General features: G+C 44.6%; 40 protein-coding genes and 2 pseudogenes (2 of these 42 cut by a window edge). 23 read left to right on the top strand and 19 right to left on the bottom strand.

The window, feature by feature from the left end; genetic code table 11:
• The 3 genes from LMH68_RS22225 to LMH68_RS22215 all read left to right on the top strand — a co-directional run.
• Nucleotides 1-663: the 3' portion of an ABC transporter ATP-binding protein gene (locus LMH68_RS22225; protein WP_065585089.1), read on the top strand. 102 nt of this gene lie to the left of the window's left edge; the window shows 663 of its 765 coding nt (coding positions 103-765); its start codon lies off the left edge, out of view; it ends in the stop codon at nt 661-663.
• Nucleotides 664-972: 309 nt separating this feature from the next.
• On the top strand, nt 973-1,998 hold the full coding sequence (locus LMH68_RS22220) for an HD-GYP domain-containing protein (RefSeq protein ID WP_229647323.1): 1,026 nt from the start codon (nt 973-975) through the stop codon (nt 1,996-1,998).
• Nucleotides 1,991-6,970 (top strand): ATP-binding protein, encoded by a 4,980-nt coding sequence (locus LMH68_RS22215; protein WP_229647322.1) that lies wholly within the window; start codon nt 1,991-1,993, stop codon nt 6,968-6,970. Before LMH68_RS22220 ends, LMH68_RS22215 begins: the two co-directional genes overlap by 8 nt.
• Nucleotides 6,971-7,064: 94 nt before the next feature.
• On the opposite strand, the gene LMH68_RS22210 is transcribed toward LMH68_RS22215, so the two are convergent.
• Nucleotides 7,065-7,955 (bottom strand): LysR family transcriptional regulator, encoded by an 891-nt coding sequence (locus LMH68_RS22210; protein WP_017061891.1) that lies wholly within the window; start codon nt 7,953-7,955, stop codon nt 7,065-7,067.
• A 227-nt stretch (nt 7,956-8,182) separates the two neighbouring features.
• On the opposite strand from LMH68_RS22210, the gene LMH68_RS22205 reads away from it, so the two are divergent.
• Nucleotides 8,183-9,358: an MFS transporter gene (locus tag LMH68_RS22205; RefSeq protein ID WP_017064421.1), complete on the top strand. Its 1,176-nt coding sequence runs from the start codon at nt 8,183-8,185 to the stop codon at nt 9,356-9,358.
• A gap of 213 nt (nt 9,359-9,571) precedes the next feature.
• Here LMH68_RS22205 and LMH68_RS22200 read toward each other — a convergent pair whose 3' ends face one another.
• On the bottom strand, nt 9,572-12,328 hold the full coding sequence (locus LMH68_RS22200) for an immune inhibitor A domain-containing protein (RefSeq protein WP_229647321.1): 2,757 nt from the start codon (nt 12,326-12,328) through the stop codon (nt 9,572-9,574).
• A 55-nt stretch (nt 12,329-12,383) separates the two neighbouring features.
• The gene (locus LMH68_RS22195) at nt 12,384-12,701 is read right to left on the bottom strand and encodes a hypothetical protein (RefSeq protein WP_229647320.1); all 318 of its coding nucleotides are present in this window, start codon (nt 12,699-12,701) and stop codon (nt 12,384-12,386) included.
• A 409-nt stretch (nt 12,702-13,110) separates the two neighbouring features.
• On the opposite strand from LMH68_RS22195, the pseudogene LMH68_RS22190 reads away from it, so the two are divergent.
• Both LMH68_RS22190 and LMH68_RS22185 read left to right on the top strand, forming a co-directional pair.
• Nucleotides 13,111-13,515, top strand: a pseudogene (locus tag LMH68_RS22190) (Lrp/AsnC family transcriptional regulator); the annotation flags it as partial.
• Between the two features lie 165 nt (nt 13,516-13,680).
• A complete protein-coding gene (locus tag LMH68_RS22185; protein WP_229647319.1) occupies nt 13,681-15,243 on the top strand; it encodes a methyl-accepting chemotaxis protein in 1,563 nt (520 codons plus the stop codon).
• A gap of 108 nt (nt 15,244-15,351) precedes the next feature.
• On the opposite strand, the gene tkt is transcribed toward LMH68_RS22185, so the two are convergent.
• Both tkt and tal read right to left on the bottom strand, forming a co-directional pair.
• Entirely contained in the window at nt 15,352-17,343 is a 1,992-nt protein-coding gene (gene tkt / locus LMH68_RS22180; RefSeq protein ID WP_048606176.1) for a transketolase, read from the bottom strand.
• 87 nt (nt 17,344-17,430) lie between these two features.
• On the bottom strand, nt 17,431-18,381 hold the full coding sequence (tal, locus tag LMH68_RS22175; protein ID WP_009845571.1) for a transaldolase: 951 nt from the start codon (nt 18,379-18,381) through the stop codon (nt 17,431-17,433).
• Between the two features lie 459 nt (nt 18,382-18,840).
• Between tal and LMH68_RS22170 the strand changes: the two genes are divergently transcribed.
• Nucleotides 18,841-19,845, top strand: a complete 1,005-nt coding sequence (locus LMH68_RS22170; protein ID WP_017065721.1) for a sugar-binding transcriptional regulator — start codon at nt 18,841-18,843, stop codon at nt 19,843-19,845.
• A gap of 172 nt (nt 19,846-20,017) precedes the next feature.
• Nucleotides 20,018-21,388, top strand: coding sequence for a glycoside hydrolase family 18 protein (locus LMH68_RS22165; protein WP_229647318.1), 1,371 nt, complete (start codon nt 20,018-20,020; stop codon nt 21,386-21,388).
• Between the two features lie 91 nt (nt 21,389-21,479).
• On the opposite strand, the gene LMH68_RS22160 is transcribed toward LMH68_RS22165, so the two are convergent.
• The 5 genes from LMH68_RS22160 to LMH68_RS22140 all read right to left on the bottom strand — a co-directional run bounded on the left by LMH68_RS22160 (nt 21,480) and on the right by LMH68_RS22140 (nt 28,435).
• Nucleotides 21,480-23,774 carry a putative bifunctional diguanylate cyclase/phosphodiesterase gene (locus tag LMH68_RS22160; protein ID WP_229647317.1) on the bottom strand — a complete coding sequence of 765 codons (2,295 nt, stop codon included), beginning with the start codon at nt 23,772-23,774 and terminating at the stop codon, nt 21,480-21,482.
• A gap of 385 nt (nt 23,775-24,159) precedes the next feature.
• Nucleotides 24,160-25,008: a sulfurtransferase gene (locus LMH68_RS22155; protein ID WP_017065718.1), complete on the bottom strand. Its 849-nt coding sequence runs from the start codon at nt 25,006-25,008 to the stop codon at nt 24,160-24,162.
• A gap of 123 nt (nt 25,009-25,131) precedes the next feature.
• A complete protein-coding gene (locus LMH68_RS22150; protein ID WP_017061706.1) occupies nt 25,132-25,446 on the bottom strand; it encodes a hypothetical protein in 315 nt (104 codons plus the stop codon).
• A 206-nt stretch (nt 25,447-25,652) separates the two neighbouring features.
• Nucleotides 25,653-26,288 carry a hypothetical protein gene (locus LMH68_RS22145; protein WP_017064433.1) on the bottom strand — a complete coding sequence of 212 codons (636 nt, stop codon included), beginning with the start codon at nt 26,286-26,288 and terminating at the stop codon, nt 25,653-25,655.
• 11 nt (nt 26,289-26,299) lie between these two features.
• Complete coding sequence (locus LMH68_RS22140) at nt 26,300-28,435, bottom strand: LruC domain-containing protein (RefSeq protein ID WP_229647316.1); 2,136 nt, start codon at nt 28,433-28,435, stop codon at nt 26,300-26,302.
• Nucleotides 28,436-28,735: 300 nt separating this feature from the next.
• On the opposite strand from LMH68_RS22140, the gene LMH68_RS22135 reads away from it, so the two are divergent.
• Nucleotides 28,736-30,058, top strand: coding sequence for an IS4 family transposase (locus tag LMH68_RS22135; RefSeq protein ID WP_413755929.1), 1,323 nt, complete (start codon nt 28,736-28,738; stop codon nt 30,056-30,058).
• A 70-nt stretch (nt 30,059-30,128) separates the two neighbouring features.
• Here LMH68_RS22135 and moeB read toward each other — a convergent pair whose 3' ends face one another.
• Together moeB and moeA are read right to left on the bottom strand one after the other, a co-directional pair.
• A complete protein-coding gene (gene moeB / locus LMH68_RS22130) occupies nt 30,129-30,878 on the bottom strand; it encodes a molybdopterin-synthase adenylyltransferase MoeB (RefSeq protein ID WP_229648330.1) in 750 nt (249 codons plus the stop codon).
• A gap of 12 nt (nt 30,879-30,890) precedes the next feature.
• Nucleotides 30,891-32,126 carry a molybdopterin molybdotransferase MoeA gene (gene moeA / locus LMH68_RS22125; protein WP_102393097.1) on the bottom strand — a complete coding sequence of 412 codons (1,236 nt, stop codon included), beginning with the start codon at nt 32,124-32,126 and terminating at the stop codon, nt 30,891-30,893.
• A gap of 216 nt (nt 32,127-32,342) precedes the next feature.
• On the opposite strand from moeA, the gene folE reads away from it, so the two are divergent.
• Complete coding sequence (gene folE, locus LMH68_RS22120) at nt 32,343-32,996, top strand: GTP cyclohydrolase I FolE (RefSeq protein ID WP_017061725.1); 654 nt, start codon at nt 32,343-32,345, stop codon at nt 32,994-32,996.
• A 302-nt stretch (nt 32,997-33,298) separates the two neighbouring features.
• Here the strand turns inward: folE and LMH68_RS22115 are convergent, their stop codons facing one another.
• From LMH68_RS22115 to LMH68_RS22100, 4 genes are all read right to left on the bottom strand, one after another.
• Nucleotides 33,299-33,952 carry a hypothetical protein gene (locus LMH68_RS22115; RefSeq protein ID WP_229648331.1) on the bottom strand — a complete coding sequence of 218 codons (654 nt, stop codon included), beginning with the start codon at nt 33,950-33,952 and terminating at the stop codon, nt 33,299-33,301.
• Complete coding sequence (locus LMH68_RS22110; protein ID WP_017061727.1) at nt 33,945-34,484, bottom strand: YaeQ family protein; 540 nt, start codon at nt 34,482-34,484, stop codon at nt 33,945-33,947. The genes LMH68_RS22115 and LMH68_RS22110 overlap by 8 nt, the downstream gene beginning before the upstream one ends.
• A gap of 117 nt (nt 34,485-34,601) precedes the next feature.
• Nucleotides 34,602-34,811, bottom strand: coding sequence for a cold-shock protein (locus LMH68_RS22105; RefSeq protein ID WP_010430417.1), 210 nt, complete (start codon nt 34,809-34,811; stop codon nt 34,602-34,604).
• A gap of 448 nt (nt 34,812-35,259) precedes the next feature.
• The gene (locus LMH68_RS22100; protein ID WP_017064438.1) at nt 35,260-36,345 is read right to left on the bottom strand and encodes a PQQ-dependent sugar dehydrogenase; all 1,086 of its coding nucleotides are present in this window, start codon (nt 36,343-36,345) and stop codon (nt 35,260-35,262) included.
• Nucleotides 36,346-36,615: 270 nt separating this feature from the next.
• Here LMH68_RS22100 and LMH68_RS22095 point away from each other — a divergent pair, with 270 nt between their 5' ends.
• On the top strand, nt 36,616-37,809 hold the full coding sequence (locus LMH68_RS22095; protein ID WP_065583717.1) for a multidrug effflux MFS transporter: 1,194 nt from the start codon (nt 36,616-36,618) through the stop codon (nt 37,807-37,809).
• A gap of 134 nt (nt 37,810-37,943) precedes the next feature.
• Here the strand turns inward: LMH68_RS22095 and LMH68_RS22090 are convergent, their stop codons facing one another.
• Complete coding sequence (locus tag LMH68_RS22090) at nt 37,944-38,729, bottom strand: ABC transporter ATP-binding protein (RefSeq protein WP_102333678.1); 786 nt, start codon at nt 38,727-38,729, stop codon at nt 37,944-37,946.
• Between the two features lie 77 nt (nt 38,730-38,806).
• On the bottom strand, nt 38,807-39,568 hold the full coding sequence (locus tag LMH68_RS22085; RefSeq protein ID WP_229648339.1) for a siderophore ferric iron reductase: 762 nt from the start codon (nt 39,566-39,568) through the stop codon (nt 38,807-38,809).
• 220 nt (nt 39,569-39,788) lie between these two features.
• Between LMH68_RS22085 and LMH68_RS22080 the strand changes: the two genes are divergently transcribed.
• The 12 genes and pseudogenes from LMH68_RS22080 to LMH68_RS22025 all read left to right on the top strand — a co-directional run bounded on the left by LMH68_RS22080 (nt 39,789) and on the right by LMH68_RS22025 (nt 56,841).
• On the top strand, nt 39,789-40,697 hold the full coding sequence (locus LMH68_RS22080; RefSeq protein ID WP_017086415.1) for an AraC family transcriptional regulator: 909 nt from the start codon (nt 39,789-39,791) through the stop codon (nt 40,695-40,697).
• A gap of 206 nt (nt 40,698-40,903) precedes the next feature.
• Nucleotides 40,904-43,051, top strand: a complete 2,148-nt coding sequence (locus LMH68_RS22075) for a TonB-dependent siderophore receptor (protein WP_102333676.1) — start codon at nt 40,904-40,906, stop codon at nt 43,049-43,051.
• 82 nt (nt 43,052-43,133) lie between these two features.
• A complete protein-coding gene (locus LMH68_RS22070) occupies nt 43,134-44,072 on the top strand; it encodes an iron-siderophore ABC transporter substrate-binding protein (protein WP_102333675.1) in 939 nt (312 codons plus the stop codon).
• On the top strand, nt 44,072-46,066 hold the full coding sequence (gene fhuB / locus LMH68_RS22065; protein WP_229648332.1) for a Fe(3+)-hydroxamate ABC transporter permease FhuB: 1,995 nt from the start codon (nt 44,072-44,074) through the stop codon (nt 46,064-46,066). Before LMH68_RS22070 ends, fhuB begins: the two co-directional genes overlap by 1 nt.
• A 250-nt stretch (nt 46,067-46,316) precedes the next feature.
• Nucleotides 46,317-47,129: a crotonase/enoyl-CoA hydratase family protein gene (locus LMH68_RS22060; RefSeq protein WP_229648333.1), complete on the top strand. Its 813-nt coding sequence runs from the start codon at nt 46,317-46,319 to the stop codon at nt 47,127-47,129.
• Nucleotides 47,130-47,222: 93 nt separating this feature from the next.
• On the top strand, nt 47,223-48,413 hold the full coding sequence (locus LMH68_RS22055) for an OmpP1/FadL family transporter (RefSeq protein ID WP_017070530.1): 1,191 nt from the start codon (nt 47,223-47,225) through the stop codon (nt 48,411-48,413).
• Nucleotides 48,413-49,020, top strand: a pseudogene (locus LMH68_RS22050) (hypothetical protein). The gene LMH68_RS22055 and the pseudogene LMH68_RS22050 overlap by 1 nt, the downstream one beginning before the upstream one ends.
• Before the next feature lie 344 nt (nt 49,021-49,364).
• Complete coding sequence (locus tag LMH68_RS22045) at nt 49,365-50,420, top strand: NADH:flavin oxidoreductase (RefSeq protein ID WP_229648340.1); 1,056 nt, start codon at nt 49,365-49,367, stop codon at nt 50,418-50,420.
• A gap of 418 nt (nt 50,421-50,838) precedes the next feature.
• Nucleotides 50,839-51,474 (top strand): CatB-related O-acetyltransferase, encoded by a 636-nt coding sequence (locus tag LMH68_RS22040; RefSeq protein WP_229648334.1) that lies wholly within the window; start codon nt 50,839-50,841, stop codon nt 51,472-51,474.
• Between the two features lie 165 nt (nt 51,475-51,639).
• Complete coding sequence (locus tag LMH68_RS22035; RefSeq protein ID WP_229648335.1) at nt 51,640-53,286, top strand: ABC transporter ATP-binding protein; 1,647 nt, start codon at nt 51,640-51,642, stop codon at nt 53,284-53,286.
• Nucleotides 53,283-55,535: an ABC transporter transmembrane domain-containing protein gene (locus LMH68_RS22030; protein ID WP_229648336.1), complete on the top strand. Its 2,253-nt coding sequence runs from the start codon at nt 53,283-53,285 to the stop codon at nt 55,533-55,535. The genes LMH68_RS22035 and LMH68_RS22030 overlap by 4 nt, the downstream gene beginning before the upstream one ends.
• Nucleotides 55,528-56,841: an HlyD family type I secretion periplasmic adaptor subunit gene (locus LMH68_RS22025; protein ID WP_229648337.1), complete on the top strand. Its 1,314-nt coding sequence runs from the start codon at nt 55,528-55,530 to the stop codon at nt 56,839-56,841. Before LMH68_RS22030 ends, LMH68_RS22025 begins: the two co-directional genes overlap by 8 nt.
• A gap of 76 nt (nt 56,842-56,917) precedes the next feature.
• On the opposite strand, the gene LMH68_RS22020 is transcribed toward LMH68_RS22025, so the two are convergent.
• Nucleotides 56,918-57,671, bottom strand: the final stretch of a protein-coding gene (locus tag LMH68_RS22020; protein ID WP_413755921.1) for a VCBS domain-containing protein. The gene runs 8,099 nt beyond the window's last position; only the last 754 of its 8,853 coding nucleotides appear in the window; its start codon lies beyond the right edge, outside the window — the gene reads right to left on this strand; the stop codon is at nt 56,918-56,920.

The raw sequence follows: 57,671 nt of genomic DNA, 5'->3' as shown, positions 1-57,671 counted from the left end.
CCAAATGGTGCGGGTAAAAGTACACTGCTTTCAATGGCGAGCCGCTTAACCGACAGTGACGCAGGTGAAGTGGTCATTGGCGATAAGTTACTGGCTGAGTGGGATACCAAAGAGCTAGCCAAGCACCTTGCCGTGTTAAGACAATCAAACAACATCAATATGCGATTTACGATTCGTGAGTTGGTCTGTTTTGGTCGCTTCCCACACTCTCAAGGTCGCTTGAAAGACGAAGATCATAAAATCGTCGATACAGCACTAGAACACCTTGGCATTACTGACATCCAAAACAAATACCTTGATGAGTTGAGTGGCGGTCAGCGTCAAATGGCGTTTATCGCGATGGTTGTGTCGCAAGATACAGACTATGTGTTCTTAGATGAGCCTCTGAATAACCTTGATATTAAACACTCGGTTGAAATCATGCAGACGTTGCGTCGTTTGGCGCATGAGTTCAATAAAGCGGTCGTTATCGTGATTCACGACATCAACTTCGCTTCTTGCTACTCGGATAACATTGTCGCGATGAAGAAAGGCAAAGTGGTTAAGTCGGGTAAGGTTTCGGAAGTGGTTGAAAAATCAGTGATGGAGTCTATCTACGAGATCCCATTTGAGATTCGTGAGTTCGATGGTGTTCGAATCTGTATGTATTATTCTGGTCGTTAGATTACTGAATAACTCGGTTGTTTTGCTTTCTAGCCGTTGAACGAAAAGAGCTCCCATATGAGGAGCTCTTTTTGTTTTCGGATAGTATCTGTGTTGTTAGTGAAATGTTGCAATGCAAAGGTAATTCCCCTTGTATAATAATAACTTAACTGACGTAATATTGACTGGTCGTACTTCTAATAACGCCAGTTTGAAGTCACTCACAGATCTACTCTTCATTTTTGAAAATCAATTGCTTTTTTTCTGCTTAACCTCTGAAAACCGTTCTACACTATGGTTATAACTGTTTGATTTTTATACGAGGTATCAATGAGTCGGAAACCTATAGTGTTAGTCGTAGATGACACCCCAAGTAACTTGGATGTGTTAACGGCAATACTCAAAGATACCTATCAAGTGAAAGTGGCGATTAACGGCACCATTGGTATCAAGATTGCGAAGATGGTGCCGCAGCCAGACCTTATCCTCCTTGATATCATGATGCCTGACATTGATGGTTACGAGGTTTGCCGCCAACTTAAAGCTCAGCCGAATACGGCTCACATTCCTATCATTTTCGTGACCGCCACAATTGGTCCAGAAGCCGAAGTAAAAGGGCTCTCCTTGGGGGCTGTCGATTACCTAACCAAGCCGATAACCCCTGCAATTGCACTCCAGCGTGTGAAAACGCATATCGCACTTTATGACCAACAACGCGCGTTGTTTAGTCAGGTAAAAGAGAAAACTCAAGAGATCAATCTCGGTAAGCTAGAAACACTGAACATACTGGGTAGAGCTGCTGAATTTAAAGACAATGAAACAGGCATGCACGTTAAGCGTATGAGTCACTACTGTGAAGTGCTAGCTAAAGCCTTGGGAATGACTGACGAAGATGCCGAGACGTTGCGTGATGCAGCACCAATGCATGATATTGGCAAGATTGGCATTCCTGACAGTGTGTTACTGAAGCCAGGGAAATTGGATGCCGATGAATGGACTACCATGCAGAAACACGTCGAGTTCGGTGTTGAAATCCTTGGTAGGCAGGGCGATTCCAAACTGATGCGTATGGCCATTCAAGTCGCGCAGTATCACCATGAAAAGTGGGATGGCAGTGGTTACCCAAAGCAGATAGCCGGCGAAGATATTCCATTGGTTGGAAGAATTGCGGCTGTTGCTGATGTGTTTGATGCCCTGACCGCAGAGCGCCCTTATAAAAAAGCTTGGAGTGTCGAAGATGCTTTGGCTTTAATCACTGAGCAGAAAGGTAAGCATTTTGACCCGACTATCGTTGATCTGTTTTTCATTAAATTGCCAGAGATTCTAGAGATTAAAGAGAAGTTCAAAGATGAGTGACCTCTGGCAGATGTGGGGTAAGTGGGGTAAGCGTTATGTCATCGCCATAATTTTGTTTGTTGTATTCGTTGTTCGTGCCGCTAGCGTTAACGCTGAGGCTGCTCCGGATCAACAACCAAACCTATGGCAAGATCCTGATCGTGAAATCACGTTTGTTACACTATCCAGTCATTATCCTTACTCATTTATTGGTGATGACGGAAAAGTCGACGGGATTATTCGAGATTGGGCTTACGATCTTGAAGAGCGTTTCAACGTAAAAACCAACTTCATCAGCGTAGATTCTCATGCTGAAGCAAAGCAAGCTTTGTTAGACGGGAAAGGCGATGTGTTTCCGTTTCAACAGTTTGATCCCAGCGAAGGAGGACGTTTCCTTCAAACTGATCCTTATATCTCGTACCAAATTGCCGTCATTCTTCCTACCGAAGATCATCTCAATAATAAAATAGAGCAAGAGGCCAAAAGGCGAATTGCCATGGTTCGAGAAAGCATCGACCTAAAGCGATCTGGCGTGCAGCTTAGTTCGATTGAGAGAGTTGAATTCGATACGGCCATTGATGCTATTCGTGCATTAGAAGATGGGTCGGTTGATGGCTTACTGGCTGAACCTGTAACCACCATGGATCTTGCTCATAAAAGCGGAGTCGAGAATTTAGCGGTCAACCATGTACTTGATCGCTGGAAGAACATCAAAGCAGCCATGGTTATTCGTTCAAACGACAATGAGCTGCTTAACTTATTGAATCAACAGATTGCAACGTTTGATATCAGTAAAAAGAACCGCATTTTATCTAAATGGTTAGATGACTCGCCTTATCGCTCTCCCATTAAAGGTGTATTTGGATTCGGCAACCCGCCTTACATGTATCCAGACAGTACTTCTGTTGGCTTAGAGCATGACATTATGCAAAGGGCATTGAACGATATGGGGTATCGATTGGGTGACGTTGTCACTTTGCCTCGTACTGCAGCTCGTCAAGCTATCGATAACAACAACTCAATATCATTTGTTTCTGGCGTTCAACTTGATGACTCTTCATTGCACTTTGTCAGTGACAAGGTGATGGATGTTGATTTTGTGCCAGTGTCATTAAAGAGGCGTAAGCTGGATTTGAAGTCGGCAAAAAATTTGTCCTTAGGTGCATTGTTGTTCGATGAAACATCGCCGATTAAAAACTCCGTAGAAGTGTTGGAAAGCCAATTGAGCATTGATCGGATAGATGATCTCGACAGCTTAGAGTCGGCGTTTTCCCAACTGAGAGCTCAAAATGTTGATCTCCTGATGGTAGAAAGGCGCGTATTAACCTGGTTTGTCACCAATACCCGGTTTATTGAAATGCGCGAGATTCAGATCCATGAAGATTATAAAGTCAGTTATCCCATCTACGTGGATTTCAGGGGGGCTGAGCTAAGAGACCGCTTCAATGCCGCATTGGCAAACCTGAAAAGGGAAGACGGGGAGTTTGAGCCAATTCTTAGAAGACAAATTAAGAACGACCTGACTCCGGTTCTGAAGAAGGCCGATATTATTGCTCAAATCTCAGCGTACTTTATTGTTAATGATCGCTTTGACGAATTGCCTAAGATTTTTGACATATTTGATGCAGATAATACTTTCATGGTTATTTCGGCACTGGCTGATAATAATAAGCGACCGCTTGAATCTTGGTTCCTAGGAGATGTATCAACGCCATCATTGGACAAGAAAAACACCTCTAAATTGTCATCCGTAACGAAAGGCGTTGGCTATAAAACGCAGACGGGCAGCACCAATGCTGGGTTTATGACGTTCTATTTCGATGTGGATTCCGTGGAAGGAAGTTATGTTTATTTCCCTGCCATTGAGCAGTTTGATTCATTCGGAGATGGTGCAAAACGTTATATTTCAGATGTTTATCAATCGAACAGTTTAGTCGGTGAACTTCTTAATCTTAGTCAAAATGAACGTCAGTGGATAAAATCTCATCCAGTATTGAAAATCGGTATTGATCCTAACTCTTTGCCTTATGAAGCCGTATCGAGCAAAGGGGAATACATCGGCATGATCGATGATTACCTAAAGCTGATCGAGCAGAAAACAGGTTTACGCTTGGAACATGTTGATGTCGGCAGTTGGCAGGAGACTCGACGACTCGTTGACCATAGAAAAGTGCACCTTGTGTCGGCCGCTGTGGAGAATCGTTCGCTTGGCGAGGGCGTGAAGGCGGGTAAGCCGTTATTTTCTAGTCGTTTGGCTATTGCCTCAAGACGAGATGTGAACAGCCTTGTCTTAGAAGAAGCTGCAGGTTGGAAAATAGGTATTTTAGAAGGGGGAGCCAACACAGAAGCTATTGTGGATAGTTACCCTGAGATCAATTGGTCGATGGTGTCATCGACTAATGATGGATTAGAGCTCGTCGAATCGGGTGAGTTTGATGCGATGATTGATACCGTTGACGTCTTAAATTACTTAATCGACTCATTTGGCTATCGAGGAATTGGCATCATCGGTCGATTAGACTTCTTCCTGTCGCCAACTCTGCATGTCATCAAATCTGAACCTTTGCTGTTGTCTATTGTGAACAAAGCGATAGGCAGTATCTCAGCTGAAGAACACCAGAAGATCTCTGCAAAATGGGCTGCACCCAAAGCGATAGAAAGAGTTGATTATCAATTGGTTTACACCATTTCGGTTTTTTCTCTGGTGATCCTTCTTCTTATTATTTTCTGGAATCGTAAATTAGCGAAGCAGATCAGTATTGCTAAGGAAGCGACCGAAGCTCTGGAAAAGGCGCAGAACCAACTCTACAACATGCTAAATAGCTCTCCAATTGCAGCCAGCGTGGTATTTGAAGAAGAGGTTCGTTACGCGAATGATACGGCGAAACGTTTGTTTGGCGTGGATAATCAGGCGTTGTCTTCTATCGACGTCGCTGCTATCCATGACTCGCTGAGCGTTCGTGATGGCGTGCATAAAGAGCTCGACCTTAACGGTAAAGTTGAAAATAGGGAGTTGGTACTCAGAAAGTCTGATGGAACCCGATTTGTTGCTTTGGTCAGTTACTATCTTTTTGAGATTGATGGTGAAGTCGCCACACTATTTTGGGCATTCGATATTTCAGAAATGAAGCGCCTTAACGAACAATTGGAAGAAGAGAAACAGAGAGCCGATTTGGCGAGCCAAGCTAAATCGGAATTCTTAGCCAATATGAGCCATGAGATAAGAACCCCAATGAACGCCATTATTGGCTTGTCTTATCTGGCGATTGGCGAAATATCTAATCCTGTCGCTCGAAATTATATTGAGAAAGTGCACCGTTCTGGCCATTCGTTACTCGGTATCATCAATGACATCCTTGATTTTTCAAAGATAGAAGCTGGGCAACTTGTTATTGATAACGTCCCGTTTGATCCCGCAACGACTTTTAAAGATGTGATTGAGTTGATGGAATCGAAAGCGGCTGAGAAGCAACTCAATTTGTCTATGGTCATCGACCCAGAGTTAAACACGCCACTACAAGGCGATCCATTGAGGTTGTTCCAAGTCATACTCAACCTTGTGGGCAACGCGATTAAGTTTACGGAACAAGGCAGCGTAGCATTAACGGTGGAGCATGTTGACTCGAACGACAGCAGCCTAACCATGAGAGTGAGTGTGATGGATACCGGGATAGGCATTTCGGATGAGAACCGTCACAAGCTGTTTGAAGCCTTTAGCCAAGCGGATACCACAACGACACGTCGGTTTGGCGGTACAGGGCTTGGGCTCAACATTAGCCAGAAATTAGTTCATGCGATGGGCAGTCAAATTACGGTAGAGAGTGTTTACGGGCAAGGCAGTGAGTTCTCCTTTGTACTGACATTGCCACGCTCAAGCTCGGATGCGTTAGCCGACTTCAAAGCTCAAGAGTTGCAACTGGATTATCAGATAGAGTTCAAAGGCCAAAGAGTGCTATTGGTTGAAGACAATGAGCTGAACCAAGATCTCGCCTTAGCATTTTTCAGTCGCTCTAAATTAAATGCCGATCTTGCTGAAAACGGAAAGGAAGCGCTGGAGTTAGCTAAAAACAACGACTACGAAATAATCTTCATGGATCTTCAAATGCCGATTATGGACGGCTTTGAAGCTACCCGTTTGATTCGTGAATTCGATATAGATGTACCGATTATTGCAATGTCAGCCAATGTTTTTGATGATGCGAAACAACGAGCGAGGGAGTCGGGCATCACGGACTTCTTGGATAAGCCTATTGTTATTGATAAAGCGATGTCTTTGATTACTCGATACATTGTTCCTGAGGTCTTAGTTGAAGGTCGAGCGCCATCAGACACCTCTTCAGATGCGATCCAGACAGGTGATTCTGGTGAGAGTGCGGAATTGCACTCCGATCCCCAAATTGAGCCGCCTGTTTTCTCTCAGTCGAGGTTTGAGCAACTGACTTATCATGATGTGAAGCTGCAAGCCAAAATGCTTGATAGGTTCTGCCAAGGATCGCCAGACATTATGTCGGATGCTTTTGATAACTTAGTACAAGGCGACTGGGAGACGTTAGAGCGTAATCTACATACCTTAAAAAGCATGGCAGCTTCGATTGGTGGATTGCGATTGGCAGAGTTACTCAGTGATTTAGAAAGCAAAGCGCATAACAAGGCGTGTGATGAAGCAGATCTTAAGCAAGGCGAACTTGGGTTAATCGAACTGATTAAAGCAGTTGAGATCAGCTTTGATGTGTCTGGTGTTGGGGGATTCAATACGACAAGTACTGAAGAAGCCGATGCGAGTCTTGCTGATACCTCTGATTCACCGAGCATCACGTCAGAACAGCATGCTCAGTTGCTATCACTGCTGGATGCTTATGATAACGATGCAACTCAATATGTGACTGAGTTACTGGCACAGTATCCACATTCTGTTGTTCTCAAAGATGTTCGAAGTGCGTTAGATAATTATGACTTTGAACGAGCAAAAGAGGGGCTTGGCGCTTCTGAGTAGTTGTCTTTTATAAATATCACTTCAACATTAAAGCCTTTAGCTCTTATAGCGAAATACCGAGCTAGCTAAAGGCTTTAAATCTATCTATACCGAACTAACGACTCACGTTCTGTTTGATTAGCTCAACAACCGTATCGTATCGGTGCGGCAGTTTTCGGTTTCGTTTTTGAACCAGATACAACGTTTCCTCAACTTCTACCTTTGGCGGCACAACGTGTAGCTTGTCTCTATCTGGGAAGTGTTCAACCGCGCCAGCCGGTAACACGGTAAAACCTAATCCTTTTGATACGGGTAGCAAGATCTGGTGAAGCTGATTGATGTAGCCAGATCTTGGTATCTCATTAACGTTGATGTTCGCTAAGTCTTTATCTCCGCAAAGGTCGAAATACAAAGACAGATAGTGTGCGGAATCTGGGTGGGCAATAAGGCCAATGTCGTTCAATACTTGCGGCGTTATCTCTAAATCAGCAAGGCTGTGGTGAACAATAAGACACAGTGCTTCTTTGCCGATGACTTGGCTTTGGTAGTAGCTGTCGTTCGGGGAATGCCTAACAATGCCGATATCGGTAGTGCCTTCGCTTAGGTCATTCAATATCTTTTTGTTTGGAGCGGCTTCTAAGTTAATGCTGAGCTCTTGGTGTTGCTGTTGAAGTTCAAGAAGCTTGGGATACAGACGCAAAGAGAGTGAGCCAGAGCAAGACAAGTGACATTGCCCAGCATAAGGGTTATCAAAACTCAGAGACTCAAAAAGATCTTCTTGGTCTTTCTCTAGTTTGATCGCATAGCGATACATAATCCGACCCTGTTCGGTCAGTTCGAAGCTCTTGTTTTCTCGAGATAGCAGGTCACAATTACAAGCTTGTTCAAGCTTCTTGATGTGTTGGCTGACTCCAGGTTGTGTCATATACAACTTTTCTGCCGTTTGGGTGAAATGGCCAACTTCAACCAGAGTCTTAAACGTATTGAGCCAAAGTGGATTAATCATACTCACCTTCAAATACTAAAGCCTATAAATAACAGAAAATTATTATTATCTTAAGTAATGATAATTTCAACTCTAGCGTCTTAAGTAACGCTAATCAAAGTCATGTGGTGGTAGCACTTTATATTGGTCTATTGGTCGCTTTGTAGAGTTGCTATGAGTAACAAAGTGTTGCGACTTTGTTGAATTTTTGGTCTATTGACCAACTGTGCTCATATTTAGGAACGAAGATGAATAGAAATGTTTGGCTGCTCTCACTGTGTCAGGCCTTGTTGATGACGGGTAACATATTACTGATCTCTGTGATTGGTTTGATCGGTAAGCAGATTGCACCCAGTGTCAGCATGATCACCTTGCCGGTTGCACTGCAGTTTTTGGGTCTAATGGCAGCCACTATTCCTGCATCTTTAATTTCAGGCAAGTTAGGGAGAAAGAGAGGATTTAGCATTGGTAATGTGGTTGGCATTACAGGAGCTAGTCTTGCCACCTACGCACTGTCTCAGCAAAATTTCTATCTGTTTTGTTTCGCTACGTTCTTACTTGGGATAGGCATAGGTTTTGGCACGCTTTATCGTTTTGCTGCAATCGAGGTGTGTGATGAAAATGCACGTCATCGAGCGATCTCTATCTCGATGGCTGGTGGCGTTTTAGCCGCGGTATTAGGACCAAATTTGGCGATTATGTCGCAACAGTGGTCGCAAGATGGCTTGTACATTGGTGCTTTTGCTTCTTTGATTGGATTGAACATTCTTGCGTTACTCATCTTACAAACAATTCAGTTTCCAAAAGTCTCTTTTAATAGTCAGGCACCTAAATCCGATCCTCTCAGTGTGATAGTAAAAGCGCCTAACTTTATTGGCGCAGTGTTTGCTGCCATGGTCGCTTATGCGGTGATGAATATCCTGATGACAGCAACGCCATTGGCAATGATTGGTTGTGGCTTTGACTTTACCAAAGCAGCGGGCGTCATTGAGTGGCACGTATTGGGGATGTTTGTTCCTGCATTCTTTACTGGTTCACTTATCGAGAAGTTTGGCTCAAGAATGATGATCTTGGCAGGCGGGGTTCTGTTCGTCGTCTGTATCGCGATTAACATTCATGGCGAATCTATCTGGCACTTCAGAGCGGCTCTAGTTGTGCTTGGTGTCGGTTGGAACTTTATGTTTATCGCGGCAACAGGTTTGTTTAGTCAGTCCTACCAATCGCAGAATAAAGCTAAGGCACAAGCGTTTAATGAATTTATTGTCTTTGGCTGTGTGACGATTACAGCGATGCTCTCTGGCTGGCTAGAATCGACAGCAGGGTGGCAGAACCTCAATATCTACGTATTACCATTCGTGTTAGCTGTTATCTTGCTGTTCGCATTCAGTGCTCGTAAATCGCGTATTCAAAAGCAGCCTGTGTAATGGCTCATCGAATGGTGGTTCAGTAAATTTGTTACTGTGATTAAAACCCTAGTATCTCGAACTGCGACCAATAAAAAGCCCTACCAAATCGGTAGGGCCTTTGCTTACGGCTTAAATAATAACGTTTTCTTAAAACTGCTGTCGTGGCTTATATCCTGTGACAACAATACTTAAGCTTGTGTTGTAAATACGCATGACAGAGCCAGCGATGATTTACAGGTCGATCAAAATTGTCTTAGTGGTAATCCCACCTTGGTCATCGATTATCTTCAGTGTCACCTCGTGCTTTCCGTATGAAGGGAAGATTGACGTGAATGTGCGACCTCGTTTCACCTTTCCGTTTGGAAGTGTCCACTCGGTATCAACAATACGACCATCGCTGTCTGAACTTGTAGACCACATGGTTACCCAGCGGCCCAAGTGAATGTACTTCGCGCTCGCTTCTGGAAGGGCGTTTGGAGATTCAACACTCACTACGGAGCTAAATGAAGCGGTAGCGCCTTTGTCGTCGACAACAGTCAAGTTCACCGTGTATTCGCCCGCTTGCTCGTAAGACCAAGTTGGTGCCACTTCGTTACTTGTTGTGCCGTTCCCAAAGTCCCACAGGTAATGGGTGATCTCACCGTCTTGGTCTGAGCTGAAGTTGTTTACAGAAACAGTCAGACCAGTCACATTAAGCTCGAAGTTCGCAGTAGGAACGATGTTGTGTTGGCTTACTTTAGATAAGCGAACCACACCGTATTCGTTGTTATCACTCTGATTCACAATATCGACCGCTAAACCAAACTCCGTCAGGATGCGTCCTGAATCTGGTGCTTGAGGCGATGTGTAATCTTGGTCATCCGAGAAGCTAGCATTGCCAACCAAACTGGTATCTTCGAGTACATCGTTGTCGCTGTTTACAAGACGCATTGGAGTATGATCTTTGAGTGAAAACGCTGCGTCTCGAACTTGGTAGCGTGTTTGAGCCGCTTCACCAGAGTTTGCCCACAGCATGGCATTTTGGTCTGCATCGACCACGCCTAACCAACCTTCACCAGGGTGTTTACCTACCCAGTTGTCGGTTAGTGATTCGTCGACGTACCAAATGATCAAGCCAGGGTCGAATGACATCAGTTGTCCCATGCGTTTGATGTTCGCTAGGCCTTCATCAACATCCATGTGGCTGCGCCATTGCAATAGATAGTAGTGCTGCGCTTGATGGAATCCATTACTCAGCTTGTAACCATTAAGGGAGAAGGTGGAGTTGCTTTCACCATCGTCTATTGAGGTCACTTCACCATCGACAACAACAGCAAGGTTATCTAAATAGAAGCCTTCCATTGCTAAGCCGCCATCGGTGATGTATTCAAAAGACAGTTCCACTTCTTGGCCTGCCCATTGTGAAACGTCGAACTCAGCGTCGACCCATCCGCCAGATTCGCCGCCAATAGCAGGAACGAGGTCCGTGTTGTATGGATCGTCCATTGAGGTAATGTTTCCTGCAATGGCTTGTCCGTTGATTAGCACGCGCGCAAAGTCGTAGTCTTTTTCAATCTCATACCAAGTTTTGAAAGACAGCAGTGCAGAATCACCCGCTGGGATCATCAACTTGCGAGTCATACTGTTTTTCAGATCATCGCCTTTTTGAGAGTGGAATGAATACTCGCCCTTAAAGGGTTTCAGACTTTCAATCTGCTTTTCAGGAAGATCCACTTTGATCATGTTAGGACGACTGTTATCCGTTGTTTGGAACAGCGTATACACTTGTGGATTGTCTTCTAGGTCATCAATCGAGAGCTGATCATCGTTAACCCAACGTCCGCCAATCGATTTCTGTAGGAAGTGTTTTGCCCAAGAGCTGAATGCCGTTGGTTGTGTACCACCAATTTGACCAGCCCAACTGCCCGAAGACATGATTGACCAGTAAGAAACCGGTTCGCCTCTGCCTGTGTATTGCGTGTCATACTCGTCTGGTAAGCCTAAATCATGGCCATATTCGTGGGCACAAACACCTGCAGCCGCATCAATCGGTTGAATGGTGTAATCGAACGCCGCGTATTGGCCACCAAATCGATCTGGAAGCGAGCTAGAAGTACCTTCCAGTACATGAGTGCGACCAAGGTTGAATCGGTGAGACCAAATCGCATCAGGGCCTAACACGCCACCACCGGCTTCTTCGCCTACCGATGCATGAAACACCATCAGGTGGTCAATCACACCATCGGGTTCGCGGAAATTTCCGTCACCGTCGTAATCGTAACGATCTTCGATGTCGTAATCGGCAAGGTTGATACTCGGCTCTTGAGCTAGTTGATTCAGCGCTTCACGAACCAGTTCTTGGGCGTTTAGGTCGTTGTCGGTGGTAGGGGAGTTGCCACCATAGAATGACGCAGGCTTGGAGGCGCGATACCAACCTGCCGCTTGACCTGCAACGCTGTAGCTGTCACCTGATTCGCTTTGGTAATATTGGCGCATCGAGATTAGGTTCTCGCCGTTGGGCCCTGTGTAGCCAGAATTTGAGAACAACAGCTCTTGATAATGCTCTGGGTTGTAGCTCTCATAGAGCATCTGCGTGTGCTCTTCGGTCAGCTTGTTATTATCCCAGTTCAAATCAGGGAAATCGACTAACAGAGCGAGTACTTTATCGGTACGCTTGGTGCCGACTTCTAAAGCAAAGACACTCGCTTTTTTAACACCGGATCCTTTTTCGATGGCTTTGAGTATTTTCGCTCGTTGCTCAAGTGCTTTTTTACCGAATTGAGCGTCGCCTTTAAAACCGGAATTGATCTTATTTTTTAAGTAACGGTCAAGTGCGTCGTGTTTTGCCACATCGGTTGCATCTTGGTCGACTAAGCCTTGTCTAACTAGCATTTCAATAAGTTTGTCTTCATTTACAACGCCTAAATCAATAGGTGTTTTTGCATAACTACTGACGCTAAATAGAGTAAGCATTGCTGAAGCCAACAATGTTTTTCTCATCATTTTCATTATATTTCCTTTTAATATTTCCATGTCGATATCAGTATCAACTGCCTTATTCGAATCAGTTGTCCGAGTCTGGCCTAATACACTCTTGTGGTGTCTTATTTAACTGACGTGTGTTTGTTGTATTTTTTTTATCTTCTATCTCTTTTGTATTGGTTGTCTCTTTTCTATTTTTTGAATCAAACGGAGTGCTCTTCACTTTTTTAGCGTTGAGATAGATACGCAAAGCTTCTTGATTTTCCTCATAGGTTAAGCCTGAACAGATAACACCTTGTTTTATCAATGACTTCAGCAATAGTTCGTCGTTCTCAATAGTGGAAGCCTGTGACAGTGAGGAAAAAATTAGAACCATTAAAGCCATTGTTTTGTGTGACATTATTATATCAAGCCATCAGTTTTGATTATGTAACAAAATATATTTATAAATTTTACCAATCAAATGGATAATTATTATAATTAATTATTCGTTCCGGTTTCAACATTTAGAGTTAATATAAAATAAGGAGTGTTATTTATTCTATTGTCAGTTATTTAATGGGTTTTGTTGAATGAATAGTTGATAGTTTGGATGTTTAATAACATTGATTAGGTCGTGGTTATTATTCTGGAGGGCGCTTTATACAAGGCGTTGGGTTCTAACTAATAAGATAATTTTTTATTATCGGTGTTTTAAAATACGCATGTAATAACTGAGTCATTAGTAAATACCCATGCTCAAATTATTTTTACTCAAAATATCAATAATTAGGGTATTGAGAGTAACTTTCAGTGTTTCAATGACGTGAAATTTAACAATAGCAGAGCTGGTCGGGTTGTCACCGCCTGCTTGCTTAAAGCGAGTGAAACGGCTGAGAGAAGAGGGCGTGATTGTCGGTGGTGTGTCCATCATTAATCCAGAACTGACCGGCAGTAAGATGACTTTGGTTGTGTCCGTGGAAATGGAGCGTGATCGAGGGGATATTTACCAAATCTTTCGCCATTCTATTTCAAAGGCAGAAGAGGTCACGCAGTGCTATCAGATATCAGGCAGCTTTGATTTCATGCTGATTGTGACGGTCAAAGACATTCAAGCCTACGAAGACTTTGTGGAGCGAGTACTACGCAAAGATCTGAATATTCGTAAATTCCATACCTCTGTCTCAATGAGAACCGTGAAATTTACCACTGCCGTAAACTTAGATGAGTCGTGACTGTTGGCATGAGAAGATAGTGAAGTTATTAGCTTTGTGAGGTACTTAGCTAATATTTGTATAAATAGCAGGCATTTACACAAAATGTGACGTTCACATTTTGTCATAACTTTAATAATTGTATATATTCCTCGCCTAAAATAATAATTAACCTAAGTTAATATAATGACTGTCAGCTCATCTACTCAATCTCGTGAAACGCTTCTCAGCGAAAACGAACAACTTGTCTCTACCACTGATTTAAAAGGCGTGATTACGTACAGTAATGATGCTTTTTGTCGCATAGCGGAATACAGCCAACAAGAATTGCTAGGGCAACACCACAATATCGTAAGGCATAACGATATGCCGAAAGCCGCTTTTGCTGATATGTGGGTTAACCTAAAGCAAGGTAAAGCTTGGCGTGGCATCGTAAAAAACAAAACCAAATCTGGTGGGTTTTACTGGGTCGATGCTTATGTAACTCCAATTTACGACAATGGTAAGGTGAGTGGCTACCAATCTGTTCGTGTTAAGCCAAAGAATGAATGGATACAAGTTGCAGATAAGGCTTACCAAGGCCTCTTGAAGGCTGAAAAGTCGGGTCGCCAATGGTCATTAAAGATCAGTGACAGTGTTCGTTACGCCGTGTTGCTAGGCTCTTTGGCTGCGCCGTTAATTTCAAATCTCATTGAAGTAGGGCAAGTATCACAATGGTTGTTGAGCCTACTTCCTGTTTCAGCATTAGCACTGCTTTTCCGACAAGAGCTGATTGATACTCCACTGCAGTTGAAAAAGCTGCAATCTAAATTCGATAGTGTTAGTCGTCTTGTTTATTCAGGTAATAGTCAGTTCTCTATTGCCGATTTTCACTTAAAACTATTGTCTGCAAGAATCCGCACCGTATTAGGTCGCATGACAGACTCAGCCAAGCCGTTACAAGATTTGGCTGACAACCTAAATGCGACGTCATTTGAAGTATCAGAAGCCTTAGATCAACAAACAAAAGACATTCTTCAAGTACGAGAGGCGACTGAAGAGGTTGAAGTCACCGCCAATGAGGTCTCTTCTCGCACAGAAGAAGCGCACCAGATTGTTGATGTGACTTTGCAAACCTGTGCTGGCGCTAAAGAAAGCATTAATCAAACTCATCAAAACTTAGAGAGCCTAGCTTCTCAGGCTGAAAAGGCGACTCAAACGACTTACCAACTGAGCGATCAAGCGCAGAGCGTAAGCAAGATAATGGAAGAGATTGGTGGAATCGCCGAACAAACCAACTTGTTGGCCCTGAACGCTGCGATTGAAGCGGCGAGAGCGGGCGAGCAAGGACGAGGCTTTGCCGTTGTTGCCGACGAAGTCCGTGCATTGTCGGGTCGAACCTCAAAGGCTACGGTTCAGATCAAAGAGAGCATCGATACCATGCTAACGACGATTGAAGGGTGGCAAAAAGATATTCTGGCGAACCGTGAGCAAACGGACGCATGTGGTGATGTTGCGAAGGTGAGTGCAGAGCGCTTGTCGGAAGTCGAAAACCTAATGCAATCCATGAATGAACTCATGCAGTCTGTTGAAAGTTCTGCTCATAAGCAACGTGAGCTGTCGAGTGAAGTCAATCTGCATATGCAGTCTATCGCCTCGACCGCAGAACAAAACTTAGTGGCAACGCATTCTGTGAAAGACCACTCCACAGAGCTAAAAGAACAAGTCAATGAGTTCTACCAACTGGCAAAGCGTTTCGAAGAAAAATAGCCGTTAGATTTAATCCGAATGAGAGAAAAGACAAAAAAAGCCCCGTATTTTCATGCGGGGCTTTCTGTATGCATCAACCCATTGAAGGGCGAGACAATGTATTCAAGATTAAGCTAGAAGCTCTTTCGCTGTGTTTACTACGTTTTCAGTAGTGAAACCGAACATCTTGAATAGCTCACCTGCAGGTGCAGACTCGCCGAACGTTGTCATACCGATGATCTTGCCACCGAAACCAACGTACTTGTACCAGAAGTCAGCGATGCCAGCTTCTACAGCGATACGTGCCGTTACGTCAGATGGAAGTACAGACTCACGGTACTGCGCGTCTTGTTTGTCGAACGCATCAGTAGCAGGCATAGAAACTACGCGTACTTTCTTACCTTCAGCCGTTAGCTCAGCAGCAGCGTTAACCGCTAGCTCAACTTCAGAACCCGTTGCGATAAGGATAAGCTCTGGCTTGCCTTCACAATCTTTCAGGATGTAACCACCCTTAGCGATGTTTGCTACTTGCTCAGCGTCACGATCTTGTTGTGCAAGGTTTTGACGAGAGAAGATAAGTGCAGAAGGACCATCTTTACGCTCGATTGCTAGTTTCCAAGCAACAGCAGACTCAACTTGGTCACATGGGCGCCATGTGCTCATGTTTGGAGTTAGACGTAGAGAAGCGATTTGCTCAACTGGTTGGTGAGTTGGACCATCTTCGCCAAGACCGATAGAGTCATGCGTGTAAACTTGGATGTTCTGAGTTTTCATCAGAGCAGCCATACGCATAGCGTTACGCGCGTATTCCATGAACATTAGGAACGTTGCGCCGTATGGTACGAAACCACCGTGTAGAGCGATACCGTTCATGATAGCCGTCATACCGAATTCACGTACACCGTAATGGATGTAGTTACCAGAGAAGTCGTTCGCTTCAAGAGACTTAGAACCAGACCACATAGTTAGGTTAGAAGGCGCAAGGTCAGCAGAGCCGCCCATGAATTCTGGTAGCATAGCACCGAACGCTTCTAGAGCATTTTGAGATGCTTTACGTGATGCGATGTTTGCTGGGTTAGCTTGAAGATCAGCGATGATTGCCGATGCTTTCTCTTCCCACTCAGCTGGTAGGTCACCGTTTACGCGGCGTTTGAATTCAGCTGCCAGCTCAGGGTATGCTGCTTCATAAGCTGCAAGTTTCTCGTTCCACGCTGCTTCCTTAGCTGCGCCTGCTTCTTTCGCATCCCACTCTGAGTAAACTTCCGACGGAATTTCAAAAGGACCGTGCTCCCAACCTAATTCTTTACGTGTTGCTGCAATTTCATCAGCGCCTAGTGGAGCACCGTGACAGTCGTGCGTACCTGCTTTGTTTGGAGAACCAAAGCCAATCACTGTTTTAGTGCAGATTAGAGTAGGGCGAGGGTCTGCTTTAGCCGCTTCAATCGCTGCGTTGATAGCGTCAGAATCGTGACCATCTACCGCTGGGATTACGTGCCAGCCGTAAGCTTCGAAACGCTTAGGTGTATCGTCAGAGAACCAACCTTCAACTTCGCCATCGATAGAGATACCGTTGTCATCCCAGAAAGCAACCAGCTTACCAAGACCAAGCGTACCTGCTAGAGAACATGCTTCGTGAGAAATACCTTCCATCAGACAGCCATCACCCATGAATGCATAAGTGTAGTGGTCTACGATGTCGTGGCCTTCTTTGTTGAACTGAGCAGCTAGCGCTTTCTCAGCCATAGCCATACCAACAGCGTTAGTAATGCCTTGACCTAGAGGACCAGTCGTTGTTTCGATGCCTGGTGCGTAGCCGTACTCTGGGTGACCTGGAGTCTTAGAGTGCAGTTGACGGAAGTTCTTAAGATCTTCAATTGAAAGCTCGTAACCTGCTAGGTGCAGCAGAGAGTAAATCAGCATTGAGCCGTGGCCGTTAGACAGGATAAAACGGTCGCGGTCAGCCCACTCTGGGTTTGCTGGGTTGTGGTTTAAGTGAGAACGCCAAAGTACTTCAGCGATGTCAGCCATACCCATAGGTGCGCCTGGGTGACCAGAGTTTGCTTGTTGTACGCCGTCCATGCTTAGAGCACGAATAGCGTTAGCTAGATGTTTGCGATTCATAAGAACTTCCGAATAAAAATTAAGAAAAACAAAATTGATAAAAGTAGGGGAACTGAACGTTCCCCTATTTGAATTTGGTAAGAGTGATTACAGCTTAGCTGCGATCATGTCTTCTAGTTTGCCTTGGTCAACGGCGAAGTTGCGGATGCCTTCAGCCAGTTTCTCAACAGCCATTGCATCTTGGTTGTGGTCCCATAGGAACTCAGCGTGAGTCATCGCTGCTGGACGCTCTTTAGTACCGTTAGAGTCGATAAGCTTCTCTACTACTTCGCCTTCTGCTGCTTCTAGGTCTGCTAGAAGTTGAGGAGCGATAGTTAGACGGTCACAACCAGCAAGCTCAAGGATCTCGCCGATGTTACGGAAGCTTGCGCCCATAACAACAGTTTTGTAGCCGTGGTCTTTGTAGTAGTTGTAGATATCTGAAACAGAGATTACGCCTGGATCTTCTGAAGCTTCGAAATCACGACCTTCTTTCGCTTTGTACCAGTCCATGATGCGACCAACGAAAGGAGAGATTAGGAATACGCCAGCTTCAGCACAAGCACGAGCTTGAGCGAAAGAGAATAGAAGCGTTAGGTTACAGTTGATGCCTTCTTTCTCTAGGATTTCAGCAGCACGGATGCCTTCCCAAGTAGAAGCCAGTTTGATTAGGATGCGGTCGTTAGTGATACCAGCGTCGTTGTACATTTTGATAAGTTGACGAGCTTTAGCAACGCTGCCTTCCATGTCGTAAGAAAGACGAGCATCGACTTCAGTAGAGATACGGCCAGGTACAACTTTTAGGATTTCTTTACCGATGTTCACGTTAAGCATGTCGCAAGTATCTTGAACTTGCTGTGCTTTATCACCGCTTTGCGCTTTTGCGTATTCGATAGAAGCATCGATTAGAGGAGCGTACTCAGCAATTTGAGCAGCTTTAAGAATTAGAGATGGGTTAGTTGTTGCATCTTCAGGAGTGTACTTGCTGATAGCTTCGATATCGCCAGTGTCAGCTACAACAGTTGTTAGTTTACGAAGTTGCTCTAATTTATTGCTCATTTTGATCATCCTATGTATCGCATAACACCTCATTAATGGGAGAGGTGTGGGCATTTGCAAGCTAACTAATGAAGTTCTCAATGGTTGTACCAGTGAGCCAAACTTACATTAATTTAAATTTTTCTCCGAACGAACATTTGCGCAGAACATTTGATCGCTCGATGAGTAAATGATGTAGCCATATTTATCCGATCTAGCCCCAAAGTCAACGGTAAATAGTACTGTATGGTGACTTCAGTCAAATATATTTCGCTCTAGTAATCATGGGCTATGCAAGCAAACGTTTAACGAGCAAAGTGAGGTGAATTAATCAACAACAAAACCATGGTTATGACTATGAGCAAATGTACCTTGCTGTTACATATGTTCGGGGTGTAAACTTGTGTATCACTTGCTTAAGCATCGAACATTTGTTCTTCAAGCAGGTAAAATAATTGTTAAATATTGGTTGAGTGGTATATGAGTAAGAATATCCAAGATGTTTCCGAAGAAAACACTGATCTCCTCACTGAAGTAGCGGTTGCTTATTATCAAGATGGTGCCACGCAAGAAGAGATATCTAAAAAGTACTCTATCTCCCGTGCAAAGGTTGGTCGAATGCTCAAGCAAGCCCGAGATGAGGGCATTGTTGAGATCACCGTGAAATATCACCCCGTCTTTAGTGCGAAGATCGAGCAACGTTTGATCGAACGATTTGGTGTAAAGCGTGCTCTTGTAGCACTAGACCAACCAAATGAAGAGAAGCAGCGATTACAGGTTGCTGGTTTAGTGTCTAATTATCTTACCAGTACACTGAAAAACGGTATGGTGGTGACAGTAGGACAAGGGCGAAACGTATCGTCTGTTGCTCACCACACTGGCGTAATTACGCCACGAGACTGCAAATTCGTGTGTGGTATCGGCGGTATTCACCCAAGAGGCGGTATGTTTAATGCCGACCATATATGCAGGCAGCTAGCCAAAAAGTACGGTGGATCTTCTGAAACCTTATACGCGCCGGCTTATGCCGAGAATAAAGCGCAAAAAACCGCATTTATGGAAAACAGCACCGTTAAGCAGACACTCGATCTCGCTCGAAAAGCCGATGTTGCATTAGTCGGTATCGGTGATATGAGTGAAAACAGCTATATGGTCGACTTAGGTTGGTTTACCGCAGGTGAGGTCGTTCAATCTCGTTTATTGCAAGGAGTCGTCGGTGACTTTGCGGGTTATGACTTTTTCGATGTTCACGGTAAAACAGCAAACACAGTAATGAGTGACCGTGTGATTGGTTTGGCCTTGGAAGAATTCCGCCCAATTGCAGAAGTCATTGCCATTGCAGCCGAGAACAGTAAGCCATTAGCTCTATTAGGCGCACTAAGGACCGGTGTGGTCGATGTGATAGCGACCAGCGTAAGTAATGCTTTGACGGTACTTAACTTGGACGAACAACTTAGCGTGAATAAACCAAACGGCAGTGAATAGTAAGATATTTATGCTTCGTTGAATTCACTATTTGAGTAATCATGGAAATTCCCCCTAATGAAACCAGTGCAATAAGGGGGATAACTATTAGACATGACTCGAATAGTGAATTTGTTCAGCGGTTGAAAGAATTATCACTCTTTAATGTTAAGCCACACTAAAGGAGATAATTATGAAACTGTCATTTATCACACACGCTATTTCTAGCAACAGTGACCAATCAAGTTCTATCTTTAAATCTATTTCTATCTTTGGGCTTAGCTCAATAGCCACGGTTTGTATGCTCACACCTACAGTACATGCCGATGATAAAGTCGTCGCAGGGTATTTTGCGGATTGGCAATATCTGAATAAAGACAACCCTTATACCGTTGACGACATACCTGCAGACAAGCTCTCACATATTATTTACGCCTTCTTGAGCATGTGTGGTCCTCATAGCGGTGCTGGTGAGCCCGTCCAAAAACAAATTCAGCAGCAATGTGCAGACAAACAACCATATACCGCGATTATTGTGGATAAAGAAGCTGCGTTAGAAGTCGATTTCGGAGACGTGGGTGTTGATGTCGCCTATAAAGGTCACTTTGCCCAGTTAGCTCAACTGAAGGCCGACAATCAAAATATCAAAATTTTGCCCTCATTTGGAGGGTGGACAATGTCTGAACCTTTCCATGCGATGGCGAAAGATCCTCAAGCCATTGCGCACTTTTCAAAAACTGCTGTTGAATTGATCCAAAAATACGACTTCTTTGATGGTATTGATCTTGATTGGGAATACCCAGGAGGCGGCGGCTTAACCACTTCGCCTTGGAACCCAGAGACGAAACTAACGGATGAGCAAAAAGCGCTAGAGCGTGAAGCTTTTACTCTTTTAGTAAAAACAATCAGAAGTGATTTGGACGCTCTATCAAAGACGACTCAAAGAGATTACGAGCTTTCAACGGCTGTCGGTGTTGGTGCTAAGGCAGCTCAAATTGACTGGAACGCAGCTAGCCCATATCTGACGAACATGTTTGCGATGACGTATGACTTCCTCGGAGGCTGGGGAACTCAAACAGGTCACACAACAAACTTACATGCCACCGAGCGTAGTTGGTGGGGAATGGGAGCTGATGTCTTCATTAATCAGATGATAGAGCAAGGTATTCCTAGCGAGAAGCTCGTGATCGGGGCGGCTTTTTATGGTCGAGGTTGGCAAGGGACAAAAGACTTTGCTGGAGAGCTGCCTAAAGGTGACCTAGTTTCTGAACAAGGGGCGCAGTTTGGTACCGGTGAAAACGGTTACTTCATGTTTTGGGATCTTATGAATAACTACAGCAGCAAACAAGGTTATGAGTATAAGTATGATGAGCAAGCTCAAGCACCTTATTTGTGGAACCCAGATAAAAAAGTATTCATATCTTTTGAAGATCAGCGTTCTATTAAAGCAAAGGCAGAATGGGCGAAGAAATCAGACCTAGGCGGCATTTTTACTTGGGAATTATCAGGAGATCCTTCCGGGCAGTTGATCGATGTTATGCATAGTGAAATGAATAAAAAGTGAAATGAATAAATAACTGAACAGAAAATACCTAGAAAATAAGGTAGGTGTTTAGCCGCCTACCTTATTTAGCTCGTCTATTTAACTCGCGTTCTTAAACAGAACATTCCGCGTGCTCGGTCACTTTCTTGTTTAGGTGAGTAGCCAGCTCATCATAAGGAATAGGGCGAGAGAAGTAATAGCCTTGCATTAAGTCACATCCACATGCCTTTAGAATTGCGAAGTGTTCGTTTGATTCTACGCCTTCTGCTAATACCACCATGCCGAAGTTCTTACCGATTGCGATGATGTTTTGCACCATGGTGAGTGACTGCTGATCGACAGCAATGTTCTCAATAAAGCTCTTATCGATTTTAAGTTCATCGATAGGCAGTGCTTTCAACATACTTAGTGATGAATAACCTGTCCCGAAATCATCTAAAGAGATCTTTATATTCTTCTCTTTGAGGGCTTCAAAAGTCGGTTTCACCAAAGTCACATCTTCAATGAACAAGCTCTCGGTAATTTCTAGCGTTACACAGCTAGGAGAGAGTTGATACTTTTCTAGTGTCGCGAACAAGTGCTCAGAGAAGGATTGATGAGAAAACTGACGCACTGATATGTTGATCGACAGCCCGATTTTTTGTTCTGTTGTTCGGTGCAAGTGGGCGATCTGCATAATGCTGGACTCAATAATAAAAGTCCCCAGTTTTTGCATTAAACCCGTGTTCTCTGCTATCGGTATAAAGACATCTGGCGGAACAAAACCCAATTCCTCATCAATCCAGCGCACGAGTGCTTCTACACCATGAATACTTTCATTTGCACGAACCAGCGGTTGGAAAACCATGAACAGCGTTTGTTTCTCGATAGCGATGCGTAGCCTTTGTTCTACTTTCATTTTGTAGAGATGAGCATCTTGCATTTCCGTTGTGAAAATACTGTACGAGTTTTGCTGCTGTTTCGCTTTGTACATTGAAATATCGGCAGAACGTAACAGGCTATCCAGATCTTTTCCGTGTTCTGGGAAACGCGCTACGCCGATGCTGCAACCTAACAAAAACTGAGCGCTTTCAATTTCATAAGGTTGAGAAAGCACTTCAATAATGCGCTTGGCGAGTCGTTTAATTTCAGCTTCATTCGACAAGGGCGTCAAGAACAAAAACTCATCACTGGATTCACGTACCAATAGGCTGAGGCGAGATCGGAACCTCATCAAACGCAAAGCGATCTGTTTGAGAACCTTATCTCCAAAGTCATGCCCGTGGGTGTCATTGACGCATTTAAAGTTATCGATATCGATAAACAACAGCGAAAACGGCTCTGACTCATCGTCAATCCATTTACCAATGTTTCTACGCATGTACAAACGGTTTGGCAGAGAGGTTAAAGGGTCATGGTTCGCCTGATAAATGAGTTGGCTACGAGTCCGTTGTTCATTCTTGGCAATCGACTTAACCAAAAAGTAGAAACCAAACTGAAGAAAAATAAAGGCAACGAAAAGAATGCTGAACTCTTGTATGAATATACTATCGACGTGAGTTAGATCCGTACGTCCTACCACCCATAATTTGTAGTTTGGGATGTATTTCGCGCTCATCAAAGAGTGGTACTCTTCATCGTCGACGACAAAAGAATAGGTTTCTTGCCCATTCATCGCTTCTTGTACGCTAATTCCGAAGTGGTCGGTAAAGATACTTGCAATACGCTGTATGACATCTTTGCCGACTGGAGAGGAATAGGCACTCTCAGATTCAATATCACTTGAATAAAACTGGCGATAGCTGTCTTTTCTGATCAGGCTTAGTGTATTGAAACTTCCGGCGTGAGCATTATTTTCAAATACGATCGTTGCGTCTAATCGTAGCCCTGCGGTCATTACTGCATCGGTTTTCTTGCCATCGATTGAAATGGATTTTCTCAGCGGGATGACTAAGCTATTCAACGAATCTTGAAAATAGGTACGGCCAAGCACCATGCTACTGCTTGATAGGGCGTCTAGGAAGGAGCCTCTGGTTGGCGCGTATTGCAGCAAGTTCCTTTGATTCGCAAGTTCGAGATTTGAGCTAATCGAGAGGTAATCACCGTCGGTGTTCAACAAGCCAAACGCTGCTATCGCAGGGTGGGTCTCAAGTAGCTTGTCTAATATTGGCCTAATCTGGATAGATGCAGTACGTGTGAAATCAGACTGTTGAGCCAGTTGATGGCCAACCACTTCTAACAAGGCTTCTTGACTGGTCAGCAGCGAGTTGACGGAGCTAGAAAAAAGCTCAACCTGAATGTGTTGCTGCTCTATGAAGTCGTCTCTGTTTGCTTTCCAGTTTGTTATTCCCAACGCGGCGAAAAGTATCAGGGTCAGTAGTACGACAAACGCGTACAGCGACCAGATATTTTGCTTAAATAGAGCCATGAGATGCCTTTGTTGGTTACTACTTTTAACAGACTGCAAGTGACAAACTATTGGGTTGTCAGCGCGATTCATGCAACGAAAAATACAAACATCAATGATGAAAGTATTAATGGTTAAATAGTGTAACGACTACGAGCAGAGATTCTTGAGTGAAAAATTAGTATTCATAACGTCGATAACGATTAGTTTATGATTAATCAAGAATTATGGTTAGCAAGTTGATGTGGGTTACAAATCAAACGGCGTGAATCGAGTCTTGGTCTCAAATGAACATAGCGTTAACTGCGACATAGAGGCTTACTTCATGAGACGTGGAGCCATCATTATCAGTAAGCTCTTTATGCATGCGCAGTATATTCTAATAGTTGCATTAAGCGAAGTTGAATTACTTTTTAGTCACGGCGATAGGGAGTTTGTCGTTAGCACCCCATTCCGTCCATGAACCATCGTAAACACCCATTTCACCGTTATAGCCAGCGAGTTTAGCGGCTAATAATATGATGCAAGCTGTTACGCCAGAGCCACAGCTAAAGAACATAGGTTGAGAAGGCGTTAATTCTAGCGTTGAAAAGATATCAATAAGCTCTTCTTGGGACTTTAACTTGCCGTTTTTGAGTACTTGGGCAAATGGTAGGCAAATAGAATTCGGTATATGGCCACTACGCAAGCCTTCACGTGGTTCAGGAACTTCTGAATCGAAACGAGCTTGAGAACGAGCATCTACAATGTTTGCGCTCTTGTCAGTTGAGTAACCTTCAATCTGCTGAGCACTGACAAAGTAGTTGTCTTGAATATGGCCTTCAAAATTGCCCGCTTTTACTTCGGTGCGATAGTCAGTCTCGGTCGCGTAACCGGCTTCGATCCAAGCTGGCAAACCGCCATCTAAGATGAATACGTCGTTGTGTCCCATTGCCATAAACATCCACCACGCACGAGGAGAAGCGAAGGTTCCGGAGTTATCGTAAACCACAATCGTACTGTCTTGATTGATGCCAATTTCTTTTGCGCGAGTGTTGAAGTGTTTTTCGCTCGGAAACATGTGAGGAAGCAGAGTGTGCTTGTTACAAAAGTCTTTGTCGTAGTCAAAACGAATAGCACCAGGAATCATTTGTCCTTTGATCTTTTCTGACTCGCTTGGAATTTGAAACTCGATGCTGGCGTCGAGGATGATGATATTGTCTTCTGCTAGCAAACGTTGTTGAAGTTGTTGTGGTGAGATGAGTGGCTGATTCATTATTGTTATATCCATTCTTGTTGTTTTAGCGATTCTTACTGTTTTAGCGAATACAGTGGTAGAGCGATTACTGTTGCTTTTGCGAATACAGTTGCTTTACGAATACCGTTGTTGCATCGATGGCTACTGTGCAGCTCGACAGTGGATGAACTGATAACTGCTTTGTCCGGTTATTTGATTGTTTAATGTATCAAGCGCGACCACAGAATCAATAGGGCAGTCTGTGGTAGGAGCAATAGAGAGCCGAAATACGTCATTATCTTTTGTCTGAACCGTCAGATAACGCCTGTGCCCATCTAAGGATTGAGTAAGCGTGTTCGAAATTACTTTGGCTTGAATACGTTGCCCCGTCTCTGATGTTAGCGGGAAATAGGCAAGGGCAACTAACACGCCTACGCCACACATTAAGATAAATAGACCTATTTTTAACTGTTTCATGAGAGTAAGTCTTTGAAGGTTATGTTGAAAATATAAGTGAGGTTGGTGGTAAAGTGAATGCTACTCGCTAAGAAAGCTGAATTAACTGCTCTTCGACGAAAATAAAAAAGTGAGCATTTCTGCTCACTCCCTACTTACAAACAATCCATTTTGACTCTGTTTCGTCAGAGATCTCGCTAACGACAAGTTACCTGCTGTTAAACAATTTACTGCCAGACAATCTGAGAGTCGCCGCTAGAAACCACTTGTTGTAATGGAGGTTGACCATCGTAAAACCAAATCTCTATCAAGAGTGCGTCATGGTTTACTGGTGCTGCAAAGTTGGAGGCGAACACACCGTTATCTAGTGGGCCCGCAATGACCTTGCTGGAGTAATCCGGCTTCAAGGTTGAGTCATCTCTTGTACTAAAGCGGCTATAAACGGTCACAAAAGAACGGTCTGTCGAAATGCTGCTGATGTCAATGTTGAGATCAAACTGTTCAACAGAGTTGTAGTCAAATCCATCAGGTACCACCAAATCACTCATCGTATAGCTCTGCGCTGCTACCGCACTTGTCGCGGGAGACGGCGAAGGCGTTGCTGTTACCGGAGTCGTTGCTGTTACCGGATTCGACGGAGTTGCAGGTGTCGAGGGTGTAGATGGTGATGCCGTAGATGTACTTCCGCCCCCACCGCCGCCGCCTCCACAGCCGGCTAATACTAATGGCGCTGCAGCTAAAATAACGGCTAGTGACTTCTTGATGTTCCAAGTGCTTTGTACAGACATACGTTTTTCCTCAAAGAGATTGCGACTTGAATCAACGCAATGATTGTCTCGATATTGTTTAGTGTGAATAGTCATAACGTCTCTCCTTATGGTTCGTAACGTTGGTTGTCTGCAGGTGATTGGTACCATGTTTGGTTCGTTTCACCGCCGGATTCTGCGTATTCTTTAAACTCTGGGTAAGCGGTAACAATATCGACGTACTCTAGAGGCCACTCCCATTCGTCATCCGAAGTTACTATGAGAGCCCAAGGGTGGTTTTCTGCTGTTTTGAAGTATTTACCTGTTGATGGATTACTGTCATCGACGCCTAATCCAGCTTCAAAGAGGTTAGTGGTATCAAATGCCTCGGTTGGAGCTTGGTCTGGCAAGTGAACCTCCCAGCTGCGCCCTGGATGTAGAGGTAGGTTTTCACCGTGATAATACCCAGGCGTTGCAAAAATGAACGGGTCGTAAGGCATATCGGTCCAACTGCCAGTACTCACACCGTCACCGGCTAAAGTAATACCAATTTGGAATGAGAACTGCTCATCCTCTTTACATCCATTACTGGTGCGGTAGAAGGTACAGCCAGTGCTGATTTTTTCTGTCAGGTCATTGGCGATAACAAAGATTGCTTCGCTACGTCCATCTTCTAGGTCAAGGTCAGTGAATACACCGTTGTGTTTCATGTAAGAGCTACCACTACTCACCAAGCTCGGGTCTAGGTTAGGAAGTCGAACAGCAAAACCATTTCTGTACGTTGCCCCGACAGCAGCTAGGCGGCCGTCGATAGTGGACTTAACGACTTTTCCATCTTTAAGGATCTCAGTAATGCGATACATAAGAACAGCATCGTTCATGTCGTAGTCGGCTTTATAAGGCCAGTTATCTTCGTACGCGAGCGTTGCGTAGCCAGAAGCACTTGGGAAGTAACGAGCGGTGGCGCCATCGTTAAGGACATCGACTTGAATATCGACCACCTCACCAGAGGTTGAACCGCCAAAGTAACTTAGGTTGGTTTGTTGGCTGAATCTAAATCTAGCCCACGTAGTACCGGTTAGTGCGTTGATGTCGACATTTAGGAATAGATCGTTTTCACCAGCATCGAGCGCGTAATCTGTAAACACTTGCTCGTTGGCGCCATCGAAGCTGCCATCTTGGTTCCAGTCTATCCAAGCTGAAAGGTAACCGGTTGTTGAAGCTTCAATTACTACTTTTGAATCAAGCCCTGCTTCAAGTGCGGTAACAAAACCGATACCACCGTTTGCCCATTCATCATCCACCCCGACAGTTTCATCTGATTGAGGTGTGACATAACCATCTAAATCCGCATCTGGAGGAGTTGTACCTAACCATGTGATGCCATCGAGTTCATGTCGAGGGCCATTGCTCGCCAGTAACGTTAGGTAGCTGTCTGGAGCATCACCGAAGTCGATGTTTGAGTCTTCATCAACAACAGGTGCATTAGCACAACGAGCACCATCGTTTTGACCAGAAGCTGGGCCATTCGAAACAAATTCAACGGCTGGAACAATACCTGCCGCGATATTGGCAGCGTTGTCTGGAGACAGATTGATACGGTAAATTTTACCGTCTTGGTTTCGAGATACGTAGTAGTAGCCGTTGACATCAAAATAGCCAGCACCGAACGTACCTAACTCGCCGGTGTCTCCGATGTAGGTTTCGGCACCAGTTGTAGGGTTGAAGCTGTATAAGCCACCAGAGTTATTATCGATACCATATAAAGAGCCATCACTTGGATGAAAGGCGAAATCAGTCAATTTTACAGTTGCTGGGCTGCCTCCGATTTTGTTGACCGTGACGGTCGCATTCGGATCAGAGTCTAAAGGAGAGAGGTCAACAGTAAATAGTCCCTTACCTGTACGATACAAGTAGTAAACATGGTCATAGACGTCGCCGACATAGAAAGTGTGATCGGTTGGTAAGCCACTGGTATTGATAACTTCAGCTTGGAAATCCTGTCCAAGGCGCACCAAGCGTTTGTTGGTGGTGTCATAGCCATAAATATATCTGTCTTGAAAGTCGAAACCAACACCATTGATATTGGCATTCATACCCGTATCGTCTTCTAACAGAGTGGTTGAGCCGGTCACTAGGTTTACACCCCAAACTTCAACGGGTTTCGACTGAAAGAGGTATGCTTGACTAGGGCAGGTATCGAATGGCGCTGCGTTGGCGACCAATGGCGCACTTATTAGCAAACTTAACGTTGTAATTCTCATATCTACATCCTTGTGATGGAAGGTACAAATATAGTTACAAGTTATGTGCCAAATTTAACGCGTTGATTTTTAACGATTATATTTTGTGGTGCTGATTTTTTTATTGTATTCTCAAAATGAGAACTCAAATGAAACTAATCTCTCATAGAGTATTTCAAATTGATAAAGCGAGTTGAGATGCTGACGTTGAGATATAAAAAAGCCCCAACATATAGTCATAATGCCGATCGTTTAAGAAGACTTGAACGATCCTGCAGTTAGCAGATAATCCCCATCAACAACGTTGATGGGGATTTTTTTATGCTTGAACAAGAATTAGCAATGGCGCACGAGACTATTGAGGATGCGGATAATTACGAATCTGTCGTCAACGCCATTCAACTAGAATGGATAGAACAAGCTCTTCTTGAAACAAATAAAGCGAGCATAAGACGACGTCGACTTCCCGCTCAGCAAGCTGTCTGGCTAGTTATTTGGATGGGGTTGCAACGCAACATGTCTATCAAAGAGGTATGCAGTTCATTAGACATTGCCCTTCAACCAAAACCTGAGGATAGTTGGTCTCGTGTTGCGCCTAGTGTCCTCACCGATTCACGTCGACGTCTAGACGAGAGTCCATTAGCGGCTCTTTTTCACACAACAGTCAAGGCTTGGCGCGAAGATATCATTCAACAAGACAGAGACTTAGGGCTTAACGTTCTTGCTGTGGATGGAACAACATTTAGGTGCCAAGATTCACCAGAGAACGCCGAAGAATTTGGGTTCATCTCTAAAAAACTGAAACCTTATCCTCAACTTCGTTTAGTTGCTTTGATGTCAACGGAAACTCGAATGATTATGGGGGCAGCTTTTGATGGTTGTCATGTCGGTGAAACGACCTTAGCTAAACGTTTATTCAATGATATCCCAGCGCACTCATTGACTTTATTTGATCGTTGTTATTTCTCCGCAGACCTTTTGTTGTCATGGCAAGAGAGTGCGGAAAATGCTCATTGGTTAATGCCTGAAAAACGTAAACTACGCTATGAAGTATTGGAGAAATATGCAGAAAATGACATGCTTATCTCAATGCCCATCTCTCCTCAGGCCCAGCGGCAGAATCCTAATTTACCCGAGCGTTGGGAAGCTAGATTAGTCCTATATCAAGAACCAAAAGGTGAGATAAAAGGTTTTATTACTTCACTTACAGACCCTAGCAAATACTCACTAGAAAGCCTGCTGCGTATTTATTGGCAACGTTGGGAGATAGAAGAAGGTTATGGTGAAATTAAACAGACTCAACTGCAAAGTCACGTCACTTTACGAAGTCGTTTTTCTGTCGGTGTGAGGCAAGAGCTTTGGGGTGTCTTACTTGCTTATAACCTAGTGCGATTAGAGATGGTTAAGATAGCTTCAGAAGCAGGGGTTCGAGCGACTAGGGTCAGTTTTACGGCCGCGATTAACCTTATTGATGCGCAGTTACGTTGGCTAGCTTTATGTCCAGACGGAACTCTACCAGTAAAACTTAAAAGAATGAGGGAAAGTATCAGTCACTTCATTCTCCCAGATAAAAGAAAGGACCGAACGTTTCCACGTTCAATCCTCTTTGTTCCAGCTAAATATCCGTTTAGATTCAAACAGTAATGCTTATCCGAACGGCATTGCAACATATAGTCAAGGCTTAAGTTTTCGATAAGAGGGGATATGATTTAGCTTATCCACACACCGAACAATTAGGCATCTTCATTAAATTCATTTCACGCCAGCTGTGAGACATGGCATCGAGAATCAAAAGTTTGCCTTGCTTTGGTTGTCCAAACTTGGCAATAACCTTGATAGCTTCCAAAGCCTGAGCCGCGCCTACCATGCCAACAACAGGTGCCATCACACCGGCTTCAACACAGCTTAGAGCAGCGTTGCCAAATAGAGCGCTTAAACACTGGTAACAGGGTGCGTCAGCATCTTGATAAGTGAAGACACTAATCTGACCTTCCATGCGAATCGCAGCGCCCGATACAAGTGGCGTTTTTGAGGCGTAACACAAACGGTTAAGTTGATTGCGCGTTTCAACGTTGTCGCTGGCATCAAGTACTAACGAATGCGCTTCAATGAGCTTTGCTAGTGCCTCGTCATCAAGTCTGTGGTCGACCGTTTCAACTCTAAGGTGTGGGTTTAACACCTGTAATGATTCAGCGGCTGAAACGACTTTCTTCTTACCAATATCAGCATCGGTGTGAAGCACTTGTCGTTGCAAGTTTGAAAGCTCGACAACATCGTCGTCGATCAGCATTAGCTTACCAATACCCGCAGTCGCAAGGTATTGAGCAGAGGCACAGCCTAAACCACCCGCACCTAACACCAAAATCGAGCTCTGTTTCAGCGCTTCTTGACCCTCAAAATCAAACTGCTTGAGAATGATCTGGCGGTTATAGCGAAGCATCTCTGCGTCAGACAGTATTTCCATCAGCAAGCCTCGTTAGTAAAGCGTGGAGTTAAACAGTTGAATCTGAACCGTTTCACCGACTTCAACACGGCCACGTTCGCGCTCTAGTACCACAAAGCAGTTTGCTAAGCTCATTGAGCGGAAAGCGCCAGAGCTTTGGTTACCTGTTGTTTCTACTACAAACTTACCGTTTTCAATCGAGTAGATGCCACGTTGGTAATCAGTACGGCCTGGGCCTTTTTTGAATGCAGATTTAGTGATAGCAGGAATCGACTCTGGTGCTGTCCATGCTGTGTGACCAGCTAATTTAGCCAGCATAGGCTGAACTAACACATACATAGTCATCATTGCTGATACTGGGTTACCCGGTAGGCCACAGAACCAAGCGTTGTCTAGCTCACCAAATGCGAATGGTTTACCTGGTTTGATTGCTAGTTTCCAAAAGCCGATTTCGCCAAGCTCTTCAAGAATGTCTTTGGTGTAATCAGCTTCGCCGACACTTACGCCACCAGAAGTGACAACTACGTCTGCCAGTTCTTGCGCTTTTACAAAGGTTTCTTTAAGCGTTGCAGGGCAATCAGGAATAATACCTAGGTCAATTGCTTCGCAACCAAACGCTTCAATCAGTGGTTTGATACCGTAGCGGTTGCTGTCGTAGATCTGACCATCTTCAAGAGGCTGACCTAATGGCTTGAGCTCATCGCCAGTAGAGAAGAAAGCGACTTTAGGTTTGTGTGCCACAGTTACATGACTCACACCGAGCGAAGCAATCATTGGAATGTCACGAGGTGTTAAACGTTCGCCACGGCTAAGAACGATATCGCCTTGCTTGATGTCGTCACCGGTAGGGCGAATGTTATTGTTCAGCTTGATGTCGTCTTGCTGAATCTCAATGCCAGCGTCAGTTTCAGCAGTGTTTTCTTGCATGATTACGACGTCACAACCTTCCGGGATCTTTGCGCCAGTCATAATGCGAATACAGGTGTTTGCTGGCCATTCACCTTCAAAAGGTTGACCTGCAAAGGACTTGCCCGCTAAAGGCAGCACTTTACTGTTCTCTAGGTCTGCTAAGCGCAGTGCATAGCCGTCCATTGCTGAGTTATCAAAAGGAGGGACGAAAATAGGGGATAGAATATCTTCAGCAAGTACGTAACCCAATGCTTCTGCTAATGGCAGTGATAAGGTCGTTTGAATAGGTTGAATTGGTGATAGCAGCTTATCTAGTGCTTCTTCAATTGGCATCAAGCCCGGAGCGTCGCAACAGCCCATAATTGAAATCCTTTGATCGTTATTATTTTGATTTGGCGGTTGGCAATAGGGATTCAATAGTTATCAAATCATGATGGTTCGCCAACGAAATTCTAGCCACTCTAGCACAGTTTAAGCCCCGTAAATAATGACCTCCCTTAAAATATGGGTGTATTTATTCAAAATTCCGAGTATCCTTGTTTGCCATCCAGAAGGGGTAATAAAAGAGGAAGTTCAATGTCAGGTCTTAGCGAATCAGCGAAGTTGGTTAAAGATGCGCTAGCAAGCCGTGGTTTAGAGACACCAATGAGTCCAAACCAGGTTAGCCGAGAAGAGAAAAAGGAACGAATCGAACACCATATGCGTGAGATTCTCACTCTCCTTGAACTTGATCTTACGGACGATAGTCTGGAAGAAACACCGCAACGTATTGCTAAAATGTACGTGGATGAAATTTTCTCTGGTTTGGATTACGCCAATTTCCCTAAAATTACGGTAATCGAAAACAAGATGGGCGTTCGTGAGATGGTACGAGTAAAAGACATTACCGTGACCAGTACTTGTGAGCACCACTTAGTGACGATTGATGGTAAGACTGCGGTCGCTTATATCCCGCGTGGAAAAATCATTGGTCTTTCAAAGATTAACCGTATTGTTCGATTCTTTGCTCAGCGCCCACAAGTTCAAGAGCGTATGACGCAGCAGATCCTTGTTGCACTGCAAACGCTACTCGAAACTGATGACGTTGCTGTCACCATGGATGCGGTTCACTACTGCGTGAAATCACGCGGTGTAATGGACGCGACTAGCGAAACGACAACAACAGCTCTGGGCGGTATCTTCAGATCAAACCCAGCAACGCGCCACGAGTTCTTACACGGCCTGCGTTGATTCACTGCATTATTAGATGAATTCAATTTAGCCTCTGTAAATTGATGTTCATTGAAATATATTCTAAGCCTCGCTTTATGCGGGGCTTTTTTACGCCTGCAATGAAGTCAACTGTAATGGCTGAGAATGCTGTTATTCCCTAAAGTGAAGAATGAGCGACTTATTCACTTTCGCCATTCCCTAAAGTGAGGAATGAACGTAATAGGGAATCTGTTGCGGCCAAGCAGAAAAAGCACGCTCTATATCTTAACGTTTGTTGAAAGCATATAGAGCGTAACTAGAATCAGTCGCTGGTGGAGTGCTTAAGAAAGGTTAAACAAACGCTTTAAGTGGTGAACAATACCGGATGGCTTGTTCTCGGCTTGATAGATGCTCAAACCATCGTAAAAACTCGCCATGAACTCTACGCGAATCTCATCATCACTGCTTCTCGATATACGAGACAGTAGCGTAGCGGCTACAGCTGCGTGATCATTGGCTAGGCTGTAATCCATTCCTAGTCGTCCTTGAATGAACAACCACAAATGCGTGACTAGTTTTAACTGTTGAGCGTTAGAGTTTTGTAACTTGTCGCTGTGCTCAGTTCCCACTGTATTATCGAATACATTTTGCATCGCCTCATTCGCTTCTTTATTGCTTTCAAAGCGATAGCTTGCATCGATATGTACCTTGGTTAGCAAGCCAAGCAACGTCTGACGTGCAGAGTTCTCCGGCTTGTTCTCGCAAGCGTGTTTAAACAAAGCGTGGTTTTCATCAATAAATGACGACAGCTCTTTCTCGTAGCCTGTCGAGAGCGCTTTGACTGAACCTAAACCTGCTTCTTTTAAACACTGGTGAAGCTTGGTTCTAGCTTGTTGTTTAGCTTTGATTTCTTGCTGCGCGTCGGCTTGTTGCTTGGCTTCTTCTAGCTGGCTAGCTGCTGTTTGCGAATTATTCGGGGTTGGACGCTCAGTCATTACTCTGTAGCTCTTCCCACGTTACTTCTGCCGATTGAGTATCGCTGTTAATGAAAGCAGAGTTACCCGTCAGCATGACTGAAAGATCCATCGTACGTTGTGTCATCGCCGCTAGCTGCTCAATACCATCGTTGTCTAGACGAACGATCTGAGCTTTTAGGTAGCCGAATTTACCTTTGTTCTGCTCCCACCAAACGTTTGATTTAGTGTTGAAGCTGAATACGCGTACTGATTTAGATAGGCGAGTTGCCTTCTTAACACGCTCTGGATCGGGTTCGCCCACATCGACCCATTCTAGGATTTGATCGTCTAACGACTTCTGCCATAAATCGGGTTCTTCAATGCTAGACAACCCTTTAGTGAACTCAAGTTCAGGAGACGCATTGATACAGAAAGCCATGATTCGAGCCATCATTCGCTGTTCTGTTTCAGAAGGGTGTTGTGCAACCGTTAGATTGAAAGAGTCGTAATAGTCGCGATTCATATCGGTTAAAGAGATACGAAACTTGTAGATTGTCGGTTTAAGAGCCATTGAGAGGGTGTCTTAGGTAGAAATAGTGAAGGGGAATATTACCTTAAATCTCTGAATAGCGGGTAAAAAAATAGCCAGCAGAGGCTGGCTATTTTTAGAAAGCTTTAAAATACTAGATTAAAGTACTTTGATGCTGTCAGCTTGTGGGCCTTTTTGACCTTGAGATACTACGAACTCAACTTTTTGGCCTTCAGCAAGAGTTTTGAAACCGTCGCCAGTGATAGCAGAGAAGTGTGCGAATACGTCTGGGCCGTTTTCTTGTTGAATGAAGCCGAAGCCTTTAGTTTCGTTGAACCATTTTACTGTACCAGTAACTGTGTTAGACATGATGATATCCTAAAATTAAATTTTTATTTTGAGCCAATTGTGGCACTGATAGCGTGGAAAAGTTTATTGCTATTGCGTACAACACAACGGGGTTACTAGTAATCCAACGAAATGTTTATATACAAAGAACTTTCTTTCTAGCCGGGAACGAGTCTAAATCAAATCAGGGGATAGTCAATCGAATACATAGGGAAAGGTTGCAGAAACTTGGGGGTAGTCAAACTTTGCATTCCTTAAATATCATGGAGTTACAGTTGTATGGTGATTTGTTGTAGTTTTTGTGAAAAAGGTGGTCGAAATTGATGACGAATTTGGAGTAAATGCACTGTTTTAGCGCATTCATTTTTGCAAATTTAAAGCCGCTAACTGGGCGTTGAGCCCACTTTTAACGGCTTATATTTATAAATGTCGTTGTAAGGTAAGTGCCTTTACTTGAACGAGGTCTCGGCTACTTTTTCAAGCGGTACAGGTTGCCATTATCAGTGCTGAAGAAGATGTCTCCGTTTGGTGAAGTTTCGATGTCTCTTACCCTTTCGCCCAAGTCCTCTAAAATGCGTTCTTCCTCGATTGCCTCACCTTGTTCATTGACTGTCACAATATTGATGTGAGTAAGTTTTAGTGCGCCAGCCAGCAGTTTGCCTTTCAGCTCTGGGTACTTATCGCCTTGGTAAACAATCAAGCTCCCCGGAGCGATTGAAGGAACATAGACTTTTTTTGGCGCTTCAATACCATCTTTGGTTTCCGATTCGCCAACGCTGATAGGGCCCCAATACTCTTTTCCGTGTGAGGTGACAGGCCACCCATAGTTGGCACCCGCTTTTATTAGGTTAATTTCATCACCACCGCGAGGGCCGTGTTCAATCGACCAAAGCTTTTGAGTCGGGAAATCGTAATACAGACCTTGTGGATTACGATGGCCAAAGCTCCAAATTTCATTGAGCACTTTGTTGTTATCCGTGAATGGGTTATCGCTTGGTGTGCTTCCATCGGCATTCAGTCGTAATATTGATCCGGCGTGAGTCATGGTGTCTTGGCCGTTGTCTCGATCACCTCGATCACCGATTGAAAAATACAGGTGGCTATCATCAAAGGTGATACGGCTACCAAAGTGACGTCCTGTGTCCGTTCTGGATTTAGTTACAAACACGTCTGTCCAATTGATGACTTCATTATTGCTGTAATTAGCAGAAGCCAGTGTTGTTACGCCTTCATCATCGATGTCTTTACTGTAAGTGACGTAGAACTTTCCGTTTTCAAAAGGGGAAAGTGCGATATCTAATAATCCACCTTGGCCTTTCGCCCATACATTGGGCAGCCTGAAGAGTGTGTGTTGATCGCCAGTTTTTAAATCGACATGTTTAATGACGCCTGATTTTTCTGTGACTAGCATGGACTTATCGTTGACATAAGCCAGTCCCCAAGGGATCACGAGTCCGTCGGTGATCTTCTCTGCCTGCCAAGCAAAGGCTGACGTTACAGGACCTGAGGCAAGCAGCGCCAAAGCACATGAAAAAATACGGTGATGAGTGTTCATTGAAGTCCCTTGATTATGAGCATCTAGTGTTAGTCTAGCGCTTGTGGCCGATAGGCGGAAAGCCGAGGTTGCTGAAAAGTGACTATTCACATATTTAGTTGAACGCCTATTGTATGATTATACAAGCTCACGTATGTTTACTCTGCCTTTCTCTATTTGATCCTGTCGGAGCATTATGAACAACTCACCAGCAGCATTTTCGCTATTTTCTCAGTTTTTATGTTGTGAGTTAGATACGCACGATTTTTCTTCGAACGGACCTATTAAACGATGAGTCGTGGATTTGATTTTAAATCGATCTTACTTGCGTGCTTGGTCATCAGTATCGGTCAGCTCAGTATGGGACTGGTGTTTCCATCACTACCTTGGATCGCCAAAGACTTCGATGTATCACTAGAGCAAGCCCAGCTATTGGTAAGCGTGTACCTATTAGGTTTTGGGCCTTCCCAGTTTATTTATGGCCCTATTTCCGATGCTCTTGGGCGCAAGAAAGTGCTGCTGAGCGGATTATTAATCGCCATGCTGGGACTATTGATGATCATTTTCTTCAGCCACTCGTTTACCAATATGGTGATGGGGCGATTTCTACAAGGCCTAGGAACCGGCTGTTGCGCTGTACTTGCTCGTGCCTCGACGCGCGATAGATTCAACGGCGCAGACTTGCCTTTGGCTATGTCTTATATTGCGATGGTTGCCTCTATAACACCTTTGATCGCGCCTGTTATCGGTGGGTTTATTAACTTCCACTTTGGCTGGAGTATGGTGTTTATCTCACTACTTGGCTATGTCTCATTGGCTTGGGTGGTATTGGCGTTCAAGTTTAAGGAAACCGTCACTAAGGTTTCGGCTATCCCTTCACCGAAGAAAATGATTTCTCAATACAAAGAGCTACTCACTTCTCGTTATTTTATGAGCTTTGCGAGTATTGGCTGGCTTAACTTTAGCTTGATGATCACCACCGTATCAGTGATGCCATTTATCATGCAAAATCAGATTGGCATGACGTCAGATGAATACGCGATGTGGGCGGTGATTCCTGCATTAGGCATGCTCGGCGGAACAAGCTTATGTAACCGTATTCGCCCTATGCTGGGCAACAAGAAAACTCTGTTATGCACACCTGTATTACATGTGGCTGCGGCGTTGTGGCTTTTCTTTTGTCCACTTGAGCCACTTTATTTAATGCTTGGCCAGTTCTTGATGATTCTTGGCAATGGTATAGCGTTACCTTGTGCTCAGGCGTTGGTGATGTTGCCTTATAAGAAGAACGCTGGCGCGGCTGCTGCGATGTCTGGCGGAGGGCAGATGGTGGTGTCTTCAATGGTGAGCATGGGGCTGGTTCAGTTAGGACTAGGAGAAGCGTGGCATCTATCGCTTGTCATCATGTTGTTCACACTGATTACCCTGTTTAATATTTTACGTGGTTTCAGTAGTCAAGAAGCGAGAGAGTCCCAGCTTAGCTAGTTATTTAATTATTTAGCTAGCTAGTGAGTGAAAAACGAAAAGGCCATTGAAGTTTATGATTTCAATGGCCTTTATTATGCTTAGAGCTTAGAGCTTAGAGCTTAGAGCTTAGAGCTTAGACTGAAATGCCCGAACTATTCACAGACGACTGCAACCTTCTCACTTGCTGCAGTATTGGCTGGCACTGGATGATCGATCAGTCGGATAGGGGACTCATACAGTGCTGACAAAGCCTCTTCATCGAGTAACTTATCCGCGCTGCCTTCGAACGCAATCTGACCTTTTTTCAGGGCGACAATATGCGTCGCGTAACGAAGCGCTAGGTTCAAATCGTGTAAAATAACGATCACCCCAACATCTTCTTTTTTGTTGAGTTCAGACAGTAAGCCCATTAGCTGAAATTGATGATGAACATCCAGTGCAGAAGTCGGTTCATCAAGGATCAATACCGGTGACTGTTGAGCTAGTAACATAGAGACCCACGCTCGTTGACGTTCACCACCAGATAAGTCATCCGCTAATGCTTGTGAGAATTCAGTAACACCGGTTCTTTCCATTGCTTGCTGGATGATCGACTTATCTTCTGAATTCCAACGGCCTAGTGCGCCTCTCCATGGGAAACGCCCTAAACGAACCAGCTCTTCGACAGTTAAGCCAGCAGAAGCGGGGAGTTTTTGCGGTAAATAAGCAATCTGCTTGGCTAAGTCTTTGCTTTTGAATGAAGAGAGGGAAGCGCCGTCTAGTTCCACGCTGCCATGATCTGGTGACATCTGCCCTGAGAGTAAATTAACGAGCGTAGATTTACCCGAACCATTATGGCCAAGAACGACGGTCAGTTCGTTGGTCGGAATCGAGAGGTCTTCGATTGAGAGAATCGTTCGTTCATCACGAACAATTTTGATGTTTGAAAGCTGAAACATGTCAGTCCTGTGCCTAGACCAATAAAGCGCTTCAGTGAAATTAAACGAGCTTTATTGGCTTTTAAAAATAGAGGGTGTTATTGAGCTGTTTTTTTGTTGTCGGGATGTCTTGGGCAATCGTCGCAATACTTTCTAGAGTCGCACTTATAAACTAAGCAGCAGCTGATTCTGAACAGTTTTAGCATCCCCGAATCAGCGTCTATTTTAAGGCTGTTTAAATGATTTTCAGGTAACTGGCATGCTTCTAACCAAAGCTTAGCTTGTTCAGTGATATAATCGTTGGTTAGGCTCGGTTCGTGCTGCTGTAGTTTTATCAAGCTGCCTAATAATAGATCAGCAAGTAGATGATTGGTAAACCCCGGACGAATACGTGTCCACTCACTAATCTGGCTACGATAAAACTCTGTGAGTGCAAGAATAGCTTCGCCTGCTTGTGGAATCAGTTCTTCTGGTGAACCGTGTTGATGATCACCATTAAAGAAACGGTAGCCTGTGACAAATTCTTTGTACCTAAACTGGCCGATGTTCTTAATATCAGGCAGTGAGTGAAGGCCGTAGATAGATATAAAGGTCACGTAGATTGGTTGCCAGCAAACCAGATCCCACGTTCGGGTTAACCAATAGGCTTTGCCTGCTTCAGGGTGGCTCTGCGCAAGGCCATCGTAAACTCGTTTGATTTCTTTATGGCTATCATCATTCGTTATTGCAATGCTCTTGCTATGCAGAACACCAAAGCTTCCACTTAAATAAGGTGTCACTTGTTTTGAGTGAGCGAAGATTTTCTGATGTAGAGACGGGGCTCTCCGACGAGTGATAATATTGTGCAGCTGGGAAAGCATCATAAACCATTAAATGAGAATCAGTAGCGTTATCATAACGGACATAATCGAGGATAACCATACAAAATGGAGCATCTACTCGGTGCCTCTATCTTTTGGTCATTTTATAGAACACACATGAGCGCTTCTTTTTTTGAGTGATAAAAGCCGTTTTAAATGATAAAAGTATTGGTGAATCGAATATGTCGCTGTCAACTATAGAGAATATGAAAGCTTAAATATGAACACACCTGCATTTGGTCGTATCAGTCGCGTTTTAACCTATATCCATTCGAACCTTAGCTCCTCGCTATCATTAGAAGATATTGCGACACAAAGCTGTTGGTCTCGTTGGCAGCTTCAGAGAGTGTTTCAAGCCGAAACAGGGCTTACTGTGGCTAACTATGTGAGAGAGCTAAAGTTAAGCCAAGCTGCAGAACACCTGCTTGATGGAAAAGATCGCGTGATAGATATTGCTCTTGGGCTCGGGTTCAATTCAGAAATAAGCTTTAGCCGCTCGTTTAAGCAGATGTTTGGGTCTAGCCCAAGTCAGTATAGAAAAGCAGGCAAAAGAGTCGGGCTAAGAAAGCCGATACAAGTATCTGAAACAGCGAGTACTTCTGAAAAAGGGGCGTTAAGCTTTGTGGAAGTGCGCATTGATGAAAGAGAGTCTTTCCTAGTGAAAGGCATGACATCAGAAATCAGTGGTCTGTTTTCACTCACGCAAGACTTCGCTCAGAAAGTCCCTCAGCTATGGTCACGTTTAGAAGGTGAAGTTGAGATCCCTGACGACAACGTGCTCCAGTTCATTGGCGTGGTTGACCTGACTCAGTCTTGCTTTGACGGGACTAATATTCACTATTGGGCAGGGGTAGAACTTCAGGAAGGAATTTCAATCCCGCAATTACCGAGTATTATCTCTGAAAGATTAGAGGTACTGACGGTTCCTAAGCAAACTTATGCTGTAGTGAAGCACTGTGGTCCAATTGAGAATTTACGACACACCTTGAGTTGGTTTGTGCTGAATTGGATGCCAAGTTCAGGTTATCGTGGCGTCGATGGATATGAGCTTGAAGTGTACCCGTTTGCCTATCAAGCACATGCCTCTGACGCTGAAATGGAGTACTGGGTTCCTATTATTAAATCGTAGTCATATTCCCGCTCACTCTCTTCTAGCAAAGCCTTCCTATCAATAGGGTCAATTGTCTTTTTAATCATCAATTGACCGTTTTCGACTAAAAATAGGTCAAGTTCTTTTTGAATTTGCACCAAATTGTTAATTATCCCACCTCTAGATACATACAATGCAAATGAGATTTATTATTATTTATATTAAGCATTGGTACCGAGGGAATTATGACCACTCACACTCGTTTTAAGTATTCATCATTGGCAGTAGCGTTGCTGACTGCGTTTTCAGCGCAAGCATTGGCGGAAGAAACCGTTACTGCGGCAGATTCGAATATAGAAACTGTCACTATTATGGGTAAAGCCTATCGTAATACAGCCACAAAATCGGCACTTGAGCCGGAAGAAACACCTCAAGGTATTACAGTCATTGATGAAGAACAGTTAGAGCAACGAGGTGTAAAGTCTCTTAACCAAGCGCTTAGATACGCGCCGGGTGTTGTGACTGAGCAAAAGGGCGCATCAGTAACCATGTACGATACGTTCTCGATTCGTGGGTTTAGTAACAATCAGAGTTACTACGATGGCTTGATTCTGCCGTTCCTGACTGGATGGAACCTGCAACCTCAGATCGACCCTATTGCGATTCAGCAAGTTGAAGTGTTTAAAGGCCCTACGTCTGTGTTGTATGGATCGATGCCGCCGGGTGGTATGGTCAACATGATCGCGAAGGCACCGCAAGAAGACGGGTCGACAAAAGTGGGTGTATCTACAGGCTCAAGAAACTTGATGGAAGCGTCAATTGATACTTCAGGTCAGTTAGGTGACAGTGACTTTTCATATCGTTTAGTTGCACTCGCTCGTAAACAAGACAGCCAAGTTGATAACGCTGAAGAAGAGCGTTATGTGATTGCTCCATCGCTAGATTGGCAGGTATCTGATCGAACACTTATTAACTTCAATCTTTACTATCAGAATGATCCGTCAATGGGTACTAACTCTGCAATGCCGCTCGAAGTATTGAAGGCAAGTGATCCATCTGTGTCGATGGGCGACAAGAACTGGAGTACTTTTGAACGTGAAGTCTTGATGTTAGGTTACAAAATTAACCACCAAATCAATGACAACTGGACTTTCCTTCAGAACGCTCGTTATTCCGATGCGTCGCTATATCAAGAAAACACCTACCATCGCGGTACGAATTTTAACGCCGCAACTGGTAGCTTAATTCGAAATGTGTATAGCACGGATGAAGACTCTCAAAGCTTTGTTATCGACAACCAAGTATCAGGTCGCGTCGAGGTTGCTGGGCTAGAGCATAACTTATTGTTTGGTCTCGATTACCTAAAACTGACGGGCGACTCTTTGTATCAAGAGTTCACCGCGAACGCTGGTTTCTACGGATTTAACGCATACAACCCAAATAATGACTTGCTTGATAAGAGTCAGCTACAAGAGAATTATCGTGAATCACATGACATCACGACCGAGCAACTGGGCTTGTATTTCCAAGATCAAGTTCGCTACGACGCGCTGGTTTTACTTGCTGGTGGACGTTACGACATGTTCAAAGCGAGTGACGAAAAAACGAGCATTTATCCAACAAGCGATGGCACAGAAAAAGCGGATCACAATCAGTTCTCTTACCGCGTAGGTGCTTTGTATGAGTTAGATAATGGCATCTCTCCATTTGTAAGTTACGCGACGAGTTTTGAACCAGCTGCTGGTACCGATATTAACGGTAACTCTTTAAAACCTCAGCTGGGTGAGCAAGTCGAACTAGGTGTGAAATACCTGTCTGCTGATATGGCACAGCAACTTACAGCATCATACTTTTACATTACTAAGAAAGATTCAATTGCTGCCGATCCATCGGATCCAACGTATCGCTCTAAGATTCAGTTAGGCGAAGTGCGTTCTCAAGGTGTCGAAGTCGAAGGCAGATGGTTTGTAACGGAAGATTGGGATGTGAACGCGAGCTATACATACGTCGATATGGAAGTAACGGAAGATGCAAACCCTGACCTTGAAGGAACGACACCAATCTATGTACCGACACATGCCGCTAATCTATGGAGCAATTACTATGTCTATGGTGGTGCTTTATCGGGAACTCGCTTCAGTGCAGGTGCTCGTTACATGGGTGAAATGGAGATGGATGCAACGAATACTCAAGGAAAAGTACCATCATATACGGTTGTCGATTTATCCGTAGGTTATGACCTAGGGGAAGCAAGTGAAACTCTGTCAGGTGCAACGGCTAACTTGCTGGTTAACAACCTGTTTAATGAAGAGTACTACACCTGCTACGACCAATCGAACTGTTGGTTCGGTGCAGAGCAGTCAGTAGAACTCAGCGTGAACTACGAGTTCTAATTCATTTGAATACATAAATCTAAGCAGCCTGTGTAGGCTGCTTTTGTCGTTAAATAAACAATTAAAAAGTGACAGTGATTATATGAAAGCCAACTATTTTACTTCTCGTTTTCCTAAAGTGAGTTCGTTCATTGTCTCATTGAGCTTGTTGTTATCAGCTCAAGCGATGGCCAACTTTCAAGTTGAAGACAGTGAGGGTGTTAAAACCCTTGAAGCTCAGCCTGTTAGAGTGGCTGCGCTGAACTGGGACATAGCCGAACAAGTGATTGAACTCGGTGTTACACCAGTAGCGGTACCTGATATTGCAGGTTATACCGATTGGGTTGTTCAGCCTGCGATTCCAGAAGGCGTGGCGGATATTGGCACTCGAACTGAACCTAACTTTTCGGCGCTTAAAAAGCTAAACCCTGATGTGATTCTTATCGCTTCTCCTCAGAAAGATCTTCAGGAACGACTTTCTGAAATTGCGCCCGTGCTTTACTACCAAACGTACAGCGAACAACACAGCAATGCAGCGGCTGCTATTGAGAATTTCAAGAAGATCGGCCAGTTGCTTGGTAAAGAAGAACAAGCGAACCAAAAGCTGGCCGCAATGGATGAGCGTATCGCTGTTCTAAAAGCTGAGTTAGATAAAGCGTATCCGGGCGACAAACCGAAAGTCACTTCTTTCCGTTTTGCGAGTACTACATCGGTGTTCATTTATGGCGATAACTCGATTCCACAATACGCACTTGAGCAGCTTGGCTTTGACAATGCGATGGATCTTCCTGCAAGTCAGTGGGGCATCAGTCAAAAACGCATGACCGAGCTTAAGAACGTGAAGAACGGCATTGCGCTTTACTTTGAACCTTTCCCATATCAAGACAAGCTAAACCGTTCTCCGGTTTGGAAGAGCATGCCCTTTGTTCGCAATGGTCAATTTAGCCCAGTAGCGGCAAGTTGGAGCTACGGCGGTGCTATGTCGATCTTGTATAACGCAGAAGCCATGGCGCAATCGTTGTTGACGCTAGCGGAGCAGTAATGAAATCCAGTGGTTTTATGATGGGGGCTGCGCTGCTTTGTGCTGCCCTTGTTCATTTATGGTTAGGGCAGTCGGAATTTGGTCCTATTGGTGAGTTGCTTCAGCAAGTCTCACAGATCAGTGACATCGCGACATTCAACTCAATGGTTGATGATTCATTTGAGTTGATGGCGTTAGCCTATGTCAACTTACCTCGCTTGGTGATGGCGATCTTGGTTGGCGCAACACTTGGCACCATCGGCAGCTTGTTTCAACAACTGACACAGAATCGCATGATGTCCCCGTTAACCTTAGGTACATCGTCAGGTGCATGGCTTGGTCTGGTTATTCTGAATGTGGTGGCGCCGATGTTGGTCGCTCAGTATTCAGTTTGGTTTGCTTTGGTCGGTGCGCTGCTTGCGATGGGGCTGATTGTTTCGATTGTCGGAATCAAAAACATGAGCGGCTTGCCAATTGTATTGGCGGGTATGGCGGTCAACTTGTTATTAGGGGCATTTGCAACGGCGATTATTCTGCTCAACGATCAGTACGCACAAAATCTGTTTGTATGGGGAGCGGGCGACCTAGGGCAAAATGGCTGGGAACAAGTGCTTTGGTTGATGCCTAAGCTGTTGCCGATTTTTGCCATATTCTTCTTAGCTCCGCGAGTTCTGACTTTGCTTTCCATCGGCACTGAAGGGGCTGCGGCGCGCGGGCTCAATATTGGCACGACCTTCTTTGTGCTAATGGCAATCGGCGTTTGGTTGGTTTCAGTGTCGATTACCTCAGTGGGCGTGATCAGCTTTATCGGCTTGATTGCTCCGAACATCGCTAGGCATCTAGGTTTTCTAAAGGCTAAATCTGAACTCATCGCGAGTTGTGTATTAGGTGCGCTATTACTTTGTGTCACCGACAGCTTGGCGATCTTCTTGGCGCAATGGTCTTTGGACATGATTCCAACAGGGACGGCAACCGCAGTGATTGGTGCTCCTGCGTTGATCATTATTGCGAGAAAGCAAATGTCTGCTCAAGATCAGTTGTTTTTCTCAATGCCTAAAGGTCCGAAGTCTATTTCATCTTTGGCTTACTTCTTGTTGGGCTTGATGATCTTCGGGTTGTTCGCGTTGAGCGCATTGTCACAGCCTTCTTCTGATATGGGCTACTTTGTTATCCCAGATGCATTTGAATGGTCTATTCGTTGGCCGAGAATGTTAACCGCGATATTCGCTGGTGGTGGCTTAGCGGTGGCTGGGGTGATTTTACAAAGGTTGGTCTACAATCCGCTCGCAAGCCCAGACATTCTTGGTGTGTCGGCGGGTGCGGTTCTAGCTTTGATTTTCAGCAGCTTGTTTATGGGATATTCGATTCACTCATTGAGCCCTTGGATTGCTTTCTTAGGCAGTGCGATTGCACTCTGTCTATTATTGTTCCTTGGCAAGAAGCATCAGTTTGCGCCATCGATTTTGATCCTTATCGGTATTTCGCTGACCGCAGTCTTGGAAGCTTTGGTGCAATTCTCTTTAACGCGAGTGGGTGAGGGGAAATACACATTATTGGCTTGGTTAGCCGGCTCTACTTACCGTGTGGAGCCTGAATCAGCCACTATAATGGCAGTAGTGATAACGGCTTGTATTGGTGTTGCTCTGTTACTGAGCCGTTGGGTGACCTTAATTGCGACTGGACGACAGTTCGCGAGTGCCAGAGGGTTGAATATCAATATCGCATACGTGGCACTGTTGTGTATTGTTGCGATCTTATGCTCGGTCGTGACAACAACCATGGGGCCTGTCGCGTTTGTCGGCTTGTTAGCTCCGCATATCGCTGCAATGGTGGGGGCTCGTTTGGTTCGAGAGCAGATCATCTTGTCGTTTTTAATTGGTGCAGCATTGATGCTATTCGCCGATTGGCTAGGGCAAGTGGTGGTGTTCCCAGCGCAGCTTGCAGCAGGGACGTTAGTTTCAATTATTGGTGGTAGCTACTTCATCTTCTTGCTACTGAAATCTCGAAGAACATAGGTTCTACCAAAACTGAGAATCCTTGATTATCAAAGCTATTGGTATTCAAAACTACTGGCAAAAGCTATTGGTAATAAAAGATACGAATGAAAAGCAGTGAATGGAGCGATCCATCACTGCTTTTTTATTGATGTCGTTTGTGTAAGGGAGCGGTGTTAAGCAACACAGGTCTCGCTTCTTAATGTGCAAGTTTGGCATATGTTAATAAAATGTATAACCTAAAGGTCTGACCACTTGTAAGGTAGCCACCATGCCAAACCTCGATCGTATTACTTGTTCTATCGATGAAAACCAAATTGCGACGGTTGTGTTGAATCGACCCGATAAGCTCAATGCTATTGATATGGCGATGTTTGAAGCCGTTAATGACATGATAAGTGAGCTCAAGAAGAACAGAGATATTCGAGCTGTTATTGTTAAAGGCAGTGGTTCAGATTTTTGTTCTGGTTTAGATGTTAAATCGTTATTGAACAGTAAAGTAGGGGCGATGAAGCTCTTGTTCAAATGGTTACCGACATTACCCAATGCTGCGCAGCGCTTTTCGCTTGGTTGGCGAGAGATCCCATGTCCTGTCATTTTTGCGATTCATGGTCGTTGTTGGGGAGGCGGCCTGCAATTAGCCAGTGGTGGTGATTTTAGGATGGCCAGTCCAGACGCGACCTTCTCGATATTGGAAGCGAAATGGGGTTTGATTCCAGATATGGGAGGCGCCATCGCATTTCGAGAGTTAATGCGTAAAGATCACACCTTAGAAATGGCGATGACCGCTAAAGAGATCGACTGTGAAAAAGCGAAAGACTATGGGTTGGTAACCAAGATTGCCGAAGACCCTTATGCTGAAGCTTATGCATTGGCACTTGAGTGTGCGAATCGGTCGCCAGATGTTGTCGCTGCTAATAAGAAACTCTACAACAAGACTTGGTGGTCAAGCCCTGGCATGGCCGTATTTTATGAGACCTGGTATCAGATAAAGGTAGGGTTAGGTAAGAATAGAGCAATCGCTGCTCAACGTGAAATTCATCGAGACAAGCCACGTCCATACGTCGCGAGAAAGTTCAAATAGCGTTTGTACAGGAATAACGGATATTCCATTTGTTTATGGGGCTTTGCGGTAACCTTAGAGCAATTTAATGTCTAAGGCTAAATGAGCAATCTAATGAACAAAACTTTTACTTACTCGCTAGCTGCCACCGCAATTTTTACAAGTTTAAATGCTTTCGCAAGTGGTTTGTTTTTACAAGAAGCTGTCGTCGCCAATGCCGGTACTACCGGCGCCGGTGATGGTGTTTACACTCGCTCTGCCGCGGCGATGTGGACTAACCCAGCAACCATGTCTCACATGGGTGAAAGCAAAACCACGATCAATACCATGGCATTCGATCTTGAAATGAAGTATCAAGATAACGGTGGTAATCCAGATGGTAAAGCTCATTCCGTAATGCCGTCATTTGGTGCCTTCCACGCTCATCAAGTCACAGACAAATTACACCTTGGTATCGCGCTTGGCGCTGTTGGCGGCTCTAGCCTTGATTACGGCAGTGATTGGGCGGGTGCTGCACTTCTAGAAGATATCACTCTTACTGCAATGCAAGTGAACCCATCACTGAGTTATAAGCTGAATGACCAATGGTCAGTAGGCGCGGGTGTGCAATTCAGTTGGGCTGCATTCCAACAAACAACGTCAATGCTTACTGCGAAGCAAGATACTGACTGGGCATACGGCTATAACCTTGGCGTAATGTACACACCGACAGATAAACTTAAGCTGGGCGCAAGTTACCGTTCTAAGCTAGAGCATAAGTTTAACAATGATGTAAATGGCGTTATTAACCAAGGCGTATTGAATTCATTATCAACTGATATTGCTTTACCTGAAATCATCGATGTCAGTGCGAGCTATGCTTTGAACTCTCAACTTGACCTGCTTGCTAGTATTCAGTTCCATCGTTGGAGTGAATGGGATACAACCGTTCTTGATTTTGGAATAGCAGGAAGTCCAATTAATGGTGTTCCGATTGAGCGTGACTGGGATGACGTTTGGAAATTTGCGGTAGGTGCGGATTATCAATTGAATTCAGACTGGCGTTTGAAAGCTGGCTTCTCTTACGAAACTTCTCCGCAAGACGATCCGTCAATGCAATGGGTTGACCTTCCTGTGGGTGAACAGTACCGCTACTCAGTTGGCGCATCTACCTACTGGGACGACATCTTAATTGATGTGTTCTATGAATACGCTGATTTGGGTTCAGTTGAGATGGATCGATATGGTCGATTTGGTCAAGTTAATCTGTTGAATGGTTCGTTCGATGGCCGTATCCACTTTGTTGGTGTTAGCGCGACCTTCTAATGACATTACGTAATCTACTAATCATTACTTTAGTGTCTTTATTTTCAACGGGTGCTTTTGCTGAAGAGAAGCACCCTGATGATCCGACTAAAATCGTAACCAAAGCTGGCGTTGCTTATAACGAAGATCTGCAGTTCTCTGGGTCTATTGGGCTTGATGAAGCACGAATGATCAATGCTCGTGTTAACGCAGATGGCGAAGAATGGCGAATAGGCGGCTCATGGCTGTTGCCTATGGGTATTGTTAACTTCAACTTTAGCCGTTCGGTTGGCAAATCTTCCCTATGGCTGGTTACAGCTATAATGACGGCGAAGTAGCGGTTTTCGATGATGATAATGTTGGTTCTGACTATGTATTGATGTCGAGCTCAACACACGGTGGCTACATTGGTGCGTTTGGTTTAAAAACGATTACTGATGAATGGTCTATCATGGGCTTCGGTGGCGGTTCAATGGGGTCTGATGATTATTCAGGGTATTGGGCAGGCGGCGGTGCTAGCTACAAGTTGAGTGACGCTCAATCATTCAACTTCTTCACTATTTTTGCTGAGGACGATTTCGGTGAAAATAACAGTGTTGGCGCGTCTTACACCTATGAGTTCAAATAACTGTTAGCAGGCAGAAATTCGCAGGTGGACACCTCTCGTAAGAACCATTGACTTAGTCCAGATTAAATTGAACAAAGTCGCTTATTAAAACTTAGCGACTTTCTTTTGTTACCATTTCTCCAATCTTTTTTATCTCTTTTTGATGCTTTCTATATCTTTCTCACATGAGAGTGCCGCTCTCTTAATCTAGATTAAGTTTTCGCTGCCTTATTCTCTGTAGTATCCGCCTGAATCAGTGCTCATGCTTAATGGGTAACTTGCGTAACACGATTTTGAGAGGAAGACACTTGAGCACTTTGTTTACAGAAACCCACATTGGCAAGATGACACTAAAGAATCGCTTCATGAGAAGTGCAACGTGGGAAAATATGGCCACCGAAGATGGGCATATGACAGATAAACTGTACGCTATCTACGAAGAGTTGGCTCAAGGTGAAGTCGGCCTGATCGTGACGGGTTACGCGAACATCGTTGAAGAAGAAAAGCCGAATGCGGGCATGATGGGGATGTATAACGACTCATTCATTGAAGGGTACAAAAAGCTGACTCAACTTGTTCATGACAACGACTCTAAAATCGTGATGCAACTGGCTTATGGTGGCACCAAAACCACTCATGATCTTGGCGAGCGAGTAATCTACGCACCAAGTGAGGTTCCAGAAAAAGGAACTCAAACTTTAGGCAAAGCGATGACCAAAGACGAGATCGACTACATTGTTGATGCCTTTGCTCAAGCGTCATTAAGAGCACAGAAGTCAGGTTTTGATGGCGTTGAAATCCATGCCGCTCACACTTACCTGATTAACCAATTTCTAAGCCCTTATTACAACCAACGTGAAGATGAATACGGCGGCAGCTTAGAAAACCGCATGAGATTTTTGTTAGAGATCTATACTGCGACGCGCAAGCTGGTGGGTGATGATTTCCCTATCTTAGTTAAGCTCACAGCTTCGGAGTTTTTTGAAGGTGGTGTCACCTTCGATGAAACACGTATTGTCTGTAAAAAGCTTGAACAAGTGGGCGTGGATGGCATTGTCGTGTCAGGTAATATTCATGGTAAAGCAGACACTATGATTGGCGAGTCGCACGATGGTTTTACCATTCAAGCTGAAGGCTACTTCCATGAGTATGGTCACGCGATCTGCCAAGACGTTAATATCCCAGTGATCACGGTTGGTGGATTGACGGATTTCGATGCCATTGAAGCCATCGCAAACAACACGGGCATTGAGTACTTCGCGCTTTCAAGACCGCTGCTTTCTGAACCCCATTTAGTTAAGCGTTGGAAGGAAGGGGATAGAAGCCCTGTTGAATGCGAAAGATGTTCAAAATGCAGGACTAAGCGCGGTAACTTTTGTGTGGTGAATAAAGACAGAAAAGCACAGCTTGCTCGAATGTAGTCGCTGAACCCAGCTCCAAGCGTGAGCCGAAATTTATAGCGAGTCTAAGTTTGAGCCTGTGTAATCGCGCAGGCTCTTGTTCATTCCGTATTCCACGAAACGATATTTGAAACCTTATTAATCACATCTTCCTGTCAAATTGGTGCGACTAAACAGATACACTACGCCTGTAAATTATCCAACCAAGTTATCGATAAAAACTGAGCAAACTTTGAAACTACTTCCTCTTCTTAAGCAACCTCGAATCCACTGACGCCTCTTTAGTTTTAGCGACTTTGCTATGATTTAAGCGTGATACTCACTATTAATCCCAGTGAACCCTGTGTTTATAGGGCGTTAGTTTGTGCACCTTGGATTTGCATCGTCGAACATTTTGATAGTTAACGAATAAAACTAAATAGATCATTCAGAGGTAAAAATGCAAAAGAAGCATTGGTCCAAATTCGAGTTGCTGCATGAAGTCGTAACCAACCCCAATATTCATGTAAAAGGTCAACACAGTTATTACAGCGATTGCTGGGATAATGGTTTTGAACAATCGGTAGTGCGCTATTTACACGGCGACGAAGTCAGCCGCCAGTGGGAGCCTCGATGGGAAATCGACGAACTCTATATCGGTGATTATGTCTGTATTGGCGCAGAGGTCGTGATTTTGATGGGCGGCAACCATACACACAGAGTTGATTGGTTTTCGCTGTATCCATTTATGGATGTCATCGACGATGCCTACATTGGCAAAGGTGACACTCACATTGAAGATGGGGTGTGGTTAGGCATGAGAGCGATGGTGATGCCCGGTGTGACGATTGGCGAAGGCGCTGTGGTTGCAGCGAATAGTGTGGTGACTAAAGACGTCGCTCCCTACAGTATTGTTGGTGGCTCCCCAGCTAAAGTCGTTAAACACCGCTTTGGTGAGTCCGTTATTGACGAACTCATGTCATTCAAAATATACGAGTGGCCCTCAGATAAATTTGAAGCGCTGAAACCGTATTTATGTAACTCAGACTTTTCAAAGTTAAAGCAGGCGATAACGGATTACGACAATTGTTTGTAAGGAGCGCTTGTAACGAGCGTTTTTAAGGTACAGGTATAACCACAGATTTGTATAGAAAGATCTGTGTCATATTTATATTGAAAAACACGTTAAATCAGTCCGTTACCTTGCAATACTCAATATGGTGTACCAATCTTATTTCATAAGCATGGATAAGGATTGTGTATGCCCGCAAGTTCAATGAAAAACAAAGGGGTGGTGGGGAAAGTCCTACTGCCTTCTTTACTCATAAATCTTCTCTCTCTCGCCGTTCCGTTAACGGTTTTACAAATTTACGATCGTATTTTACCTAACCAAAGTTACGGTACTGCCACTTTGTTGTTGGCGGGTGCAGCGTTGGCTGTTGCCATGGAAGCATTGATCCGGTTTGTGCGTACTTGGCTTTTGTCAGCCGCGGCCAGCAATACCGAGAAAGCGACCTATCAAACCTTGGTTGAAAGAGTAACAACGGCTTCATCAGGCCATCTCCGCCAAATTGGTGTTGGCGGCGTGGAAGAGGGGCTTGGTTCTGTATCCAAAGTCAAAGATTGGTATTCCGGTGGTGTGATTGCAGGCTTTATTGATTTGCCTTTTGCCTTGATCTTCTTGGGCTTGGTGGCTTACATCGGCGGTGAGCTGGTGGCGATACCTTTGGCAGTTTGGCTGATTACTCTCGGAATTGTTTGGTTATCTTCTATTCGCGTTAAAAGCTTAAGTGAAGAAGCTTCCCAAGATGAGCAGGAGCGAAAAGCGTTCTTGATTTTACTGAGCCAAACCATTCAGGGAATCAAACGCCAGGCTGTTGAGTCTCGAATCTTCAATCAGTTTAAATCCCTCAATAATGTTCGCTCTCAGTCTAAAGCGAGAGAAGAAGAACAGAACGCCTTCGCCCAAGAATGTATTCAGCTTGCTGCATTAGCCACGTCAGTTTTACTCGTGATCACTGGCAGCTTATGGGTGTTGGATGGTCAGTTAACTACTGGTGGCTTGGCAGCATGTTCTATCTTATCTGGCAGAGCGGTTGCGCCTTTGAGTGCTCTGGTTGGGGTTAGAATCAAGCTTAATTCAATACACAGTGCCAATCAGGCAATAGAAAAATTGAGTGACTTATCACTATCGGAATCTTCAGATTCTGAGCAACCTGAGATCCCTTTATCTGACTTTGATACGTTGGAAATCAAGCAAGCGACCGTTGAAAGGTATGGTGAACTCTCTCATGCAGATGTGACACTGAATAAAGGTGAGTTGGTATTGTTAGAGAGTGAAGATCGCCACACCAACAGTCATTTATTGTCGTCGATTGCAGGTATTGATGATCTAAAAGGGGGTGAGTGCTTCATTAACGGAGCTGCAGTTTCAATCGCATCCGTAACCAATATTGTGGCCTACTGTGGCGTTAAAGGGCAGTTGGTGTCGGGTACTATTCTCGACAACTTGTGTGGCTTTGACCCTGAGAAAACGCAAAGCGCCAGTGACTATGCAAAGCGTTTGGGTTTAACCAAAGAGATTACTCGATTACCCGATGGGCTCGAGACACAAATTGGCCATACGAGTGCTTCTTTGTTGAGTATGGGTAACGTGAAAATGCTCAATATCGCGGCTCAATTGGCAAGTGATAAACCCATAATCATGTTGGAAAGGCCGGATTCTTCACTTGATTTAGACGCCCTTGGGAATCTAGCTAAGGTGTTGGAAGAAGAAGTAACGGCAGGACGCACGATACTGATGGTGAGCTACCATTCGAAGCTTCGCGAATTTGCTAATCGAATCATTACAGTGGAAAGTCGAGCTATTACGGTCGACAGCGAGAGCAATCAGGAGGCCGTCGTATGAATCGTTTAGATATTGGTAACCCTTCAGGTACGAACAACCGTGCAGATACCAGCGGTCGACAAGAGGTGATGAATCATTTAGAAACCGAGAGCCTTTCCGTTCTTAAGCAGTTGGAAGTTAATGCTAATATCCAGTTGTTCGCACATCAATGGGTCGATGAAAATGGCATTGAATCAATCGACGATATGTTTGCCTTGTTCGACAGGCTTGCACTGCCTTATCGCTTGGTTGCCAACCTAGATGAAGTTGGTGAACATAAATTGGTCTTACTGGTACTTGGTGAACATGAGCTGATCTCTGGTCATTTAGAATCCAAGCAATTTGTTGCCTTTAATGCCAATGACGACATCACCGATGTCCCTCAGTTTTGTATTGTTATCGAAGGGCCACCATTAGAGAAGGCCTCTTCTGATTGGGTTGGCGAAAGGTTACATGCGTTTCGTCCCATCATTCCTAAATTGTTGTTGGTCAGCTTTATCACTAACTTATTTGCGCTTGCTGTTCCCTTCATCACGATGTCGATTTATGACCATGTGATTGGCGGTGACGCAGGGCATGAGTTGCAAGGTATCGCCATTGGCGCGGCGTTGTTGTTTGTGATGATGGGTTGGTTGAGAACATTACGTAGCCGAGTGTTTGCTTCAGTTTCCAACCGAGTAAGTCGTGAGATTTCTCAATCCCTCGTGCAGCGTCTGCTTCGTAATAGCTATGCTCAAAATCAGCAAACAGCTTCTTCTAGTCAGCAAAACCAAGTGATGCTGTCAGAGCGCATTTCAGGTGTGCTATCGGGGCCATTAGGAAATGCGCTGTTTGATCTGCCATTCATTCTTATTTTTGTACTTGCGATAGGTGTTTTAGGCGGATGGTTGGTACTGGTTCCAGTCGTCTCTTTAATCCTTTATTACTTGCTAGCAAAACGCTCGATACGCTCTAGCAGTAAGCGCTCAATGCAATCGACAGTGGCAGGTACGAATCGTCAAAACATGACTAATGAGCTGTCATCCAAGCTTGCCTTTATTCGCAGTGCTGGATTCTCAGAGCACTGGATTCAACGCTTCAAAAAGGCCAATCTTCTTGCTTCAACAGTGACCTTTAATCAATCGGTTCTCCAGAGTCGGTACACCTCGATTTACTATTTCATTGGTGTGGGCTCGACACTCGCGGTGATGGGGTTAGGCATAGGACTTATTTTTGAACAAGTGATGACCCCTGGTGGTTTGATTGCTTCAATGATGTTGATATCTAAGGTGACGGGTCCTGCTCAGGTGTTGGCAAACAGCGCTATGCGTTTTAATAGCTTTAATCAATCCAAGTTGCAAGTGAACCGTATCTTGTCTCAGCCGTCCGAGCGTGAATTCAGTTACCAGCATCACCCGTTGCCGACAGTTGCGCCTAACTTGAAATTAGACCAAGTGACACTGCGTTATCCCAAACAGAGTCGCCCCGCTTTGAATGGTGTGAGCTTTGATATTGAAGCCGGTGAAATTGTCGCGATTACCGGCCCTTCTGGGAGCGGTAAATCAACATTAATTGAAGTGCTGTCTGGCTTGCAACCTATCCAAAACGGCATGGTCGAGCTTGAAGGCGTTAACCTCGTTCAATACGATCCGCAGCTTTATCGCCACTGGTGTTTCATTCGAGCCGCATATCCTGATTTGCTTACGCTGAGTATTCGAGAGTGGCTAAACGACGGTCACAAAGTCGAAGATCAGAAAATGATCTCTGCAATTGAAATGGTGGGAGGAAAGCGTTGGTTCGAGACATTATCAGGTGGGCTCGATACTTCCATCAGCAGTATTCAGCCGGACAGCCTTTTTGACATGTTGTCTGGCAGCGTCGCGCAGATCCTCATTGACGCGAAAGCGCTGGTTTATGACTACCCAATGTTCTTAATGGATAATCCTGTGCCTGATGCTCACCCAAATGCTAAACGTATATTTGGTGAGTTTGTGCAGTCGAAAAAAGGAAAAGCAACGGTGATTTACACGTCCCACGATCCGGATTTAATCAAGCTTGCCGATAAAGTGGTGGTATTAAATGAAGGTGCAGTGGTTTATGCCGGTCCATTAGAGCCGGAGCAGTCTTCGAAGCAGGAACAGCCTTCAGAGCCTCAAGCTTCTCAAGAACCGCAGTTATCTGAGCAACCGTTATCTCAAGAGCTACAGCCGTCAACTCAAGATGCGTCTGCTCAACAAAATGCAGCCCAACAAGAACAATCAGAGTCTAAGCAAGGAGTCGCTAATGACTAAACAATCTATCGAGAAGGGCAAGCGCTACGGTGAACTTGTTGAATCACAAAATACGGCTCGTACATTGGCGCTGGCCACATGGTCGGTTGCCTTATGTGTTATTGCTTTTGCCACTTGGTCTGTAGTCACTCAAGTTGATGAAATCGCCAAAGCCAAAGGTGCTGTGATTCCAGAAGGCGAGAAGCAAGTATTACAAAGCGCGATTGGCGGGAAGTTAAAGCAAATTCTCGTTAAAGAAGGGCAGTTGGTTGAGAAAGGCCAGCCGCTTGTTGAGTTTGATGCCACTTTCCAGCGTACCGCCCTTGAAGAGCTAAAGTCCCAACAAGTGACGCTTCTAGCCAGTGTGGAACGTATGAATGCGCTGCTTGAGCAGCGTGAGCCTAACCTTGCTGAGTTTGAGGTCGATTACCCAGAGATCGTCAGCCAACAAAAAGCGCAGCTGAACGCGCAAAAAGCCCTCTACTTCCAAAAGCGTGTGGTGCTTGAGAAAGAGAGCGAGCAAATTGCAGAGCAGCTTCGTAGCGTAGAAAAGGCCTTGCCGAGTTATGAGAAAGAGTTAAATGCGACTAAGCAAGAGTTGAACATACTGGAGAAGGGTTATAAAGCGGGTAACATTTCACGTTTACGTGTGCTTGAAATGCGACAAAAATTGGCCAATATCGAACAGAAAATCGAAGAAGCTCGTGGTAAGAAGTCGGTATTGATTAGACAAGCTGACAGTAATGACCAAAAAATCATACAGCTTCTGGCGGAAGCGAAAGCTAAAGTGAGCGATGATCGTTCTAAAGCCGTATCTGACTTATCAGCATTGAATGCTAGAGTTCGTTCAAGCCAAGCGAAACTGACCAACACCATGTTGGTGTCACCGCTACAAGGCTTGGTGCAAAGCCTGCCAAGCACGCAAAACGGTGGTGTTATTCAGCCAGGTGGCACTGTGGTTGAAATCGTTCCTGTTGGTGGGAAAGCCGACTTTAAAGCTCGTTTGTCACCAAGAGATATTGGTTTTGTGAGTGTAGGGCAGCCGACTCGTATCAAGATTGATGCGTTTGATTACAGTCGCTTTGGGGCGCTAAAAGGGGCGGTGGAGAGTATTTCACCGACCACAAGTCAAAGCGAACGTGGCGAGATCTATTATGAAGTTGTAGTGTCGGTTGATACGCCTTACTTCCGTGATAACCCTGAAAGCTTTTCCATACTGCCGGGTATGACGGGTGAAGTAGACATCACAACTGGCGAGAAGTCGGTGTTCCAATACTTATGGAAACCGATTTATACCAATGTTAGCGTGGCGTTTGGAGAGAGGTAAAGTCCTCCACTCTGGCTTGCATAAAAAAGGAGCACATGCCGTGCTCCTTTTTTTATCTAACCGAAGGGGTGATGTTCTAGTTATTTGGGTCTATGTCAGGCAGTCCGTCAACGTCATTATGATGGTGTAAAGAATCATCAATAGATGGGTTATCGGTATGGTGAGACAGCCCATCACTCATACCATCGTCAGTTTGCTCAGCCCCATAAGCACTCTCGGCATCACTGAAAATGATATCGATATCATGCGCTACTGGTACATTGTGTGACGGTGAATCTATAGACGGCGAGTCAGCATTAATACCCAGAGCGTCTAGGTAAGCATGGGCACCAGAACGCTGTTCGTGTTCGCCTATCGCTGTATGTTCTAGGTTTGCCGTCACCTCATCAAAATTAAGAGTAACTTCATCAGGGGTGCTGAAAGAGGCATCCGGTTCATCCGCTTGGCTCATGCCGGGTGCTGGAGGAGGTGATGGAGCGATTGGCGATAAATCCATGCCAGTTAGTGTGGTTTGGTCAATGTGATGTCCGCTGTTTCCATGGACGGATTGCGAGTGCAAATGTAGGTGCACCGCGACTTGTGAGTTTTGATCGCCTCCTAGGGTTAAAACAAACGAGTCGGTTTCGTCTGTACCACTACCGTAAGAGCCTCCTGTATGTGTCTTAACGACGCCTGATGAAGTTTGTTGGTAATCGTAACTCAACTCTCCGGTTGCAGGATTGACATGCAAAGTACCAAATTGACCGTGTAATGTAGTGAGAGAGTGTCCGTGGTGATCTGATATTCCCCAGCCTGTCATTGGCGTAGGCGTTCCTTGGTGAATAATTGGA

This window comes from Vibrio sp. F13, assembly GCF_020806305.2.
In the GTDB taxonomy this organism is placed as follows: domain Bacteria; phylum Pseudomonadota; class Gammaproteobacteria; order Enterobacterales; family Vibrionaceae; genus Vibrio; species Vibrio crassostreae_C.
Note: the sequence above shows the minus strand (reverse complement) of the source record. Positions and strands in the feature narration are given on the sequence as shown.

Excerpts from the sequence above, each read along its gene's own strand:
- LMH68_RS22220 (WP_229647323.1), top strand. The coding sequence starts at position 973 with ATGAGTCGGAAACCTATAGTGTTAGTCGTAGATGACACCCCAAGTAAC.
- LMH68_RS22215 (WP_229647322.1), top strand. The coding sequence starts at position 1,991 with ATGAGTGACCTCTGGCAGATGTGGGGTAAGTGGGGTAAGCGTTATGTC.
- LMH68_RS22210 (WP_017061891.1), bottom strand. The coding sequence starts at position 7,955 with ATGATTAATCCACTTTGGCTCAATACGTTTAAGACTCTGGTTGAAGTT.
- LMH68_RS22205 (WP_017064421.1), top strand. The coding sequence starts at position 8,183 with ATGAATAGAAATGTTTGGCTGCTCTCACTGTGTCAGGCCTTGTTGATG.
- LMH68_RS22200 (WP_229647321.1), bottom strand. The coding sequence starts at position 12,328 with ATGAAAATGATGAGAAAAACATTGTTGGCTTCAGCAATGCTTACTCTA.
- LMH68_RS22195 (WP_229647320.1), bottom strand. The coding sequence starts at position 12,701 with ATGTCACACAAAACAATGGCTTTAATGGTTCTAATTTTTTCCTCACTG.
- LMH68_RS22185 (WP_229647319.1), top strand. The coding sequence starts at position 13,681 with ATGACTGTCAGCTCATCTACTCAATCTCGTGAAACGCTTCTCAGCGAA.
- tkt (WP_048606176.1), bottom strand. The coding sequence starts at position 17,343 with ATGAATCGCAAACATCTAGCTAACGCTATTCGTGCTCTAAGCATGGAC.
- tal (WP_009845571.1), bottom strand. The coding sequence starts at position 18,381 with ATGAGCAATAAATTAGAGCAACTTCGTAAACTAACAACTGTTGTAGCT.
- LMH68_RS22170 (WP_017065721.1), top strand. The coding sequence starts at position 18,841 with ATGAGTAAGAATATCCAAGATGTTTCCGAAGAAAACACTGATCTCCTC.
- LMH68_RS22165 (WP_229647318.1), top strand. The coding sequence starts at position 20,018 with ATGAAACTGTCATTTATCACACACGCTATTTCTAGCAACAGTGACCAA.
- LMH68_RS22160 (WP_229647317.1), bottom strand. The coding sequence starts at position 23,774 with ATGGCTCTATTTAAGCAAAATATCTGGTCGCTGTACGCGTTTGTCGTA.
- LMH68_RS22155 (WP_017065718.1), bottom strand. The coding sequence starts at position 25,008 with ATGAATCAGCCACTCATCTCACCACAACAACTTCAACAACGTTTGCTA.
- LMH68_RS22150 (WP_017061706.1), bottom strand. The coding sequence starts at position 25,446 with ATGAAACAGTTAAAAATAGGTCTATTTATCTTAATGTGTGGCGTAGGC.
- LMH68_RS22145 (WP_017064433.1), bottom strand. The coding sequence starts at position 26,288 with ATGACTATTCACACTAAACAATATCGAGACAATCATTGCGTTGATTCA.
- LMH68_RS22140 (WP_229647316.1), bottom strand. The coding sequence starts at position 28,435 with ATGAGAATTACAACGTTAAGTTTGCTAATAAGTGCGCCATTGGTCGCC.
- LMH68_RS22135 (WP_413755929.1), top strand. The coding sequence starts at position 28,736 with ATGCTTGAACAAGAATTAGCAATGGCGCACGAGACTATTGAGGATGCG.
- moeB (WP_229648330.1), bottom strand. The coding sequence starts at position 30,878 with ATGGAAATACTGTCTGACGCAGAGATGCTTCGCTATAACCGCCAGATC.
- moeA (WP_102393097.1), bottom strand. The coding sequence starts at position 32,126 with ATGGGCTGTTGCGACGCTCCGGGCTTGATGCCAATTGAAGAAGCACTA.
- folE (WP_017061725.1), top strand. The coding sequence starts at position 32,343 with ATGTCAGGTCTTAGCGAATCAGCGAAGTTGGTTAAAGATGCGCTAGCA.
- LMH68_RS22115 (WP_229648331.1), bottom strand. The coding sequence starts at position 33,952 with ATGACTGAGCGTCCAACCCCGAATAATTCGCAAACAGCAGCTAGCCAG.
- LMH68_RS22110 (WP_017061727.1), bottom strand. The coding sequence starts at position 34,484 with ATGGCTCTTAAACCGACAATCTACAAGTTTCGTATCTCTTTAACCGAT.
- LMH68_RS22105 (WP_010430417.1), bottom strand. The coding sequence starts at position 34,811 with ATGTCTAACACAGTTACTGGTACAGTAAAATGGTTCAACGAAACTAAA.
- LMH68_RS22100 (WP_017064438.1), bottom strand. The coding sequence starts at position 36,345 with ATGAACACTCATCACCGTATTTTTTCATGTGCTTTGGCGCTGCTTGCC.
- LMH68_RS22095 (WP_065583717.1), top strand. The coding sequence starts at position 36,616 with ATGAGTCGTGGATTTGATTTTAAATCGATCTTACTTGCGTGCTTGGTC.
- LMH68_RS22090 (WP_102333678.1), bottom strand. The coding sequence starts at position 38,729 with ATGTTTCAGCTTTCAAACATCAAAATTGTTCGTGATGAACGAACGATT.
- LMH68_RS22085 (WP_229648339.1), bottom strand. The coding sequence starts at position 39,568 with ATGCTTTCCCAGCTGCACAATATTATCACTCGTCGGAGAGCCCCGTCT.
- LMH68_RS22080 (WP_017086415.1), top strand. The coding sequence starts at position 39,789 with ATGAACACACCTGCATTTGGTCGTATCAGTCGCGTTTTAACCTATATC.
- LMH68_RS22075 (WP_102333676.1), top strand. The coding sequence starts at position 40,904 with ATGACCACTCACACTCGTTTTAAGTATTCATCATTGGCAGTAGCGTTG.
- LMH68_RS22070 (WP_102333675.1), top strand. The coding sequence starts at position 43,134 with ATGAAAGCCAACTATTTTACTTCTCGTTTTCCTAAAGTGAGTTCGTTC.
- fhuB (WP_229648332.1), top strand. The coding sequence starts at position 44,072 with ATGAAATCCAGTGGTTTTATGATGGGGGCTGCGCTGCTTTGTGCTGCC.
- LMH68_RS22060 (WP_229648333.1), top strand. The coding sequence starts at position 46,317 with ATGCCAAACCTCGATCGTATTACTTGTTCTATCGATGAAAACCAAATT.
- LMH68_RS22055 (WP_017070530.1), top strand. The coding sequence starts at position 47,223 with ATGAACAAAACTTTTACTTACTCGCTAGCTGCCACCGCAATTTTTACA.
- LMH68_RS22045 (WP_229648340.1), top strand. The coding sequence starts at position 49,365 with ATGAGAAGTGCAACGTGGGAAAATATGGCCACCGAAGATGGGCATATG.
- LMH68_RS22040 (WP_229648334.1), top strand. The coding sequence starts at position 50,839 with ATGCAAAAGAAGCATTGGTCCAAATTCGAGTTGCTGCATGAAGTCGTA.
- LMH68_RS22035 (WP_229648335.1), top strand. The coding sequence starts at position 51,640 with ATGCCCGCAAGTTCAATGAAAAACAAAGGGGTGGTGGGGAAAGTCCTA.
- LMH68_RS22030 (WP_229648336.1), top strand. The coding sequence starts at position 53,283 with ATGAATCGTTTAGATATTGGTAACCCTTCAGGTACGAACAACCGTGCA.
- LMH68_RS22025 (WP_229648337.1), top strand. The coding sequence starts at position 55,528 with ATGACTAAACAATCTATCGAGAAGGGCAAGCGCTACGGTGAACTTGTT.